The organism is Paracoccus sp. (in: a-proteobacteria) (genome assembly GCF_035556475.1).
Taxonomy (GTDB): domain Bacteria; phylum Pseudomonadota; class Alphaproteobacteria; order Rhodobacterales; family Rhodobacteraceae; genus Paracoccus.
In genome coordinates this window covers 55,271-109,943 of record NZ_DATMFA010000074.1, presented here as the reverse complement: position 1 = coordinate 109,943, position 54,673 = coordinate 55,271, and the positions used below count along the sequence as shown (strand labels likewise).

Below are 54,673 nucleotides of genomic sequence, written 5' to 3'. Positions count from 1 at the left end.
AGACCGCGACCAGCCGGTCATCCTGCGAGGGCGAGGCGCCCGGCTCGGTCAGGCGATATTCGACGACCCGCGTGCGCACGGGCGTTTCCTCGATCATCGCGGCGAATTCGAAGATGTCCATGTCGGCCATGCCGCCATCGGCGTGGCGCATGTCCAGATAGCGGCGGAACAGCTCGAACTGCTCCTCGGTCGCCCATGCGCTGGTTGCGAGGCGCCTTATGCCCTCGTTCCGGCGCTGCACCCGGCGTTGCGAGCGCGAGGGCTGGAAGTCGGCCACGCGGATGCGCGCGGACATGCAGGCCACGCAGCTTTCGCAGCTAGGTCGGTAAAGGACGTTCTGCGACCGCCGGAAACCCTGACGCGACAGGGCATTGTTCAACTCGTTGGCCGAATCTCCGGCCAGCGCGGTGAACAGCTTGCGCTCGGCCCGGCCATGCAGATAGGGGCAGGGCTGGGGGGCGGTGACGTAGAACTGCGGCGCGTGGGGGACGGTATGCCGCATCAATCGCGCCCCGCCTCAGCCGGGCCGACGCTGCCATGAGGATGGAACTGTCGGAGCCTGATCAAAGATGCGCGCATCGGCAATGGGCGACCAATCGGATTTACTCTGAATTGCGGTGGAGCAAAGCCTAGCAACAGTTGCCGCCAAGGCCAAGCACGGAAACCGTGCCGCAGGGTCGCAATCTCGCGCCTGTCACGATTGACCTTGCCGAACCGCCGGATAGGTTTTGCAAATGACATTCGCCGCACGCATCACCCGCCTTCCGATTCCAGCCGACATGGCGAGGGGGGAGGCCGCCCTGCAAAGGCTGGGCCCGATTTCCCCCAAGGTCGACGACCTGATCCGCGGGACGGCGGGTTGCAGCCCCTATCTCGCCGGTCTGATCGAGCGCGAGGCGGACTGGCTTGCCGCCACGCTTTCGGATCCCGCGGCGCCGGACCGCGACCTTGTCGCGCATGAGACCGCCGGGTGGGAGACGCTCTCGCCCGAGGCGCTGGGTCCGGCCCTGCGCGGGGCCAAGCGGCGCGTCGCATTATGGACCGCATTGGCTGATCTGGGCGGTGTCTGGCCGCTGGAGCGCGTGACCGGAACCCTGACCGACCTTGCCGACCGGGCGACCGACCTCGCCCTGCGCGCCCATGTCGCGCAGGAGGTTGCGCGCGGCAAGCTGCCCGCGACTGCTAGCGATGCCGGCGGGATCACCGCGCTCGCCATGGGCAAGATGGGCGCGGGAGAGCTGAACTATTCCTCGGATATCGACCTGATCGTGCTTTACGACGATGCAGCCTATGCGCCCGACGACCAGTTCGAGGCGCGCGCCGCGCTGATCCGCGCGACCCGGAAGGCGGCGGCGACCATTTCGGACAATACCGATCAAGGCTATGTCTTTCGCACCGACCTGCGGCTGCGTCCCGATGCGGCGGTAACGCCGGTCTGCATCTCGGTCTCGACGGCGCTTGCCTATTACGAGGCCGAGGGCCGGACATGGGAGCGCGGCGCCTATATCAAGGCGCGGCCCTGCGGCGGCAATCTGGAGGTCGGAGAGCGGTTCCTGCGTGAGTTGCGGCCCTTCGTCTGGCGCCGGCATCTGGATTTCGCGACGATCCAGGACACCGACGACATGCGCCGCCGGATTCGTGATCACAAAGGGCTGCATGGCCGGATCGGGGTGCCCGGGCATAACATGAAGCTGGGGCAGGGCGGCATTCGCGAGATCGAGTTCTTCACCCAGACCCGCCAGCTGATCGCCGGCGGGCGCGACCCTGACCTGCGCGTGCGCGGCACGGTCGAGGGTCTGGCCCGTCTGGCCGAAAAGGGCTGGATCCCCCCCGAGGTCGCCGCCGAGCTGACCGAGCATTACCGCGAGCATCGCGAGATCGAGCACCGCATCCAGATGGTGAACGACGCGCAGACCCATCTGGTCCCGGCTTCGGCCGAAGGGATCGCGAATATCGCGCTGATGATGGGCGAGGCCGATCCCGCTATCTGGTCCGCCCGCCTTGAAGGTCGCCTTGAGCGGGTCGAGGCGCTGACCGCAAGCTTCTTCACCCCGGCCGAAAAGCGCGAGATGCCGCAGCTTTCCCCGCAGGCGCTGGCGATGATCGAGCGCTGGCGGGCCTATCCCGCGCTGCGATCCCAGCGCGCGCGCCAGATCTTTGCCCGGATCGAACCCGAATTGCTGGCCCGGTTGAGCGTCGCCGCCCATGCCGAGGAGGCGCTTTCCCGCTTCGACGCCTTCCTTGCGGGGTTACCGGCAGGGGTGCAGCTTTTCTCGCTCTTCGAGGCCAACCCGCAGCTGATCGACCTGATCGTCGATATCTGCGGCACCGCGCCCGGCCTTGCCGCCTATCTGGCGCGCCATGCCGAGGTTCTGGACGGGGTGCTGGCCGGCAGCTTCTTCGCCGCATGGCCGGGGGTCAATGAGCTGCGCGCGCAGCTTGACGAATCGATCGCGCAGACTCTCGCCGCCCCGGATGGCAGCTATGAGGGGGCGCTGGATGACGCGCGCCGCTGGGCGCATGAATGGCAGTTTCGCACCGGCGTCCATCACCTGCGCGCCCTGATCGGGGCCGAGGAGGCGGGCGGGCAATATGCCGACATCGCCGACGCCGCCGTCGCCGCGCTTTTCCCTGTCGTCACGGCCGAGTTCGCGCGCCGCCACGGTCCGCCTCCGGGCCGGGGTGCAGTCGTTCTGGGCATGGGGTCGCTGGGGGCGAGGCAACTCAACGCCGCCTCGGATCTGGACCTGATCGTCATTTATGACGCCGACGGAGTGGAAAGCTCCGAGGGGCCGAAGCCTCTGGCGCCTCGGGCCTATTACGCACGGCTGACGCAGGCGATGATCACGGCGCTTTCGGCGCCGACCTCCGCCGGCAGGCTTTATGAGGTCGACATGCGCCTGCGGCCCTCGGGGCGGCAGGGGCCGGTCGCGACCTCGGTGCAGTCCTTCCGGGCCTATCAGATGGAGGAGGCCTGGACCTGGGAGCATCTCGCCCTGACCCGGGCGCGGGTGATCGGCCATTGCGGAACCGAGGGCGGAATGCTGGCCGAGGAGGTCGAGGCGCTGCGGGTCGAGGTGCTGAAAGCCCGCGGCGGCGATCCGCGCGTCATGCCCGACCTTGCCGAAATGCGCGCTCGCATCTTTGCCGCCAAGGCCCCCGATGGCGCATGGGAGGCGAAGATCGGCCGCGGCAGGTTGCAGGATATCGAATTGCTGGCCCAGTCCTTTGCGCTGAGAGCGGGGGCGCCGGGTCGTGCGCCAGCCGCGCAGATCCGCGCGGGCATCCGCGCCGGGCTGATCCCGAAGGGCGAGGGCGAGACGCTGGCTTCGGCGCGCAGGTTCCTCTGGAGCCTGCAATGCTCCGGGCGGCTGCTGACCGAAAGGCCGCTCGACATGGAGAATATCGGCAAGGGCGGGCAAGCCTTCCTGCTGCGGGAAACCGGAGTCCAGTCCCTTGACGAGCTTTCCGCGCGCCTCGCCGCCACGATCGCGGCGGCGCGGGACATCATCGACGCGGCGCTGGCCGACCAGCCCGCGCCGGCCTGAAGGCTGCGCCTCAAGGCGGGCTAACCGACCTCGCCCACCAGCGGCAGGATCCGCGCCGGCCGCGCGACAGGCGTGCCGGTCATGCGCTCCGCCGCCTCGCCACGGATGGGCAGCAAGGCCGTGGTTGGGGCGGGTTCCCCGACCTCCTCGCTCGCGGGATCGAAAAACCCGTGCTGGGTCTTGTCCCAATAGAAGGGGCGGCACACGATCTCGTAGACCGCCTTCCAGCCGGCGAGGCATCCCAGAGGAAAATAGAGATGCATGGTCGGCACCCATGCCAGCAGATGGCGATGGGCCGTGCCCCTGACCGCCCAGGCGGCGACCGCCATGTTGAGGAGCTCGGAGACCACGAAAAGCCCGATCAGCGCCGGCAGCGCATAGCCACCCAGCCGCCCATCGAGCAGGTCGCGCATGGGATGGGGCAGGCCGAGGCTCAGCAACCAGAAGCTCCAGAGCACCGGGGCCAGCAGATATTGCGAGACCGAGGCCGCAAGCTGGACCTGCAGGGCGAGGAAGCGGCGCGGCCCGAGGTCGTTCCAGAGCGCGCGGGGATCGCGCATGTGCACGCCCCAGGTCATCGCAAAGCCCTTGAGCCAGCGCGAGCGTTGCTTGACCCAGGGCAGAAGGCGGCAATTCGCTTCCTCATGCGTGACGGTGTCGAGCATCTCGGTCCGGTAGCCGCGCCGCACCAGCCGGAGGCCCAGATCGGCATCCTCGGTCACGTTCCAGGCATCCCAGCCCCCGACCTTTTCGAGGATGTCGCGGCGGAAGAACAGCGTGGTCCCGCCCAGCGGCACGACCAGATTCAGCGCCGCCGCACCGGCAAGGGTGCCGCGGAACCATGCGGCATATTCGATGGTGAAGGCGCGGGCGAGCCAATTGCTGCGCGGATTGTAGTAATCGAGCACGCCCTGAAGGCAGGCGACCTCGGGCGCGGCAAAGTGAAAGCCCCGCGCGACCTTGTGGAGCTGGTCAGGCTCGGGCCGGTCCTCGGCGTCCCAGACCCCGATGATCGAGCCGCGGCAGAAGCTCAGCGCATAGTTCAGGGCGCGGGGCTTGGTGCGGACCGGGCCGTCAGGCACCTTCACGACGCGCATCCAGCGCGGCAGTTCGGCATCCTCGAGCGCGGCGAGGGTCAGCCGGTCGCTTTCCTCGACCACGATCAGGATGTCCATGAGTTCGCGCGGATAGTCGAGCCGCCCGAGCCGCCCGACCAGCCGGTCGGCAATGTCGGCCTCGGCGAAAAGCGGCACCATGACCGAGATCACGGGCAGTGGCCCCGCCATCTCGCGCCGGGCGAGGCGGCCGGAGGCGACCGCCCGTTCCAGCACGCGGTCGCCGGATCGTTGGCGCAGGATCGCCGCGAAGGAGATCAGCTTCAGGATCATCGAGGCGAAAAGCGTCAGGACCGCCCAGCCGGTCAGCAAAGCGATCACCGGGATGGGTGCCAGCATGAGGCCCATCGCGGCGAGGCAGGCAAGCGCGATGGCGATGCGCCCGACCCTGACCTCGTTCCGGGTGCGGCAGCTTTCGCCGGCGGGGACGCGGGTTTCCGCCTCGCGGATGAGGGCGGTGCGGCGCGTGCCGAGGATCGCCTCCCGCGCCGCGTTTTCCGAGCAAAGCAGCATCCTGACCGTGCCGAACCCGGCCGGGAAGCGCGGGCGCAAAGCGTTAAACAGGTCAGGGCGCGCAGTTGCGACATAGGTGACGCCGCCGACGCGCCGCCAGGGCACGATCCCCTCGGCAAGGCAAAGCGCCGGGCCGAGCGCGTCGATCAGGCGCGGGTCGGGGGCAAGTTTCGCGAGGTCGATGACGGAACTGCGCCATTGCCGGGAGAGGGCGCGGGTCAGCGCCTCCTCGGTCACCCAGCCCTGAGCCAGCAGGATTTCACCAAGGCGGGCGTCCTGGCGCTTACGCATCGCGACAGCGCGCAGCAGGTCGCGCGATTCGACTGCACCATCCTCAAGCAGGATCTGGCCCAGAGGCCGCAGGTCGCGATCCTCGATCACCCGCGCTTTCGGCGGCGCGGATGCCGCGCCACCCTTCGGATGGTCCCGTCGGAAGATGCTGAGCACTGGGCTGCCGGTCATGCGCGAATCCCTTCCTTTGGCCCTCTCTCGCATGAGAGAAGTTAAGGAGAGATTAACCGGCGCCCCTTGCGGATCAGGCGCGGCGCGCGCGCATCGCCTCGGTGAAGCGGTCGAACAGATAGGCGCTGTCCTGCGGGCCGGGGCTGGCCTCGGGGTGATATTGCACCGAGAAGACCGGGCGGTCGGTCATGCGCAGGCCGCAATTCGAGCCGTCGAACAGGCTGACATGGGTTTCGATCACGCCCTCGGGCAGGGTCTGCGCATCGACCGCGAAACCGTGGTTCATCGAGGTGATCTCGACCTTGCCGGTCTCCTTGTCGCGCACGGGATGGTTCGCGCCGTGATGGCCGTGGCCCATCTTCACCGTCTTGGCGCCAAGCGCCAGCGCCAGCATCTGGTGGCCAAGGCAGATGCCAAAGATCGGCAGATCCTTTTCCAGCAGGGTCTGGATCATCGGCACGGCATAGGCACCGGTCGCGGCCGGGTCGCCCGGGCCGTTCGAGAGGAACACGCCTTCGGGATCATGCGCCAGCACCTCGTCGGCGGTGGCGGTGGCGGGCAGGACGATCACTTCGGCACCGCTGCTGGCAAGCGAGCGAAGGATGTTGCGCTTGGCGCCGTAATCCAGCGCGACGACGCGGAAGGGCTTCTGCTCCTCGGACCTGCCGAACTCGCCCGGCCAGGCCCAGAGGCCCTCGTCCCAGCGATAGCTTTGCCGGCAGCTCACCACCTTGGCGAGGTCGAGGCCGACGAGACCCTTCCAGTCGCGCGCCCTGGCGACCATCTGGGCGATGTCAAAATTGCCTTCCGGGTCGTGGCGCAGCACGACATGGGGCGAGCCCTGCTGGCGGATGGCGCGGGTCAGGCGGCGGGTGTCGATGCCGCCGACGCCGATGCGGCCACGGCGCTCCATCCAGCCGACCAGATCGCTGGTGGCGCGCCAGTTCGACGGCTCGGTCGGATCCCATTTCACCACGATGCCCGAGGCGACCGGATCGGGCGCCTCGTCATCCTGCTCGGTCACGCCGGTATTGCCGACATGCGGGAAGGTGAAGGTGACGATCTGGCTTGCATAGGAGGGATCAGTCATGATCTCCTGATAGCCGGTCATGGCCGTGTTGAAGACCAGTTCGGCAACAACTTCGCCGGTCGCGCCGAAGCCCTGTCCGTAGAATACGGTGCCGTCTGCAAGCGCAAGACATGCGGTCGGTTTCTGGGCCATCGTCATCTCTCCGGGTAAATCGGCGGGAACCTATGGGCAGCGCCTGTTGCCGTCAAGGCTGGAAACGGTCCCGCGACCTCGTGGAACCGTGACGCATGGCCACGGGTTGACGCCGGATGCGAAGCTTAGGACAAGCGCCGACAAACCACCAGAGCGAGGATCACATGGGATTGCGCGAACGTATCAGCGCCGACACCAAGGAGGCGATGAAGGCCAAGGAGACGGCCCGCCTTTCGACGCTGCGGCTGATCTCGGCCGCGATCAAGGACCGCGAAATCGCCTTGCGCGGAGAGTTGGGCGACGAGTCCGGCCTTGGCGATGCGGAGCTGACCGCAATCCTGTCGAAGATGGTCAAGCAGCGCCAGGAATCCGCGAAAGCCTATGAGGAAGGTGGCCGGCTTGAGCTTGCCGAGCGCGAGCAGGACGAAATCAAGGTGATCCAGGCCTATCTGCCGCGTCAACTGTCGGCGGAGGAGACGCAGGCCGCCATCGACAAGGCGATCAGCGATCTTGGCGCCACCTCGATCCGCGACATGGGCGCGGTGATGGCCGAATTGCGCAGCCGCCACGCGGGCCAGATGGATTTCGCCGCGGCGGGTCCGCAGGTCAAGACCCGGCTTATGGGCTGACCGGGAAGGGGCGGAGGGGACTATACCCGCCTGCCGCCCACCCAGGTCTCGCCAATCACCGGATTGCCGCCGATCAGGCGGAAGCGCATCAGGTCCGCGCGGAGGCCGGGGGCGAGGATGCCGCGATCGAAAAGCCCGGCGGCCCTCGCCGGGTTTGCCGTGACCGTCGCGATTGCACGCGGCAGGTCGTCCCAGATTTCCGCGAGGATCATCGCCCCGCCGATCAGGCCCGAGGGCACATAGTCCGAGGAGAGGATGTCGAGAAGCCCCGCCCGCGCCAGCTCGGCGGCCGAGACATTGCCGGAATGCGATCCGCCCCGGATCAGGTTCGGCGCACCCATCATCACCATGATGCCGTGTTCGTGGCAGGCCCGCGCGGCCTCGGGCGTGGTCGGAAATTCGGCCAGACGCACGCCATGCCCGGCAGAACGGGCGACATGTTCGGCGGTGGTGTCGTCATGGCTGGCCAGCACCGCGCCCAGACGATGCGCGACCTCGACCGCCGCCGCCTCATGCGCGTCGCCATAGCGGTCGCGTAGCGCCTTCATCCGGGCGACATGCTCGGCGAATTCGGCATCCGACAGCTTGTAGCGGCCCTGCACATATTGCGCGAGCTTCGAGAGGTCGCGGAACTGGCGCTGGCCCGGCGTGTGGTCCATCAGGCTGATGATGCCGACGCGGTCGCCGGGGCCGAACTCGTCAAGCTCGGCGATCAGGGTTTCCGAGCAGACCTCGGCGCGCAGATGCAGCAGGTGGCTGATGCGCAAAGCGCCATTCCGGCGCAGGTCGATCAGCTCATGCGCGAGTTCGCGGGCATATTTCTCGTAGTCCTGATCCGGGCCGTCGCTCACGACCGAGCCGACGCGCATGGCGTCGAACACGGTGGTGATGCCGCATCCCGCCAGTTCCGCATCATGGGCGATGATCGCCGCGGCATGGGGCCAGTCGACGCCGGGGCGCGGGCGCATGTGGCGTTCGAGATTGTCGGTATGAAGCTCGACCATGCCGGGCGCGAGGAAGTCGCCGCCCATGTCGAGGGCGCCTGCGGGCACCGCCTCGCCCGGCAGGATCTCGGCGATCCTGCCCTCGTCGATCACGATTGCGCCGGTGACCACCTGATCGGGCAGGATCAACCGGGCATTGGCGAGGATGGTCTGGGTCATTGCGGCCTCCTTGGGAGGCAAAGAGGTGGCCCAGACGGCCGGATTGGTCAAGCGCCCTCGGGCGGGCAAAGCTCGGCGACCCATGCCGGCACGACAACGGTTGCCGGTCCGGTCCGGTGCTGGTCGAAATCGCGGCTGACGGCCGATGCCTCGAGGTTCAGCTCGACCGTCAGGGCGCCGGCGCGATGGGCCTGCTGCGCCAGTCCGGCGGCGGGATAGACCTGCCCCGAGGTTCCGATGGCGGCGAAGATCTCGGCCTCCTCGACCGCCGCCCAGATCTGCTCCATGTGATAGGGGATCTCGCCGAACCAGACGATGTCGGGCCGCATCGCGGGCTTGCCGCAGCCGGGGCAGGGGTCGATCGAGCGCATCACCAGTGTCGCCGGAAAGCGCCGGCCGCAGGCGGCGCAAAGCGCGCCGAGCAGGCTGCCATGCATGTGGATCACCTCGGGCGAGCCGCCGCGCTCGTGCAGGTCATCGACATTCTGGGTGATCAGCGTGACGTCGTGATGCTTCGCCAGCCGCGCAAGCGCGCGATGGGCGGCATTGGGCTGGGCGCGCGCGGCATCGGCGCGGCGCATGTTGTAGAAGCGATGGACCAGCACCGGGTCACGGCGGAACCCCTCGGGCGTCGCCACGTCCTCGATCCGGTGTTCCTCCCACAGGCCGTCGGTGGCGCGAAAGGTCCTGATGCCGCTTTCGGCCGAGATTCCGGCTCCGGTCAGGACGGTGATGCGCATGACGGGCTCAGTTGGCGCAATAGGCCTCGGCCGTGGCGGCGAAGTTCTTGTAGCGGTTCCAGAAGGCGTTGTCCGCGTCGGTTTTCGACATGCGCACGGCCTGGGCTTCCTCGGCATCCTTGAAGAAGCGGGCGGCGCGGCGCTGGTCAGAGCGCGACAGCGTCATGTCGGCGACCTGCTGGATGCAGCCGCAAAGCGCGCCGCTGCGGGCCTTGCGCTCGGATCGGATGCAGGCGGAATCGATGGGGCCGGCAACGGCAAGCGGTGTCGTCAATACGACCGCGGCCGCGGCGATGATCAGGCGGTTCAGCATTACTGTCTCCTCGGCTTCAGCCATGCGGCGGGGCTGGACACCCTCACGAGGCCGCGTGTTATGGCCGCCAAGGTAGCAGAATCCGCACCCCCGCTCAATCACGCGGGCGAGAGACCATAGCTGGCAGCGCCGCGCGCGCACCGCGCAAGATGTGCCTTTTCCCGCGCATCCGACCGGCATTTGCTGGGCGAATCACCCCGAGGGCGGTTTCCTGCCGAGGGTCGCCGGAATGGCCCCCGGCATGGCCCGCGACCCACCTTTCGTGGCATAAAGGCGATGCAGGCGGCCCGCTTCCATACCAAAGCGCGCGCCGGCTGCTTTCCATCTGGACCGGCCGTCACTTGCAGCATATGGCGAGGGCTGAACTCCCGATATAGAGGTCCGGTCCGATGGGCGGCGAGAATTTTCGTGCGGCGATGCTGATGCTTGTCTCGATGGTGCTTTTCGCCGCCGAAGACATGTTCATCAAGCTGCTGACCGTCGAACTGCCCTTTGCCGAGGTTCTGGCCATGGTCGGCCTTCTGGGCTGGCTGTCCTTCTGGCTGATGCTCAAGCTGCAGGGCGGGCATTTCTGGACGCGCGAGTTGCTGCGCCCTTCGGTCGTGGTGCGCAACCTGGCCGAGATCGTCGGCTCGATCGGGATCGTCGTGGCGCTGGCCCTGACCGATCTTTCCTCGACCGCAGCGATCATGCAGGCGCTGCCGCTGGCGATCGTGCTGGGCGCGGCGCTGTTTCTGGGCGAGCCGGTCGGCTGGCGGCGCTGGACGGCGATTGGCGCGGGGTTCGTGGGCGTGCTGCTGGTGCTGCGTCCGGGCCTTTCGGATTTTCAGCCCGCCTCGCTGATGGCGCTGATCGCGGTGATCGGGCTGGCCGCGCGGGATCTGGTCACGCGGCGCATCCCGTCCCATGTCCATTCGCTGCAACTGGCGGCCTCGGCCTTCCTCGCAATCCTGATCGGCTCGATCGCCATGGGGGTCGTGCTGGGTCAGGAATTCGTCGTCCCGACCCCTCGCCACGCCTTGCTTTTCCTTGCCTGCATGACGGTCGGCGTCGCGGGCTACGCCCTTCTCGTCATCGCGACCCGTCTGGGCGAGGCGGCGGCGCTGGCCCCCTTCCGCTATGCCCGGCTGGTCTTTGCCCTGACTCTGGCCGTGATCGTCTTCGGCGAACGTCCCGATGCGATCACCCTGACGGGCGCCGCGATCATCGTCGGTTCGGGCTCTTATGCCATGTGGCGCGAGGCGCTGCAGCGCCGCCGCGCGCTGCGTGCCGCTGGATGCGCGCCACTTCGCGGCTAGGACCGTCGCGATCCCCCTTTCCGCAAACGCAATTCCCCAGTATAGCCCGGCCATGACCGACCTTGACCTCATCCGCAATTTTTCGATCGTGGCCCATATCGACCACGGCAAATCCACCTTGGCCGATCGGCTGATCCAGATGACGGGCACGGTCGCCGAACGCGACATGAAGGCCCAGCTTCTGGACAGCATGGATATCGAGCGCGAGCGTGGCATCACCATCAAGGCCAACACCGTGCGCATCGAATATCCTGCCAAGGACGGGCGCACCTATGTGTTGAACCTGATCGACACGCCCGGCCATGTCGATTTCGCCTATGAGGTCAGCCGCTCGATGCGCGCGGTCGAGGGGTCGCTGCTGGTCGTCGACGCCTCCCAGGGGGTCGAGGCGCAGACGCTGGCGAACGTCTATCAGGCGATCGACGCCGGGCATGAGATCGTGCCGGTGCTGAACAAGATCGACCTGCCCGCGGCCGAGCCCGAGCGGGTCAAGGAAAACATCGAGGACGTGATCGGCATCGACGCCCATGACGCGGTCGAGATCTCGGCCAAGACCGGCCTCGGCATCCCCGATGTGCTGGAAGCCATTGTCACCCGCCTGCCTGCCCCCAAGGGCGACCGCAATGCGCCCTTGAAGGCGATGCTGGTCGATTCATGGTATGACGCCTATCTGGGCGTCGTCGTCATGATCCGCGTCATGGATGGCGTGGTCCGCAAGGGCGACCGCATCCGCATGATGCAGACCGGCGCGATCTATGGCATCGACAAGCTGGCGGTGCTGAAGCCCGCCATGATCGACATCGCGGAACTGGGACCGGGCGAGATCGGCGTGCTGACCGCCTCGATCAAGCAGGTGCGCGACACCCGCGTCGGCGACACCATCACGCATGAGAAGAAGGGCACCGACACGCCCCTGCCGGGCTTCAAGCCGGCGCAACCGGTGGTGTTCTGCGGCCTCTTCCCGGTCGATGCCAATGATTTCGAGGCGCTGCGCGACGCGATCGAGAAGCTGGCGCTGAACGACGCCTCCTTCAGCTACGAGATGGAGACCTCGGCCGCCCTTGGCTTCGGCTTCCGCTGCGGCTTCCTTGGTCTTCTGCATCTCGAGGTGGTCCGCGACCGGCTGGAGCGTGAATACGACCTCGACCTGATCACCACGGCGCCCTCGGTCGTGTTCAAGTTGCACATGAAGGACGGAGAGGTGCGCGACCTGCACAACCCCGCCGACATGCCCGATCTGACCTACGTGGACCATATCGAGGAGCCGCGCATCAAGGCCACGATCATGGTGCCGGACGAATATCTGGGCGACGTGCTGAAGCTCTGCCAGGACCGGCGCGGCATCCAGATGGACCTGACCTATGCCGGGAACCGGGCGATGGTGGTCTATGACCTGCCGCTGGCCGAGGTGGTCTTCGACTTCTACGACCGCCTGAAATCCGTGACCAAGGGCTATGCCAGCTTCGACTACCAGATCAGCGAATATCGCGAGGATTTCCTGGTCAAGATGTCGATCCTGGTGAATGACGAGCCGGTCGATGCGCTCTCGATCATGGTCCATCGTGACCGTGCCGAAAGCCGCGGCCGGGTCATGGTCGAGAAGCTGAAGGAGCTGATCCCGCGCCACATGTTCAAGATCCCGATCCAAGCCGCCATCGGCAGCCGCGTCATCGCACGCGAGACGCTGTCCGCCATGCGCAAGGACGTGACCGCGAAATGCTATGGCGGCGACGCGACCCGGAAAAAGAAGCTGCTGGAGAAGCAGAAGGCCGGCAAAAAGAAGATGCGCCAGTTCGGCAAGGTCGAGATCCCGCAGACGGCGTTCATCCAGGCGTTGAAGATGGATGGGTGAGGGGTAGGGCTGTCGCGCAAGGATTTGGGTGGGGTCCAGTCCCACCATTTCCTGCGCCGGCCTGTCCCAAACGACATGTTCGCGGTGCCGGGGAACTTTGTTAACCAAGGTTAACGAATTTCCTTATCTCAGGTTAACCATGCGAATTTTAGCTGCTGCTCTTTCGCTGGCCGTCTTTTCGCTGGCCAGCACCGCCGACGCACATGGCGGCGGTTGCCGCAAGTCATCGCCGCCGGGCAAATGCTGCCACATGGACAACAGCGCAGGCTCCGTCCACTGCCATTGAGGCGGGGGGCTCGGCCTTCCTCTGTCACGCTATTTTCCGGCTCGCTACGCTTGGATGTCCGGCGTCTTGCCGTCGGGCCGGTCAGGATAGGCGAAGCCCGACAGGGGCGGTGCGGAAAGCTCCGCCGCCCCATTCCCGTGTATCGGTGGAAAGCCTCAGTAAGGCTGCGGCGTTACCACCGGTGCGGCATAGGGATCGGTCGGGGTCGCTGTCGGCGCATAGCCCATCTGGGTCTGGCTGGTGGCTGCCTGATCGGTCAGCATGGCGCCGGCCGTCTGCATGTCGCGTCCCGCTCCCTGCACCGTCTCGCACGCGCCGAGGGCCATGAACCCGAGAAGCGGGGCGAGGCGCAGATACTGTCCCATGTTCTTATCCTTCCGTGACTGCTCGTTTTTCCGGGAAATCTAAAGCAATTCCGGCCGCCATGCCGCTCACGGAAGCGCGAGTCGGCGCTTTCTGGCGAAAATCGGCGGAAACTCTCTCATCTGCGGGCAGTGTCACCTGCGCCCGCGAGGGTGATTACATGCCGCTTGTCTGGACTTTCTGGCTTTCGCGGGTCACGGCCTGCCCGGCGGCCTGCATGTCCCGTCCGGCGCCCTGCACCGTCTCGCATGCGGCGAGGGCGATCAGGGCAAGAACAGGGGTCAGCTTCATCAGTCGGCGCATGGCAGGGCTCCCGCAGGCATGTTTTTATCAACGAACTGGCGGATTAGAGACAGGTTCCCGCGCTGTTAGCAAGCCGTTAACCGATGCCGGGGCAGGATCCTGAGGATGAGATCCGCCTTGATCCTTCCGCTGCTTCTCTGGGCCTGCGCGTCGCCCGCGCCGGGGTATTTCAGTGTCGCGCGGCAGGACATTCGTGTCGGGGACATGGATTTCGCCGTCTTCGTCAAGGAGAACGAGGCTGAGGTGATCCGCCTTGGCTATGCCTCGCGCAAGACCCGCGACCGCCTGCCCGCGATGATGGTCGAAGCGGCGGAGCGGGCGAGCGGCTGCGGCGCGATTCCCTTCAGCCTCAGAACCCGCATCCCCGGCGATACGGGCGAGGCGCGGATCGGGCTGGATTGCTGAGAGATCAGCCGAGGAAATCCGCCACGGCCTCGGCCGTCTCGGCAGGGCGATCCGCGTGCAGCCAGTGGCCGGCCCCCGCGAAGAAGCGAACCTGTGCCTGGGGGAAATACCTGCGGATCGCCTCGACCGCCGCCGGGCTGCAATAGTCGGATTCCGCGCCGGCGAGGAACAGGGCCGGGCCGTCGAAACCGCCGGGGCGCGCGTCCTTGGGCCAGCCGACCAGCAGCGGCATCTGGTCGCGCAGCGCGGGCAGGTTGAATTTCCAGCGCGGCGGATCGGATTTCAGGTCGAGCGATTGCAGCAGGAAGGCGCGCACCCCCGGTTCGGCCACATGTTCGGCCAGAAGGCGATCCGCGGCCGAGCGCAGCTTGAGCCCGTCAAGATCGACGGCTTCCATCGCGTCGATCAGCCCGGTCTGGCTGTGGGAATAGGCATAGGGGGCGATGTCCAGCACCACCAGCTTGCGCACCAGCGCGGGCTGGGTCAGCGCCAGCATCATCGCGGACTTGCCGCCCATCGAATGACCGACGACATCGGCGCGTCCGCCCTCGGCCCCGATCACCTCTGCGAGGTCGCCGGCAAGGGCGGCATAGCTGTGGTCGGGATCGTGGAAACTGTCGCCATGATTGCGCATGTCGACCGAAACGACGCGCCGCGTCTCGGCCAGACGCCGCGCCAATCCGCCAAGGTTCTTGCCCGATCCGAACAGCCCATGTGCCAGAAGCACGGGCGGCTGCGACGAATCCTCTCCGGTCACGGTCACGTTAAGCATCATGCGGCGGAGCCTAGCGAAGCTGGCGAAAAGGTGCCAGAGGGGTTAGCCTGGTTCGGCGAGGGACAAGACAATGGATATCGGAAACATCCGGCCAATGGCGGACGAGGTCGCAAGCCTGATGGCCATGCGTTTTGGCGGCCTGCGGCGCGGGCATCATGCCGATCTGGAACATATGCTGAAGCGGCGGGGCAGGGCGCTGCCGCGACGGCTGCGACGCGAGGCGCGGCGTCTGGCCGAAGCGGACCGCGTGGCCTGTCAGCCGCGGCTGGCAAGGCAACTCGACCTTGCCGCAATCGACCATGCCCATAAGGCGCTGACGGGCTATCTGCGCCCGCTCGGGCAGGGCGCGCGGCTGCGGGGCGGAATGCTCGGCAGTGCGGCGAGCCTGCTTATGGGGCTGTTGATCCTTGCTGCGATCGCGCTGTGGATCATGAAGGAACGCGGGCTCGTCTGAGCCCGCGCCCGTAGGTTCTTACATCCCGTTATAAAGCGGGAAGCGTGCGCAAAGCGCCTCGACCTCGGCCTTGACCTTGGCCTCGACCTCGGCATTGCCTTCCTCGCCATTGGCGGCGAGGCCGTCGACGACCTCGACGATCCAGCGGGCGATCTGGCGGAACTCCTCCTCGCCGAAGCCGCGCGTGGTGCCTGCCGGCGCGCCAAGGCGGATGCCCGAGGTCACGAAGGGCTTCTCGGGGTCGAAGGGCACGCCGTTCTTGTTGCAGGTGATATGCGCGCGACCCAGCGCCGCCTCGGTCGCCTTGCCGGTCACGCCTTTCGGGCGCAGGTCGGCGAGGCAGAGGTGGTTGTCGGTCCCGCCCGAGACGATGTCGATGCCGCCCTTCATCAGTTCGTCGGCCATGGCCTGTGCGTTCTTGACGACTTGCGCGGCGTAATCCTTGAAGTCGGGGCGCAGCGCCTCGCCGAAGGCGACGGCCTTGGCGGCGATCACATGCATCAGCGGGCCGCCCTGCAGGCCGGGGAACACCGCCGAGTTGATCTTCTTCGCGATATCGGCGTCGTTGGTCAGCACCATCCCGCCACGCGGACCGCGCAGGGATTTGTGGGTGGTGGTGGTCACGACATGGGCATGGGGCAGCGGCGAGGGGTGTTGGCCGCCAGCGACGAGGCCCGCGATATGGGCCATGTCGACCATCAGATAGGCCCCGACCTCATCCGCGATCTTGCGGAATTCGGCCCAGTCCCAGACGCGGCTGTAAGCGGTGCCGCCCGCGACGATCAGCTTGGGCTTATGCTCCAGCGCCGAGGCGCGGATCGCTTCCATGTCCAGAAGCTGGTCCTGTTTCCTGACGCCATAGCTGACGACATTGAACCATTTCCCGGACATGTTGACCGGCGAGCCATGCGTCAGGTGCCCGCCCGAGTTCAGGTCGAGGCCCATGAACGTGTCGCCCGGTTGCAGCAGCGCCAGAAACACCGCCTGGTTCATCTGGCTGCCCGAGTTCGGCTGGACGTTCGCGAAGCCGCAATCGAACAGCTTCTTCGCCCGCTCGATCGCCAGATCCTCGACGATGTCGACATATTGGCAGCCGCCGTAATAGCGCTTGCCCGGATAACCTTCGGCATATTTGTTGGTCAGGACCGAGCCCTGCGCCTCCAGCACCGCCTTGGAGACGATGTTCTCGGATGCGATCAGCTCGATCTCGTCACGCTGGCGACCCAGCTCCTTGCGGATCGCGCCAAAGATTTCGGGATCGCGGCTGTCCAGCGTCTCGGTGAAGAATCCGGTGTCGGTCATCTGGTCCTCATATGAAGCGGCTTGCGGGCCTCATAGACCCATTTGGCGCGGCCCGCTAGGACGGATGCGACGGGCGTACGGTAGAACCTGCCGCATGACAGGGACTTGCGCCGCGCGGAACTGACGCCATGATACGCGCCCATGAAGATGCATTTCATTTCAAGCGGTACCGAAACCGCCGTGACGGCGGCCGAAACGCTCTCGGAACTCTATGGGCAAGCGCCGCTGCGCGAGGCCGAGGTGATCGTGGCCTTGGGCGGCGACGGCCTGATGCTGAACGTGATGCACCAGAATCGCGGTCTGCCGGTCTATGGCATGAATCGGGGCACGGTCGGCTTCCTGATGAACACCTATTCCGAGGCGGACTTGCCCGAGCGGATCGCCGAGTCCGAGGAAACCGTCACCAACCCGCTTGCGATGACCGCGGGGACGACCGACGGGCACGAGCATTGCGCCTTGGCCATCAACGAGGTCAGCCTGCTGCGCGCCGGCCCGCAGGCGGCGCGCCTCAGGATCTCGGTCAATGGCCGCGTGCGGATGGAGGAGCTGGTCTGCGACGGCGCGCTGCTTTCGACGCCGGCCGGGTCCACCGCCTATAATTATTCGGCCAATGGCCCGATCCTGCCGCTTGGCTCGGACGTGCTGGCACTGACGGCGATCGCCGCCTTCCGGCCGCGGCGCTGGCGCGGGGCGATCCTGCCCAATTCCGCCACCCTACGCTTCGACGTGCTGGAGCCGGACAAGCGCCCGGTCATGGCCGATGCGGATTCGCGTGGCGTCGACTCGGTCCTCTGGGTCGAGATCCGCTCTGAAACCTCGATCAGCCACCGGCTGCTCTTCGATCCCGGCCACGGGCTGGAGGAGCGGCTGATGCGTGAACAATTCGTTTGAGGCCGCCGCCCCGGCAGGGTAAAGGGCCGGGCATGAGCAACCGTCCCGAACTTCCGCCCGAAATCGCCCGCCGCCGGACCTTTGCGATCATTTCGCATCCCGACGCCGGCAAGACCACGCTGACCGAAAAGTTCCTGCTGTTCGGCGGCGCGATCCAGATGGCCGGTCAGGTCCGCGCCAAGGGCGAGGCGCGGCGCACGCGTTCGGACTTCATGAAGATGGAGCAGGACCGCGGCATTTCGGTCTCGGCCTCGGCGATGAGCTTCGAGTTCGGCGAATACCGCTTCAACCTCGTCGACACGCCCGGCCACAGCGACTTCTCCGAGGACACCTATCGCACGCTGACCGCCGTGGATGCGGCGATCATGGTCATCGACGGCGCCAAGGGCGTCGAGAGCCAGACCCGCAAGCTCTTCGAGGTCTGCCGGCTGCGCGACCTGCCGATCCTGACCTTCTGCAACAAGATGGACCGCGAATCCCGCGACACGTTCGAGATCATCGACGAGATTCAGGAGAACCTCGCGATCGACGTGGCGCCCGTCTCGTGGCCCATCGGCATGGGCCGCGATTTCATCGGCGCCTATGATCTCCTGAACGACCGGCTGGAAATCATGGACCGCGCCGACCGCAACAAGGTCGCGGAATCGATCCAGATCTCGGGTCTCGACGATCCGAGGCTGGCCGATCACGTTCCCGCCGACCTGCTCGCCAAGCTGCGCGAGGAGGTCGAGATGGCGCGCGAGTTGCTGCCCGCCTTCGACCGCAAGAGCTTCCGCGAGGGGCACATGACGCCGATCTGGTTCGGCTCGGCCATCAACAGCTTCGGCGTCAAGGAGCTGATGACCGGCATTGGCGAATTCGGCCCCGAGCCGCAGCCGCAACACGCCGCCGAACGCGAGATCGAGCCGGAGGAGAAGGCGGTCACCGGCTTCGTCTTCAAGGTTCAGGCCAACATGGACCCCAAGCACCGCGACCGCGTCGCCTTCGTCCGCCTCGCCTCGGGCCATTTCGAGCGCGGAATGAAGCTGCTGCATGTCCGCTCGAAAAAACCAATGGCGGTCACGAACCCGGTCCTCTTCCTCGCCGCCGACCGCGAACTGGCCGAGGAGGCATGGGCGGGCGACATCATCGGTATCCCGAACCACGGCCAGCTTCGCATCGGCGACGCCCTGACCGAGGGCGAGACGCTGCGCTTTACCGGCATCCCGAGCTTTGCGCCCGAACTTCTCCAGACCGTGCGCGCGGGCGATCCGATGAAGGCCAAGCATTTGGAAAAGGCCCTGATGCAATTCGCCGAGGAAGGTGCTGCCAAGGTCTTCAAGCCGATGATCGGCTCGGGCTTCATCGTCGGCGTGGTCGGCGCACTGCAATTCGAGGTGCTGGCCAGCCGGATCGAGATTGAATACGGCCTGCCCGTGCGCTTCGAATCCTCGCAATTCACCAGCGCACGCTGGGTGGCGGGGCCGAAGGACAAGGTCGAGGCTTTCGCCAATGCGAACAAGGGCCACATGGCGCAGGACCATGACGGCGATCTCGTCTACCTGACCCGCCTGCAATGGGACATCGACCGCGTGCAGCGCGACCATCCCGACCTGAAGCTGACGGCGACGAAGGAAATGATGGTCTGAGGCTGGAGCGATCCGTTTGCGCAGATGCCTGTTCCTTCGAAAGGAACGCGCATGTTCAAGCTTTGCAAATCGACCTCCGAGAATATCTCCCGCTTCATGGGTATCTGACGCAGGGCGGTCGATGCCACGCATGGCCATCCCTCGCCCGAAGATCGCGCGGCGATCGAGGGCGAGGTTGCATCCTTCCTTCCCTTGGTCAGGCTGCTTCCTGCGGTGGATGAAACCGATACGCCGCAAAGGCTGCTTGAAGCGCATCCTAAGGCCCTTTTCATCAATCCCGAACGGCATGGCATGGGGTGCCTACCCCTGCCGCGCTGGCCCTGCATCCCGGCCTCGCCGTCGATGTGAACAAGCAGAACAAGGCCCGGGGCTCTTCCGAACATCCGGGGCTTCGAGAGGACCGGTCGCTCGCCCCCTATCCGCTGCTGCATCTGCGCCACCGCCTGACGCCCCCTATGCCAGCAGGGGCGCCGCAGGCTCCGCGCCAGACTACATGGCGGTCGGCCTCAGGCCACCGTCACATCCATCGTGACCTCGGCGTTCAGCACCTTGCTGACCGGGCAGCCCTTCTCGGCCTTCTTCGCGCATTCCTCGATCAGCGCCGGATCGCCATTGCCGTGAACGGTGGTGGTCAGATGCGCGGTCTTGATCGTGAAGCCGCTCTCGTCCTTGGCCAACCCGATTTCCGACTTGGTCTCGATCCGTACGCCGGTGACGCCCGCTTCCTGCAGGATCAGCGACAGGGCCATGCTGAAGCAAGCGGCATGGGCTGCGCCGATCAGCTCCTCGGGATTGGTGCCGGGCAAGCCTTCGAAACGCGAGTTGAAGCCATAGGGCTGATCCTTCAGCGCGCCCGACTTGGTCGAGATCAGGCCCTTGCCGTCCTTGATGCCGCCTTCCCATTTCGCGGATCCGGAGTTCACGATCATGGTCAGTCTCCCTTCGTGGCTGGATGCGCGGCCCAACGCATGAATGGGCGCCGGGTTGCATGACCGGGGAAATGTCACGAAGCCGCCGGCTGACAGCTTTGTCATTTCCCAATCCGCACCATCAGGCGCTTGATATGATAAGCAAAGCAGGAGTCCCCCATGCGCAATCCGATCATCGCCCTGACACTGGCCGGCGTTCTGGCCATGCCCGCCTTCGCCCAGGACCATTCGGCACATGCCACGATGGACCATACCGCCCCCGATGCCTCGCCCTCGACCGCAGCCTATATGGCCGCGATGGAGAAGATGCATGGCGACATGACCATCGAATATACCGGCGACGCCGATGTCGATTTCATGCGCGGCATGATCCCGCATCATCAGGGCGCGATCGACATGGCCAAGGTCGTGCTGGAGCACGGCAAGGATCCCGAAGTGCGCAAGCTGGCCGAAGAGGTCATCAGCGCGCAGGAAGCCGAGATCGCCCTGATGGAGGAATGGCTCGCCAAGCACGCCAAGGCCGAGTGATCCTTCACCGTTTCGGAAATACCCTCGGGGGTGCGGGGGCAGACGGCCCCCGCCGGCTTCATTTCAGTAGCCGCTCCGCTTCCTGAATCGCGAAGCGGTCGGTCATGCCCGCGACATAGTCGAGGACGACGCGGGCCCGCCCCGTCTCGTCCACGGCCGCCGTCGCCGCGGCGAACCAATGCTCGGGCATCTTCGACGGATCCGCGAGATAGAGCGGGAAAAGGCCATTCAGCATCTCGGTCACGCGCTTGCGCTCGACCACGACCGAGGGCGCGCGATACATGCGCTGGAACAGGAACAGCTTGATCGCCTTCAGGTTCTGGTAAAGCGGCTTCGAGAAGCGGATGATCGGGCCGTCCATGTCCCGGATCTCCTGCGCGCTTTGCGGCTGAAGGCTGGTCAGGCGGTTCTGCGCCACCGCGATCACATCCTCGACCATCACGCCAAAGACGCGGCGCAGCGCCTCGTGGCGCCGCCGCATCGGGTCAAGACCGGGATGCAGGCTGTCGACCTCGGCGAAGGCCTCGCCAACGACGGGAAGCTCGGAAAGATCCGCCTCGCTGAAAAGCCCGGCCCGCAGCCCGTCATGCAGATCGTGGTGGTTATAGGCGACGTCATCTGCCACGGCCGCCACCTGCGCCTCGGCGCTGGCGTTGGTGTGCAGTTCCAGATCCCATTCGGCATTCACATCGGCCAGAGCATAGGGCAGGGGGCCGGTGACGGGGCCCCCCGTCGGGCTTGTCCCGACAAGCGGACCGTTATGCTTGGCGATCCCCTCGAGGCTTTCCCATGTCAGGTTCAGCCCGTCGAAATCGGCATAATGCCTTTCCAGCTTTGTCACGATCCTGAGGGCCTGCGCATTGTGGTCAAAGCCGCCATAGGGCGCCATCAGCGCGGCCAGGGCATCCTCTCCGGTATGGCCGAAGGGCGGGTGGCCAAGGTCATGGGCCAGCGCCACCGTCTCGGCCAGATCGGCATTCAGGCCCAACACGCCCGCGATGGTGCGCGCGACCTGCGCGACCTCGATCGTGTGGGTCAGGCGGGTTCGGTAATAATCGCCCTCATGTTCGACAAAAACCTGCGTCTTGTGCTTCAGCCGCCGGAAGGCGCTGGAATGGATGATCCGGTCGCGGTCGCGCTGCCACGGGCTGCGGAAGGTGGACATCCGCTCGGGCCAGTGGCGGCCGCGGCTTTCTTGGGGCTGGCAGGCATAGGGCGCCGTCATATCGTGCTGCATTCCTTGCGGGGTCTCTCTGCGAAGCCTATATTCCAGTTCCAAGGACGGAAACGGGAACGCCCCATGAACGTGGAATTGAACCTGCCCCCAAAGGTCACGCCTCGCGCCTTCGCGCGACTGGCCGAGATCAATGCCAAGGGCCCGGCCCGGCCGCTGCGTGTCGCGGTGGCGGGTGGCGGCTGCTCGGGCTTTCAGTATGACATCCGGCTGGACGACCCGGCCGAGGATGATCTGGTCCTGCAGGGCGAGGGGCAAAGCGTCGTGGTCGATCCCGTCTCGCTGCCCTTCCTTGCCGGAGCGGTGATCGACTTCACCGACGAGTTGATCGGGGCGCGTTTCGTCATCGACAACCCGAATGCCAGTTCGTCCTGCGGCTGCGGCACCTCCTTCTCGATCTGATCTGGCCTTGGGCGCGGCGGGCGGCTAGTCTCGCCGCCATGAAGATCGCGACATTCAATATCAACGGCGTCCGCGCCCGTATCGAAACCCTGACCGGCTGGCTTTCCGAAGCGCAGCCGGACGTGGTCGTGCTGCAGGAAATCAAGACCCAGGACGAGGGGTTTCCGACCGAGCCGGTGGCCGACCTCGGATATAATATCGAGACGCATGGCCAGAAGGGCTTCAACGGGGTCGCGATCCTGTCGAAGCTGCCGATCGAGGATGTGATGCGCGGCCTGCCCGGCGACGACACGGACGAGCAGTCGCGCTATATCGAGGCGACGGTGATTGGTCAGCGGGCCGTCCGCATCGCTGGTCTTTATCTGCCGAACGGCAACCCGCAGCCCGGCCCCAAATTCGACTACAAGCTGGCTTGGATGGAGCGCTTGCGCGCCCGCGCCCGTGCACTTCGCGCGCTTGAGATGCCCGCGATCATGCTGGGCGACTATAACGTCATTCCCGAACCTCGCGATGCCGCCCATCCCGAGAAATGGCTGGATGATGCGCTGTTCCAGCCGGAAAGCCGGGCGGCGCTGCGGCGCATCCTGAACGACGGCTGGACCGATGCCGTCCGCCTGCGCGACCCGGACAACCAGCGCGGTCCCTTCACCTTCTGGGACTATCAGGCGGGGGCATGGCAAAGGGACAATGGCATCCGCATCGACCATGTCCTGCTGTCGCCGCAGGCGGTTGATCTGCTGATTGATACCGGCATCGACCGCGACGAGCGGGCCAAGGACAAGCCCAGCGACCACGTCCCGGTCTGGGTCGATCTTGACGCCTAAGCGCTAGACGCGCCCGGTCCGGTCCCCATCGTCCGGGATCTCGTCGTCGTCGCCGAAACGGGCATCGTCGTCATATTCGTCCTCGCCCTCGCCGACATATTTGGCCGAGAGCGCGATGGAATGGTTGTCATGCGTCGGGTCCATCACGATGTCCGACGGAATCTCGCCTGCCAGCCACTCGCGGACCTCGTCCCTGGTCTCGTCGAGTTCCTGGCCGGTGACTTCGGCGATGTAGCGGATGAAGGCCCGCTGCTCGCCGTCGATCTCGTCAAGTTCGGCCTCGTCAGCTTCGGGCCATTTCTCGATGATCGCCTCGATAAAGGCAGACCAGTTCTCCTGAACATGTGACCATTTCATCAATAACCGCCTCCTCCACCGATATTGCCCTGCGTCCAACGGGACGCGCCGCTGATGTCCTCGCCGACGCCGGCAATCGTGTTGCATCCGGCCAACGCCAGAAGGACGACAAGGGTTGCGATAAGCCTCACGATCAATTCCTTTCTTCTTGCCACCAGGTTTCCGGCATGAATCCAGGCCAGTCACCATAAAGTGGAGTGTTTTCAGGATAATGCAGGTTGGCCTTATGGGCCAAGCGGGAAATCCGGGCATAGCTGACGGGTATGACATAGCGCCCGGCGGTCAGAATTCTGTCAAGCGCCCGGACCGCGGCGCGGTAATCTTCAAGCGTGGTGGCGTGGCCCATCTCGGCGATCATCGCCTCGGCCGCGGGAGAGTTCATGCCCATCCAGTTCTTCGTGCCCGGCTTTTCGACCCCCGCGCCGCCCCAGTAGAGAAGCTGTTCGTTCCCCGGCGACAGCGACAAGCCGCGCTCATACCAGGTCATGTCGAACTGATAGTTGTTTGTCCGCTGCACATATTGGGCCGAGTCGAGCAGCGTGACATTCGGTCGGATTCCGAGGTTTCTGAGCGATTCGGTGAAGATGTCGACGATCTGCCGGGTCTCGGCGCTGGAGCGCATGGCGCTGCCCGACTGGTTCAGCAGGATCTCGAAGGTGAAGGGCTGGCCCTGGGCATTGCGCAACTCTCCCTGCTGGACGGTCCAGCCGGCCTCAGCCAGCAGTGCCAGTGCGGCGCGGATGCCCTTGCGGTCGATATGACGCTCGCCCCCTTCGGGCAGGGAATAGCCCTCGATCGTGCCGGGGGGCAGGTCGGCGGCGAAGGGTCGCAGCAACTCCGCCTCCCGCCCGGTCGCGGGACCGGGTTCCATCGCGAGGTCCGAGTTCGAGAAATAGCTCGTGATCCGTGGATCCTTGCCGCCTGAGAGCGTCATGTTGATGAAGCGATAGTTGAAGGCCTGGATCAGCGCCTCGCGCACGCGCCAGTCGGCAAAGACCGGATTGCGCGTGTTCATCACCAGACCCATGATCCCCGAAGGGCGGCCGTTCGCGATCTCGGACTTGACGATCCGGCCCTCGCGGATGGCGGGAAAGTCGAAATCGCGATCCCAGCGCGCGGCGACCAGCTCGCGCCAGACATCGGTTTCCCCGGCCTTGAACGCCTCGAACATGGCATTGGCGTCGCCGAAATAGTCGAACCGGATCTCGTCGAAATTATTGAGCCCGCGGTTCACCGCAAGATCGCGCCCCCAATAATCCGGGTTGCGGCGAAAGCTGATCGCGCGGCCCGGATCGACCTTGTCGATGACATAGGGGCCGGACCCGATGGGCACCATCAGCCCCGACTGGCTGAAATCACGGCCCTGCCACTGCGCCTTTTGCAGGATCGGACGCATCCCCATCAGCATGGCAAGCTCACGGTCGGCGGTGTTGAAAGTGAAGCGGACCGAGCGGGGGCCGGTCTGCTCCATCTTCGCGACCTTCGACCAGACGGCGGTGTAACGCGGATGGCCCTTGGTCCCGAGCGTCTCATAGGACCACATCACGTCCTCGACGGTGACGGGCGCGCCGTCCGAGAACCGCGCCTCGGGCCGCAGGGTGAATTCGACCCAGCTCCGGTCGGGATCGGTCTCGACGCTTTCGGCCAAGAGGCCGTAGAGGGTGAAAGGCTCGTCGATCGAGCGCGTCATCAGCGACTCGGTCAGCAACCCCGGCTGGGTGAAGATCGGCCAGACCGGATTGCCCATCAGGACCCACGGGTTGAGCGAATCGAAGCTGCCCGACTCGGCCAGTCGAATCGTTCCCCCTTTGATCGCATTCGGATTGGCATAGGGCAGGTGCGAGAAACCGGGGCCGAGCGCGGGTTCTCCATACATTGCAATGGCATGCACGGGTTCGGAAGCACTTGCCAGCGGCATCGTTGCAACACAGGCCGCAAGGGCGAATGCGCGCCAGATCGCGGATTCGTTAGCAAATTTGAAGAATCGCATGCTCGATCGCCCTGTTTTCCGGGTCGCTGGTTTTCCGATGGCCGACCTTAGCGCCCCGTTCCGCATGTGGCAAACTTACCCATTGGACTCATCTTGGGAAAAGCGTATAGATGAAGCACTGCTCGATAGGTTTCTTGCCTGTATGAAACCTGCCTCATGACTAGCGCCCGCCTTGTGCGGGCGTTTTTTTATGGGCTTTGCAGGCCCTCGATCCGGGCCTTTCACTCCACGCCCGGCTCACGAAGAAATGTCCCGGCGGGGTGATGCGCCCCGGGCTTGTCTCGCCCCCGCTTTTTCCACATCCTGCCGCCGAAACGACAAAGCAGGTTCAGGAGACGGCGATGTTCGAGACGTTTTTGAAGGGCAAGACGGCGGTGGTGACGGGGTCGAACTCGGGCATCGGGCTTGGGATCGCGATCGAGCTGGCGAAGACAGGTGCCGATCTGGTCCTGAACAGCTTTACCGACAGTGACGAGGATCACGCCCTTGCCGCGAAGCTGGCCTCCGAGCATGGCGTGGCCGTCCGCTATCTTCAGGCCGACATGTCGAAGCCCGACGATTGCCGCGCGCTGATCGAGAAGGCGGGGCGCTGCGATATCCTCGTCAACAATGCGGGCATCCAGCATGTCGCGCCGATCCCGGAATTCCCGACTGAGAAATGGGACGCAATCATCGCGATCAACCTGAGTTCCGCCTTCCACACCACGGCGGTCGCGCTGCCGATCATGCGCGAGGCGGGCTGGGGCCGCGTCATCAACGTCGCCTCGGCGCATGGCCTGACGGCCAGCCCGTTCAAATCGGCCTATGTCGCGGCCAAGCACGGCATCATCGGGCTGACCAAGGTGACGGCGCTTGAAACCGCGCGCGAGGCGATCACCTGCAACGCGATCTGCCCCGGCTATGTCCTGACGCCCATCGTCGAGAAGCAGATCCCCGACCAGATGAAGACCCATAACATGAGCCGCGAGGAGGTGATCGCCAAGGTCATGCTGGACCGCCAACCCTCGGGCGAGTTCGCGACGGTCGAGCAGATGGGCGGCACGGCCGTCTTCCTCTGCTCGTCCGCGGCGGACCAGATCACCGGCACCTCGATCTCGGTCGATGGGGGCTGGACGGCGCTCTAAGCGGGACGCCCGCGGATCAGCTCGCGCAGTGTGCAGCGGGGCGCCTCGCCCGGCAGCACGCGGCGGTCCAGCTCGATCCAGTCGGCCTCGGCGAAGGCGGGGAAATGGGCATCGGCATTGTCGATTGTCAGATCGACCTCGGTGATCAGGAGGCGCTGCGCCAGCGGCAGCGTCTCGCGATAGATCGCCTCGCCGCCGATGGCATAGATGCGGTTGTAACCCTGCGCCCGCGCCAGCCCGATCGCGTCAGTGACCGAGGCGGTGACATGTTCCGCCAGCGAGGGATCGCGCGAGACGATAATGTTCAGGCGGTTCTTCAGCGGCTTGACCGGCAGGCTCTCCCATGTCCGGCGTCCCATGATCACGGCCCCGCCCAGCGTCTCGCGCTGGAACATCCGCAGATCCTCGGGCGAGTGCCAGGGAATCAGGTTGTCCTTGCCAATGGCCCCGTTGCGGGCGCGGGCGACGATCAGGCTCAGCATCAGACGGCCACCGGAGCCTTGATCGCCGGGGCGGGGTCGTAGTCGAGGAACTCGAAGTCGTCATAGCGGAAATCGAAGATCGAGCCGACCTCGCGCGTGATGCGCAGCCGGGGCAGGGGGCGCGGTTCGCGTTCCAACTGGGTGCGTACCTGATCCAAATGGTTTGAATAGATATGCGCGTCGCCCATCGTATGGATGAAATCGCCCGCCTCATAGCCCGTCACATGGGCGAGCATATGGGTCAGCAACGCATATGAGGCGATGTTGAACGGCACTCCAAGGAACATGTCGGCCGAGCGCTGGTAAAGCTGCAGATGCAGCTTGCCCTGCTGGATCCGCACCTGCCAGAGCGTGTGGCAAGGCGGCAGCGCCATCTGGTCAACCTCGCCGGGGTTCCAGGCCGAGACGATCAGCCGGCGCGAATCCGGGGTCTTGCGGATACGCTCGATCAGTTCCGCGATCTGGTCGACCTCACCGACCACGACGCGGCCATTCTCCTCGCGCACGGTCGGGAAATGGCGCCATTGGTGGCCATAGACCGGGCCAAGATCGCCATTCTCATCGGCCCATTCGTCCCAGATCGAGACGCCGTTTTCTTTGAGGTAGCGGATATTGGTATCGCCCGACAGGAACCACAGCAGCTCATGCACGATCGAGCGCAGGTGCAGCTTCTTGGTGGTCACCAGCGGGAAACCCTCGGCCAGCGGATAGCGGCACTGCATCCCGAAATGCGAGATCGTGCCGGTGCCGGTCCGGTCGGTCGAGGGCGCGCCCTGTTCGAGAACGGTGCGAAGTGCGGCGAGATACTGGCGCAAGATCGGCTCTCCGGTTTGGAAGGGGTGGCCCCGGTCAGGCCGCTTTGGCCCCGGCTTATCAAGGATCGATCGCCGCGCAAAGCGTGATCGGGTCTGTCAATAAGCGATATTAACGATAATCTATATCGTGTATAATGAGACTGCGGAAACGAACCGCGCTGCATCGAACGGGGATAGGGCGATGCTTCTCGCGCATCGAACGGAGGAATCCCGGCCGGGTCTGGGCGAACGCCTTCTCGATCTGCTGTTTCTGGCGACGACCAGCGCCGGGGACGCTGACCGGCTGCTGCCGGCGAGCCGTTGGCAACAGGTCATCCGCGCATCCAACTGGAGCGTGCGGGTCGCGGGGCCGCGCTGGTTCATGATCTGGAGCGGCGATCACGCCCGCCTGTCGCGGCGGCATGTCGTCCTGTTGCTGCGGCGCTGGGTCGGCCTGACACGAGCCGAGAACCTTGCCCTGGCGCAGGATCAACTCGCCCGGCATCAGGCGGAATTCCGGGGGGTCCGGCCCGGCCTTGTCCTGCGCGAGGCGCAGAGGCGGATCAGCCGGGCGCTGGCGCGGCACTGCTGACCGGCCAATTTGGGCGCGGCACGGATTTGCTGCCCGGCACGGGCTTTGGTGATAGCCTCTCCATGTCCGATTGTGGAGTTTCAAAGCCATGCGTGCCACCCTCGCCCCCCTTCTTCTCATCACGGTTGCTGCTTGCGATCCGGTGCCGGATCAGGTTCCCGACCCCGCGGACCTCCGTTCGCGACAGGAGGCGGCCTGCACGGCCACCATCGCCGCGCATGTCCGCCGCCCCACTTCGGAGGTATCCTCGCGCTGGCTGTCCGAAGCTGACGGGATGGCGCGCGTCGAGGCGAGGGATGGCAGCAGGGTGCATATCTGCGAGGTGAATGCCGCGGGGCAGGTACTGCGCTATATCCATCCCTGAGCGCGTGATTGTCGCATTGATTTAATAATTGCATTTTATGGCGTCATGATGCATTAAAGGGTCAGTCGAACACGACGACCCACGGGAGGAAATCATGACATATCTTCGCTCCAGGCTGGTTTCAGCCTGGCTGATGGCGGCTGCCGAGATCCTGACCTTTCTCAGCTACACCATGGAGCGCAAGCTGGCGGGGAAACCCGAGGAATTCGGCAAGGGCGCGATCAAGGGCGTGGCCGGACCCGAGGCCGCGAACAATGCCTCCGCCGCCGGAACGCTGGTGCCGCTGGTGCCGCTCCTGACGCTGGGCCTGCCGGGCTCGGCCACGATGATCGCCATTGCAGCACTCGCCCTGATCGCGCCCTTTGCCTTCAAGGGATTGGCGAAGTTCAGGCAGGACGAGGACTGAACCCCCGGCGATGGCGCGGCGGAAGGGCCGCGCCACTTGCATGACCTCGCCCCGGCCCCGATACTCTGGGCAGTTTCAGGAGATCCCATGGCGCGTGTCAGCCTTTCCCCCCAGATCATGGCCCGGATCGTCGATCACGCGCGGGCGCAGAACATGCAGGCGGGCCAGCACCTTCCCGCCCAGCTTCTTGCCGACAGCTTCAAGGTCTCGCGCCAGCCGATCGTCAGCGCGCTGAAAAAGCTCGAGGATATGGGCATCGTCCAGTCCGCGCCGAACCGCGGCTATTTCCTCGCCTGCAACGCCGATGACATCCCCGAGATGGACGCGGACGCTGCCGGCGATGACGAGGTTTACGACCGCATCGCCGCCGACCGCATGGCGAACCGTCTGCCGGACCGGCTGAGCGAGAACGAATTGATGCGCCTTTACGGCGTGGCGCGTGGTCGGCTTTCGCGCGTGCTGCACCAGATCGCCGATGAGGGCTGGATCGAACGCCTGCCCGGTAATGGCTGGGAATTCCGCGAGATCCTGACCTCGCGCAAGGCCTATTCCGACGCTTACCAGTTCCGCGCCGCGATCGAGATGCAGGCGCTGCTGCTGCCCAGTTTCCGCATCGATGAGGAGGGCTTTGCCGCCGCCCGCCGCCATCAGCAGGAACTGCTGCAAAGCTATGAAAGCGAAAGCCGCCAGAAGGTCTTTGGCACCAATATCGAGTTCCACGAGATGCTGATGACCTGCGCGAACAACGATTTCTTCCTCGATGCCGTGCGGCGGATCAACCGGGTCCGGCGGCTGATGGAATATTCGATCACCCATGACCGCACGCGCCTGCCGCAGCAATGCCGCGAGCATTTGCAGATCCTCGATCTGATCGAGGAACGCGACATGCAGGCCGCCGCAACCTTCCTCTTCCGCCACATCCGCGAGGCCGGAAACATCAAGGCGGCGCTGATTGCCTGATTGCATTTCATAATCTGAAAATGCTATTTATCTCCCGACCAGCAGGGAGAGAGCCTATGTCATTCACCGCCGCGTTCCGGGGCCGCAAGATCATCGATCTGCCGGCCGCAGCCGGGGCCGACCTTTCCCGGATGCCGCATATCCACCGCCTGCTGCTGGAAAACGTGCTGCGCTCCTCTCATGCCCCTGATGAAGCGCGCAAGGCGTTTCTTGACTGGCTCGCGACAGGGCGCAGCGAGGCCGAGATCCCCTTCCTGCCCGGTCGGGTGCTGATGCATGACACGACTTGTGGCCCGGCATTGGTTGATATTGCCGCCATGCGCTCGGCGCTGGCTGAGGCGGGACATGATCCGGCGCTGCTCAATCCGGTGCTGCCCGTCGATGTCTCGACCGACCATTCGCTGGCCGTCGATGCCTATGCGATACCGGGCGCGATGGCCCGGAATATCGAGAACGAATACCGCCGCAATGCCGAGCGTTACCGCTTCATGAAATGGGCGACGAACAGCCTCTCGAACTTTCGCGTGCATCCGCCGGGGACCGGCATCATGCACACGCTGAACCTCGAACGCCTCGCGACCGTGGTGGCTGAGCGTGACGGCTGGTTTATGCCCGACACGCTGATCGGCACCGACAGCCACACGCCGATGATCAATGGTATCGGGGTGTTGGCATGGGGCGTCGGCGGGATCGAGGCGGAGAGCGTCTTTTTCGGGATGCCGGTCATGTTGCGCGTCCCCGACGTGGTGGGCGTGCGCCTGACCGGCCACCTGCGCGAGGGGGTGACGGCCACCGACCTTGCCCTGACCGTGACCGAACGACTGCGCCAGATTGATCTTGCCGACCGTTTCGTCGAGTTCTTCGGCCCCGGCGTCTCGACCCTTTCAGCGGGGGACCGCGCGGTCGTCGCCAATATGACCCCGGAGTTCGGTGGCAATTCCGGTTTCTTCCCGGTCGATGCCGCGACCATCGCCTATCTGCGCCGGACCGGGCGGACGACAGAGCATTGCGAGTGGGTCGAGGATTATTGCCGCCGTCAGGGCTTGTGGTTCGACCCCGAGGCGCGGCCGGTCTTTACCAGCCTTGCCGAGCTTGATCTGGGCGAGGTCGAGGTCAGCGTCGCCGGTCCGCGCCGTCCACAGGACCGCATTCCGGCCTCGGATACCGCACGCGCCACCGCTGCCATGCGCGGTCATGCCCCGCTGCCCGCGCCCTTGGGCAAATCGCCCGATGGCGCGGTCGCCATTGCAGCGATCACCAGTTGCACCAATACCAGCGACCCGCGCTTGCTGGTGGCCGCCGGTCTGGTCGCCCGCAAGGCGCGCGCGCTGGGGCTGAAACCGCCCCCGCATGTCAAGACCTCGATGGCTCCCGGTTCGCCCACCGCGCAGCGTTATCTGGAGCGCGCGGGCCTTCTCGCGGACCTCGAAGCGGTGGGCTTCGGCATCGTCGGCTATGGCTGCACCACCTGCATCGGCAATTCTGGCCCCTTGCCCGACAGCGCCATCGCGGCGCAGGCCGAGGGCAGGCTTCAGGTCGCGGTCCTTTCCGGCAACCGCAACTTTCCCGGCCGCGTCCATCCGCAGGTTGAGGCCGGGTTCCTTGCCTCGCCGCCCCTGGTCGTGGCCTTCGCGCTTGCCGGCGATGTCGAGCGCGACATCCTGTGTGACGAGATCGCGCCGGGCGTGCGCCTGTCGGACCTCTGGCCCAAGGGGGAGGAGATCGACGCGGCGCTGGCGCGGGCAGGGGATGCGGGCGACTTTGCCGCCGCCTATGACCGGGCCGAGGCGAGCGAGCTTTGGCGTGACCTCGACGCCCCCGACACGGCGCTGTTTCCGTGGGATCCGGCCTCGACCTATATCCGCCGCCCGCCCTTCGCGGATTTCGCGAGGCCGCGTGCGCAGCGGGTCATGGCGGCCCCGATCCTGGTGCTGGGCGATGACATCACCACCGACCACATCTCGCCCGCGGGGGCGATCCCGCGCAGGGGCGAGGCCGCGGATTACCTGATCGCGGGCGGAGATCCGGTGGATGACCTGAATGTCTTCTCGTCCCGTCGCGGCAATTGGGAGGCGATGCGGCGCGGGCTATTTACCAACAAGTCGGTGCGGAACCTGCTGGCCGACGGCATCCCGCCGGGCAGCACCATCCTGCCCGACGGCTCGGTCCTGCCGCTCTGGCGCGCGGCCGAGCATTACCGCCAGGCCGGCGTTCCGGTCGTGATCCTCGCGGGCGAGCGCTATGGCATGGGGTCATCGCGCGACTGGGCGGCCAAGGGCGCGGCGCTTCTCGGCACGCGCGCGGTGCTTGCGGTCAGCTTCGAGCGTATCCACCGCTCGAACCTGATCGGCATGGGCATCCTGCCGCTGCGCCTGCCCGAAGGCGTGACCCCGGAAACCCTCGCTCTTTCCGTCCGTGACCGGATCGAGATCGGCCTTGACCCCGCGCGGCTTGGCCCGCGCGCGACTGTCGAGGTCCGGGTCCACCGAGCCTCGGGCGGGGTCGAACGCCTCGACGCCATCGCGGCCATCGAAACCAGCCTTGAGGTCGAGACGCTTGCCAAGGGCGGTCTCATGCCGCTGATCCTCGATCGGGTGATCGCGCGGATGCCCGAGGTTCCGGCCGCCTGACGGCGCGGGCCTTCAACTCATCAGCAGCTGGATGGCGGCATTGAAGGCCGCCTGCGTCATGTTCGCCTGCTGGAAGTTCGAGTTGATCAGGATGGCGTTGGTCGCCATCGACCGCGCGGCGATGATGTCGCGCAGCGCGATCCCTTGCAGCGCCATGACCTCGGCCTGCAGGGCATTGCCGGCACGATAGGCATTGTAATCCACGCCCTTGTTCACGCGCACCAGATAGACATGGCCATTCGCGCCCGCGAACCCCTTGGCGACCCGGATGTCGCGGGTGCAGGACACCAACTTCGACGGGTTTCCGAAGGCCTGATGATTGTCGGGATGATAGGGATTGTTGGTATAATCCGTGGGAAGGGAGGGGCCGCGATGCCCGCCCGGCTGCGGTCCTGCCGCCCGCGCCAGATTGGGGGTGGTCGGCAGGGCATGATTGCCGAGGTGATGGGAAAAGAGCCCACCTGCCGCGTCGATCTGGGCCGGTGTGCGGTGATCGCCCCGCAGCGCAACCTCGCTGCCGGTCGCGGCGGCCATCGGCACCGCTTGGGTGGGCTGCCGCGCGGTCGCAATCGCGGGGGACCAACTTCGGCTGTTTGGTGGAACGGGCGTGGCGGGAGGGTTGTTGACGGTCGTCATCGCCCCGGCGGTGGGCGTCACGGCGGGAGCCATCGGATGCCAGGCCATATCGATTCCCCCTGATGGGATGCGATCATAGTCCGGCCGGAGGCGATCCCCTGTCAAGCGTCCGGCAGGGTGCGGAGGCCTTCGCGCGCCGATCGAGGCGCGCTGGAGGTTGTGGCAGAGCGTATGCCGGCTGGTCCACGATCCCCAGGGTTCACGCACCTGTTCCAGGCTCGAAACATCATCCAAATTGGATCATAAGCTGCTTATATGAAAGAGGATTAAACTCGCCGCATCCTGCCAAGAGGATACAACCACAAGTGGCGGAGAGGGTGGGATTCGAACCCACGGAACCCGTGAAGGCTCAACGGTTTTCGAGACCGCCCCGTTCGACCACTCCGGCACCTCTCCGCGCTCTTGGGTGGTGGCGGGGATTTAGACGGGCCGGGGTTGAAGCGCAAGGGGCTTCGGGCGAAAAAAGCGCGAAACTTTTCGCTTCCTTTTCATCAGGTGACAGATGAGACCTTTTGCAATCGTGACGCGCCGGGACGGCGCAGGCCACAGGGGCGCGCGATGCCGATCCTGATCGGGCCGCTGGCGCATCCGCTTTTGCGCGCAAGGCTGGCTCCCTGCGCGAAGGAGGGCGAAGCGCTGCGGGGCCGGCTGGTCGGGGGCCGTGACGCGGGAATCGTTCCGGGGGGATTTCCGGCCCTCAAGCCGGGCGATGACCTGATTCCGGCATGGGAAACGGATTGGACCCCGGCGCTCGAGCGTTATGCCGCGATTTTCGGCCTCGAGGTGCAGACGATTGGCGGGCGCGAGGTCATGGGAACCGGCACCGGCGGTGCCGAGGGCGCATGGCAGCCGGAGCTTGCCGCCGGGATTGCGGATTGGCTGCTCGGGCGTCAGGCGGACCGTCCCGTCGAAGCCCTGCGCCGCAGGCTGCCTCTGATCGCAGGTTGGGTCGCCTCGCGCCTCCGCGCCGGGATCGAGACGGCGGATCTGCCGCAGCTCGGGCCGGAGGGAGAGGAACGGGTGCGGCTGGTCGGCTGGCACGAACCCTATGCCGAGCATTTCTCGGTCGAATCGCTGGTTCTGCGTCAAAGGCGGCATCGCGGCGACTGGTCGCCCGAGATGGAGCGGGCGATTTTCGTCTCGGGTGACGCAACCGTCGTCCTGCCCTGGGATCCGGCGCGCGATCGGGTGCTGCTGATCGACCAGTTCCGCCCCGGTCCCGTCGCAAGGGGCGATGCGCAGCCGTGGCTTTACGAGACGGTCGCGGGCCGGGTCGATCCGGGCGAGACGCCGGAACAGGCGGCGCGGCGCGAAGCCGTCGAAGAGGCGGGGATCACCCTCAGCCGGCTGGTTCCGGGGCCGCATCATTATTCCAGCCCCGGCGCGATGGCCGAATATCTCTATCTCTATGTCGGCATTACCGACCTGCCGGATGAGGTGGCCGGATTCGGCGGGCTGGATAGCGAGGACGAGGACATCCGGTCGCATGTCCTGCCGCGTGCGGAACTGGCGCGGATGGCGCTTGCGGGCGAGATCCGAAACGGGCCGCTCTTGACGCTTGCACTGTGGCTGGAACTCGGTGCCGCGCGGATTCGCGCGGAACTCGGGCTGGCCCAGACCGGTTGATGATGGGATCGGGTCGCCCCACGGGCTTGTCGCCCTGGGGCGGCCGCGTGTAGACCGGGGGCGATCATTTCGCGAAAGGCCCGCCATGCGCATCTGCCCCGACCTCGCCTCTGCCATCGGCAATACCCCCCTGATCCGCCTGAAACGTGCCTCGGAAGAAACCGGCTGCGAGATCCTGGGCAAGGCCGAGTTCATGAATCCCGGCCAGTCGGTCAAGGACCGGGCCGCCCTCTATATCATCAAGGACGCCGTCGCGCGGGGCGAGTTGAAGCCCGGCGGCACCATCGTCGAGGGCACGGCCGGGAATACCGGCATCGGTCTTGCGCTGGTCGGCGCCTCGATGGGCTTCCGTTCGGTCATCGTCATCCCCGAGACGCAGAGCCAGGAAAAGAAGGACATGCTGCGCCTTGCCGGGGCCGAGCTGGTCGAGGTTCCGGCGGCACCCTACAAGAACGCGAACAACTATGTCCGCTATTCCGGCCGCTTGGCCGAGGAACTGGCGCGGACCGAGCCGAATGGCGCGATCTGGGCCAACCAGTTCGACAATGTCGCGAACCGTCGCGCCCATATCGAGACCACCGGCCCCGAGATCTGGGAGCAGACCGGCGGCAAGGTCGACGGCTTCATCTGTTCGGTCGGCTCGGGCGGGACGCTGGCCGGCGTCGCGATGGCCCTGCAGCCGAAGGGCGTCAAGATCGGTCTGGCCGATCCCGAAGGCGCGGCGCTTTACAGCTTCTACACCGAGGGCGTTTTTGAAAGCCCCGGCTCTTCGATCACCGAGGGGATCGGGCAGGGCCGCATCACAGCCAATCTCGAGGGCTTCACCCCCGATTTCTCGTATCGCATCCCGGATGCCGAGGCGCTGCCGGTCATTTTCGACCTGCTGGAATATGAAGGGCTCTGCCTTGGCGGCTCCTCGGGGATCAATGTCGCCGGTGCGGTTCGGATGGCGCGGGATATGGGGCCGGGACATACCATCGTCACCGTGCTCTGCGACTATGGCACGCGCTATCAGACCAAGCTTTTCAACCCGGAATTCCTGCGCGCCAAGGGCTTGCCGGTCCCCGAATGGCTGACCCGCAAGCCCGCCGGTCTTCCCGAAGTGTTCGAGGACTGAGAGCTTGGGGATGCAGCGCCTGATGGTCCTGATCGCGGCTTTGCTGCTGACCCTGTCGCTTGCGACGGGGTCTGCGGTCATGGCGCAGGAGCAGCCGCCCCAACCCGATTACGATGCGTGGATGAAGCAGGCCGATCAGGCCGAGGAGTTGCTTGAAACCGGAAAGGCCGATGATGACGCCCTGCAGGGGTTGCGGGAACGGGCGGTGCAGTGGCGCGAGACCTTCCACGCGGCGCAGGGCACGAACTCGACCCGGATCGCGACGCTGAAGGACCAGATCGCCGCGCTTGGCCCGCTGCCGGCCGAGGGGCAGACCGAGTCGGAGGATGTCGCCGCCCGGCGCAAGGATCTGAACACGCAGCTTTCCGAGCTTCAGGCACCCGGCCTGAAGGCGGTCGAGGCCTATGGCCGCGCGGACGGGATCATCCAGCAGATCGACCAGACCATCCGGCTGCGGCAGGCCAATGCCCTGATCCGCAGGACGCCCACGCCGCTCAATCCCGCGCATTGGGGGACCGCGCTGAAGGAAGGGGCGGACCTTGCCGGCAAGGTCTATGCCGAGGTCAAGGAGAACTGGAAATCTCTGGGCAGCGGACAGGACCGGATCGAAAGGCTGCTGGTCACCTCTGCCTTCCTGATCGCGGCGCTGCTCTTGCTGTCGCGCGGGCGGCATTGGGTGGATTCGCTGCCCTCGCGCCTTTCGGCCCGCGCCAGCGACCGCTCGCGCGCGGCGCTGATCTTTGCCGTCTCGCTCGGCCAGATCGCGATTCCCTTCCTTGGCGTGCTGCTGGGCATCGCGGCGCTTGTCGCGACCGAGCTTTTCCGCGACTGGGGGCGTCCGCTGCTGATGGCGATCCCGGCGGCGAGCATGACCTTCTTCGGCGGCTTCTGGCTGGTCCGGCGCATCTTCCCCGAACCGGGAACCTCGACCTCCCAGCCGCTGCCGATGACCGAAGATCTGCGCCGGATGGCGGCGTTCCGCGCGACGATGCTGACATTCGCCCTGGCGATCCATCAAGTTGTCGCGCGCCCGGTGCTGCCATTGTCGGGATTTCCCAGCCAGAACCCCACCGAAACCGTGCCCGAGCAACTCAGCGAGGCCTCGGCCGGGGTCTGGCACCTGCTGATCATCCTTCTGGGTGCCTTCTTCCTCTACCAGCTTTGCAACGTCCTGCGGCGCTTGAAGCCGGAAGGGGGCAATACCCCGGATTACCGCACCCGTATCGTCGTCTATCTGGGCATGGCGGGACGGCTTGTCGCGCTGGCCGCGCCGCTTCTGGCGATGGCGGGATATGTGACGGCCGGGAACGCCTTCCTCTGGGCCACGACCATGACGCTGGCGCTGGTCGGCCTGCTGATCGTGCTGCAGGACTTCATTGCCGACCTCTATGCGATGGCGAAGGGGGGCGACCAGTCGGCGCGCGACGCCTTGATGCCGGTCCTGATCAGCTTTGCGCTGGTCGTTCTGTCGCTGCCTCTCTTCGTCCTGATCTGGGGCGGGCGCGGCAGCGATCTGGGCGAGGCGTGGAAAAGCATCGAGGAAGGGTTCAGCTTCGGCGGCGTCCGGCTGTCTCCGGTCGCGATCCTGACCTTCCTGATCGTCTTCGGCGCGGGCTATTCGCTGACCCGCTTCATTCAGGGCGCGTTCAGAAGCTCTATTCTGCCCAAGACGCGGCTGGACGCCGGCGGGCAGAATGCCGTGGCCTCGATGCTGGGCTATGTCGGCGTCGCGCTGGCGACGGTGCTGGCGATTTCCTCGGCCGGGATCGACCTCTCGTCCCTTGCCATCGTCGCCGGTGCGCTGTCGGTCGGTATCGGTTTCGGCATGCAGCAGGTGGTGTCGAACTTCGTCTCGGGCATCATCCTGTTGGTCGAGCGTCCGATCGCGGTCGGCGACTGGATCGAGGTTGGCGGCAAGCAGGGCACGGTCAAGAAGATGTCGGTGCGCGCGACCCAGATCCAGACCTTCGACCGCAACAACGTGATCGTCCCGAATTCGGACCTGATCACCCAGCAGGTGACGAACTGGACGCGCGGCAGCCTTCAGGGCCGCATCATCGTGCCGGTGGGCGTCGCCTATGGCAGCGATACGCGCAAGGTCGCGAAGATCCTGATGGAGATTGCCGAGGACCAGCCGACGGTGCTGATCAACCCGCCGCCGGCGGTGCTGTTTCGCGGCTTCGCGGCCGACAGCATGACATTCGAGATCCGCGCCGTCCTGTCCGACATCAACGGCGGGGCAGGCGTGACCTCGGAGATCAACCACGAGATCGCGCAGCGTTTCGCCCAGGAAGGGATCGAGATCCCCTATGCGCAGCGCGACATCTGGCTGCGCAATCCCGAGGTGCTGGCCCTGCTCGCCGCCGGTGCGGCGAATGCCGCGGCCGAGACCGGGGCGACGCCGCAGAAGCCCGAGGCCCCGCCCGCCGCGGCCACACCCAAGGCGCCGCCGCTCCATCGCGACGAGGCGCCGGTCTATGACGATGATGCGGACGGGGATGGCGACGCAGACGGCGACAATGACGGGGACAGCAGGGGCTGATCCCCCGCCTCAGCCGCGCAGCCGCGCGTGCGGGGGTTCCTGCTCGGGCAGCCCCTCGTGCGAGATCATGATGGCGAGCGGCCTCAGCCACGGGATATGGGCGCAGACGATCATCAGCGCCACCATGATCGGCACGGCAAGGAAAGTGCCGGCAATGCCCCAGATCGCGCCCCAGAAGGCCAGCGACAGCACGATCCCGAAGGATGAGAGCCGCAGCGTCTGCCCCAGCAGCATCGGATCGAAGATATTGCCGATCACGAAATGCACCGCCGTGCAGGCGCTGCCAATCATCAGCGTCGTCGTCGGGTCGCCGGTCTGGGCCAGCACAACCGCAATCGCGATCACGGCCGCGATGATCGAGCCGATGGTCGGGATGAAATTCAGGATGAAGGTGAAGGTCGCGACCGCGCCGGAAAGCTCAAGCCCCGCGCCGCGAAAAATCCCCCAGATCAGGCCCGCCGTCACGAAGCTGATCGCCGCCTTGACGACCAGATAGCGGTTAACCCGGCTCATGATGCTGTAGATGATGCGCAGCACCTCGCCCGCGCGCGCGGGGTTGCCGGTCAGCCGTTCGATCTTGATCGGAAACCAGATGCGTTCGGCGAACATGAAGCCCACGAAGGTCAGGACCAGCACCGAGCCCGAAATCAGGTTGGAGGCCTGCGAGGCGGCGGAACGGGCCCAGCCCGCAAAGTCGATGCTGCCAAGGAAGGTCACGATCGATTCCTGCACCCGCGGTCCCCAGCGTTGGCTGAGATTGGCCAGCGTCGCCTGCGCCCGGTCGGCATAGAGGATCGAGGTCGTGACCACCTCGTTCACCTGCGCAACCACCGTCGTCGCGGCCCAGAGCAGGCCGATCGCAATGGCGATCAGCGCCAGCGTCGTCGCCAGCCAGTTCGGCACCTTAAGCCGCGCAAAGGCCGAAATCGCCTCGCTGGTGAGCGAGAAGATGATGATTGCGAAAGCAAGGCAGATCAGTATGAACCGCGCCTGCGTCAGCAGGAACAGGATCAGCGCAAAGGCGATGACGCCCAGAAATCCGGTTTGCAGCCGCTCGCTGAGCTGCGAGTCATTTGCGCTCAAGACTTCCCCTTACCCCTTTGCCCGAACCGGGACGCGGCCGGGGCTGCTCACCCCGGCGCTGGCTCAGGCCTCGGCCTCATCCTCGCCATTCTCGGCGATGCGGGCAACAGAAACCACGAATTCGCCGCTTGCCGTATTGAAGACGCGCACGCCGCCAGCAGAACGCGACCGGAAGCTGATCCCGTCGACAGGCACGCGGATCGACTGGCCGGTCGAGGTTGCCAGCATGATCTGGTCGTCGCCCTCGACCGGGAAGCTTGCCACAAGATCGCCGCCGCGCATCGCCTTGTCCATGGCCATGACACCCTGGCCGCCGCGCCCGCGCACCGGGTAGTCATGCGAGGAGCTGATCTTGCCCGAGCCGGTGGCGGTGATGGTCAGGATCAGATCCTCGGCCGCCGACATCTCGGCATAGCGTTCCTGGGTGATGCTGCCTTCGGCCACCGCATCCTCGTCCTCATCGGCCTCGGCGCCGTCATCGAGCGCACCAGCGACCGCGCGGCGCATCTTCAGATAGGCGGCACGCTCGGCCGGGTCGGCCTCGAAATGGCGGATGACGGACATGCTGACGACCTGATCGCCCTTGCCCAGTCGGATACCGCGCACGCCGGTCGAGTTGCGGCTTTGGAAGACGCGCAGGTCGGTGGTCTGGAACCGGATCGCGCGGCCCTTGGCAGTGACCAGCATGATGTCGTCGTCATCCGTCGCCATGCGCACGCCGATAAGTTCCACCCCTTCGGGCAGCTTCATCGCGATCTTGCCATTGCGCATGATGTTGGTGAAATCGGACAGCGCATTGCGGCGAACGTCGCCTTCCGATGTGGCGAAGACAACCTGATAGTCTTCCCAGTCCTTCTCGGGCGCGTCCATCGGCAGCAGCGCCGCGATCGAGACGCCGGGCTGGATCGGCAGGATATTGACGATGGCCTTGCCCTTGGCGGTCCGGCCCGCCAGCGGCAGGCGCCAAGTCTTCAGCCGATAGACCATGCCGTCGGTGGTGAAGAACAGAAGCTCGGTATGGGTATTCGCGACGAAGAGGGTGGTGACGAGGTCGTCCTCTTTCGTGGCCATGCTGGACAGGCCCTTGCCGCCGCGCCGTTGGCTGCGGAATTCGGCCAGGGCGGTGCGCTTGATATAGCCGCCCGAGGTGATGGTGACGACCATGTCCTCGCGCTCGATCAGATCCTCGTCGTCCATGTCACCGGCCCAGTCGGTGATCTCGGTCCGGCGCGGCACGGCGAACTGCTCCCTGACCTCGCGCAGCTCGTTCGAGATGATGGCCATGATCCGCTCACGCGAGGCGAGGATGGCGAGGAATTCGCGGATCGAATCCGCAAGCTTCTTCAGCTCGTCCGTGACCTCCTGAACGCCAAGCTGGGTCAGGCGCTGCAGGCGCAGTTCCAGAATGGCGCGGGCCTGCGTCTCGGAGAGGTTATAGGTGCCGTCCTCGTTCACCGGATGCAGCGGGTCGTCGATCAGCTTCAGGTATTCGACGATCTCATGTGCGGGCCAGCGGCGCGACATCAGGCGCTCGCGCGCCTCGGCGGCATCGGCCGAGCTTCGGATGGTCGCGACCACCTCGTCCACGTTCGAGACGGCCACGGCAAGGCCGCAGAGGACATGCGCGCGCTCGCGCGCCTTGCGCAGCTCATGCGCGGTGCGCCGGGCGACCACCTCCTCGCGGAAGGTCAGGAAATGGGTCAGGAAGTCGCGCAGCGCCAGTTGCTCGGGCCGGCCGCCGTTCAGCGCCAGCATGTTGCAGCCAAAGCTGGTCTGCATGGGCGTAAAGCGGAAAAGCTGGTTCAGCACCACCTCGGCCGTGGCGTCGCGCTTCAGTTCGATCACCACGCGGACGCCGACCCGGTCGGATTCGTCCTGAACATGGGCGATGCCCTCGATGCGCTTTTCCTTGGCGAGTTCGGCGATCTTCTCGATCAGGCTGGCCTTGTTCACCTGATAGGGGATTTCGTCCAGCACGATCAGCTGGCGGCCATTGCGGCCTTCCTCGATCCGGGTCTTGGCGCGGATGATGACGCTGCCACGCCCCTCCAGATAGGCCTTGCGCGCGCCCGAGCGGCCAAGGATGATCCCGCCGGTCGGGAAATCGGGGCCGGGCACGATCTCGAGCAGACGCTCGGTCGGAAGGTCGGGGTTCTCGATCAGCGCCAGCGTCGCGTCGATGACTTCGCCAAGGTTGTGGGGCGGGATATTGGTCGCCATGCCGACGGCGATGCCGCCCGCGCCGTTGACCAGCATGTTGGGGAAGCGCGCGGGCAGGACGGTCGGCTCGCGGTCCTTGCCGTCATAGTTGTCCTGGAAATCGACGGTATCCTTGTCGATGTCCATCATCAGATAGGCGGCGGGCTTGTCCATCCGCACTTCGGTATAGCGCATGGCCGCGGGGCTGTCCCCGTCCATGCTGCCGAAGTTGCCCTGACCGTCCAGCAGCGGCAGCGACATGGAAAAGTCCTGCGCCATCCGCACCAGCGCGTCATAGATCGAGGCATCGCCATGCGGGTGATACTTACCCATCGTGTCGCCGACCGGGCGCGCCGACTTGCGATAGGGCTTGTCATGGGTGTTGCCGGTCTCGTGCATGGCGAAAAGCACGCGCCGGTGCACCGGCTTCAGCCCGTCGCGCAGGTCGGGAATCGCGCGGCTGACGATGACCGACATGGCATAGTCGAGGTAGGACGAGCGCATCTCGCGGGCGATGTCGATCACCGGCCCGTCATGGGCCATTACCGTGCGTTCGGGTGCGCGGTTCTCGTTGGTGTCGTCATCGTCGTGATCGGGGGTATCGGACACTGGATCGCCTCAACATTTTGTTGATGACGGTCTATCCCATACCAGTCGCGGGCGCAATCTTGACGGCCGGGAAAACGGCCCTCAGGCCAGTCCCTCGACCCTTTTGCGCCCGCGCAGGCAGGCCGCCCAGAGCGCGGCGAGCCCGGCCGAGCAGATCGCGTTCCAGCCCGCCATGGAAATGCCGAAGAGCTTCCAGCTCACTTCGTCGCAGCGCACGACCGGAGCCCTCTCCAGCGCCGCCATCAGATCCTGCGTCGACATGGTGGCAAGGCCCGAGACGCCGCCCGAGCAATGCTGCGGACCCAGCCACAGCTTCAGTTCGACCCCGCTGTGATAGACGGCGAGGCCGAATGCGGTCAACGCTGCGATCAGCCCGAGGAGCGCGAGCCAGCGCCGCCAGCCCAGCACCCAGATCAGCGCGCCAATGATGGCGGCGGCCAGATGCGGCCAGCGCTGCAGGATGCAAAGCTCGCATGGCGCATAGCCAAGGCTCTGGAAGGTCAGCGCGGCGGCGAGCAGCGCGGCCGATCCGGCCCCGGCCAGCATCCCGATCTGTTTGTGGGTCATCTGGGTCATGCCGTCCGGTTAGGGCCGCCCGGCCCGCCGGGCAAGTGCCGTTTGCGTGATCTCAATGCGGTTTCCACGTGAACACGCGGTAGAGATAGACCACCACCACCACCGCGACCACCAGCTTCGACAGCGGATCGACGTAATCGGCGACCAGCGCGTAATTCTCGTGCAGGATCAGGCCTGCGACGGTCAGCATCCCGGTCCAGAGCGCGCTGCCGAGGGTGGTGAAGATCAGGAACTTGCCGAACGGCATCGTCGAGAGCCCCGCCGGAACCGAGATCAGCGTGCGGATCGTCGGCAGCATCCGTCCGAAAAAGACCGCCGCAGTCCCGTGCCGGTCGAACCATTCCCGCGCCTTGTCGATATCCGAGGGCGAGAGCGTCAGCAGCCGCCCATGCCGCGCCGCAAAGCGCTTCAGCCGCGCCTCGCCGATCGCCTTGCCGACGTAATACCAGAAAAGCGTCCCGATGACCGAGCCGACCGTCCCGGCAAGGATCGTCAGCGCCAGCGACAAATCGCCCCGCCCGGCGAGGAAACCCGCCAGCGGCATGATGATCTCCGAGGGAATGGGCGGGAAAAGGTTCTCTGCCACCATCAGCAGCAAGACGCCCAGATAACCCCAGCCCTCGATCGTCGAAACCACCCAGTCGAACATGCGTTACTCCAAATGCCTTGGGGCTTGCTGAAGATCGCGGGCGATGCTGTCAAGTCTCTGGGGAGTATTGTGGATCGAAGCTTTTGGAGTAGCCTGAGCGTGTCGGGCTGGGGCGAGGAGGGATATTCATGCAATGGCGGGGCAGGCGCGAGAGCCGGAACGTCGAGGATCGTCGTGGGCTGACGACGGCGGGCGCCGGAGGAATGGGCGTCGTCGGCGTCCTCGTGGTGCTGGCGGTCGGTTATTTCTTCGGAATCGACATTTCGCCCATCATCGGTGCGATGGATCAGGGCCAGCAGACCGGCGAGACGCGCGAGCTGACCCCGGAAGAGCAGGAGATCGGGCAATTCGTCTCGGTCGTGCTGGCCGATACCGAGGAGGTCTGGAGCCGGGTGCTGCCCGAGCAGGCGGGAGTCCAATATGTCGACCCGACGCTTGTGATGTTCTCGGGCGCGGTGCAATCGGCCTGCGGCGGCGCTTCGGCCGCGATGGGGCCGTTCTATTGCCCGAATGACCAGAAGCTTTATCTCGACACCGATTTCTTCACGATCATGCAGAAGAAGATGGGGGCGGGGGGCGATTTCGCCTATGCCTATGTCGTGGCCCATGAGGTCGGCCACCATGTCCAGAACCTGCTGGGCGTCCTTGGCGAGACGATGAAGCTGCGCCAGCAGGTGGGCGAGGCCGACGCCAACCGCATCTCGGTCCTGACCGAGCTTCAGGCCGATTGCTTCGCCGGGGTCTGGGGCAAGAACGCCAGCGAGCAGTTCGGCACGATCGAGGATGGCGATATCGAGGAGGCGCTGAACGCCGCCTCGGCCGTGGGCGACGATACGCTGATGCAGCAGGCCGGGCGGGCGGTGCGGCCGGAAAGCTTCACCCACGGTTCCGCGCAGGACCGGATGACATGGTTCAAGCGCGGCTTCGATTCGGGCCAGATCGCGCAATGCAATACGTTCAAGGAGGCGGGGCTTTAGCCGCCGCGCTGGATGAGGTCACGGCCGGGGCAGGTGCATGCCGCGCGGGCGATCCATGGTCGCCCAGTCCGGCCACATGCCGAAATGCTCAAGCCCGACCAGCACCGCGCAGATTGCAAGGACGGCGAGAACCAGCTTGACGCGTTTCGCGCTGGGCGGGTTGCGGGCCCAGCGTGAGGCCCGGATCAGCCACAGGAGGTTGTTCATTTGCCCGTTCCTTTGCTAAGTGCTGCCCGAAACGGAACAAGCTCCGGGACTATCTCTTGCCTCACCACAGCGACAGCCGCATCCTGCCCTATACCGCCGACCAGATGTATGCGCTGGTCGCGGATGTCGAAAGCTATCCGCAATTCCTGCCCTGGAACAGCGCGGCCCGTATCCGGTCGCGCAAGCCCGGCCCCGAGGGCAGCGAGGTGATCGAGGCCGATCTGGTGATCAGCTTCAAGGTATTCCGCGAACGCTTCGGCAGCCGTGTCACGCTTTGGCCGGGCAAAAGCCGCATCGATACCGAATATCTGGACGGTCCGTTCAAATATCTCAAGAGCGGCTGGACCTTTGCCGACCTGCCCGAGGGCGGCTGCCGGATCGAGTTCTTCGTCGATTTCGAGTTCCGCAACGCGATCCTCGGCAAGGTCATCGGCGTCGTGTTTCATGAGGCGATGGTGCGTATCGTCCGCGCGTTCGAGGAACGGGCGAAGGTGCTTTACGGCGCCGCCTGACGCGCCGACTGCCAGACCTCGGTTTCACGCGAAAGTGCTGCGCGTGCCCAAGCCTCGACCTCGGGGTCGAGGTCGGTCGCGGCGCGGGGCGAGACATTGCTGCGGGGCAGTTCGATCGGCGTGCCGAGCCTTTGCGACAGGAACTCCACCAGCGCCGGCAGGGCCTCATAGCGATAGAGATGCTCGACCCGGATTTCTCCCTTGCCATTGGCGAGGAAGTCGGATTGCCGGTTCAGCCGCGCATAGGCCGGGCGCTCGCCCTCGGACAGGTAATCGCGCAGGAAGCGCTCGAAGGTGATATGCGCGGTGCTGTTCGGATGCCCGATCAGCCCGTCGCGGGCGCGAAAGCGATACCAGCTGCGCAGCCAGTCCAGCGGCTCGCGGATGACGGCCACGCGCTCGAAGGCGGGGCGGCCCAGCGAAGCGAGCAGCGGCTTGATCTGGGCGATGTACTGGCGATGGTTGATATGCTTGATCTCGGGACGCGAGCGGAACGAGATCTCGGCGCGCGGTGCCAGCGCCTGTTCGAGCGCGGTGGTGCCGGTCTTGGGCACGGAAAAGAGAACGAGGCGCGGTTCCAGGAAAATCAGCATCTAAATCAAACAAGAATGGCTCTGATACCGGGATTAGCGGCATGGGGCCTTGCTTTCAAGCAATGCCCGGCGCGGGGGCGGTCAGCCGCTTATTCCGGGCACGAGATGGCGGGCGAGGAAGTCCGCCATGTCGCCAAGCACGCGCTCGCCCCCGAAGGCGCGGGTGCCATGCCCCTCATCGGCCAGCAGTTCGAAGTCGATCGGAGCGTGCGGATCGACCCGGTGCCAGGCATTGCGCAGATGCTCGGCCTGATGGCCCGAGACGATGGTGTCCTGCATCCCGTGGCGGATCATCAGGGGCGGCAGCCGCAGACCATCGGACATGGCGGCGAGGCGGCCGACCGGGCCCATGGCCGTCGCCTCCCGCCGCTTTTTGCCGACCGCATAGCCGACCAGCAGCGACTCGACGCTTTCGGCGGAATCCGCCGGCGGGCGCTTTACCTGCAAACCCAGTCGCGCCATGTCCGCATCCATGCTGCCGAAATCCATCGGGCCATAGAAGTCGATCACCGCCGCCGGGGGCCAGCCTGCCTGCACCATGCTGAGCGCGGCCGAGACCGCGAGGAACGCCCCGGCCGAGCGCCCGCCGATCGCCAGCCGGTCGGAAAGGCCCAGTTCGCCCGCATGTTTCAGCAGGAAGGCCGCGGCGCTCAGCGCATCCTCCTGCTGGGCGGGCCAGCGCGCCTGGGCCGAGAGGCGGTAGTTGATCCGGGCGATGGCGATGCCGCGATCCAGCACCTGCTGCGGCACCTTCAGGTCGCGCTTGTCGCCGGTCCGAAAGCCGCCGCCGTGAATGTCGAGCAGCACCGGGAAGGGGCCATTCCCCTCGGGCCGGTAGATGTCGAGGGTGTTTCGCGTGGACCGATCGGAATAGGCGAGGTCGAGCAAGCCCGGCGCAGCCGTCGGACTTGAAAGCGCCGGCGTCGCCAGCGCGGCGGCGATGGAGACGAGAAGCGTGCGACGGGTGATCATCGGGTCTTGGGCCTTGGGGATCTGCGCTGAGTTTAGACGCTAACATCTGTGGCGCAGCGGACCAACTGCCGATTTTTCGGGGCCGGGGGATGGCGTGGCAAATTGCCCGCGGATGTGACATTCGGGTTCCAGTTGTCCCGATCGCGCGGCAGCCTTGGCGGCTCAGTCCTTGAGGAGCAGTAGCAGCGCCGCGCCGGTCGCCGCGATGCCGGGCAGCAGCAGAAGGCCCGGCAGCCCATGAGCCAGTCCCGATTCGATCACGATTACCCAAACGGGCGTCAGATAGGTATAGGCCATGACCTTGGCGGACGGCAGCCGCATCGCCGCATATTGCACCAGCGCGGTGGTGATGGCGCTGGCGAAGATCGCGACATAGAAGAGCGTGATCCAGACGATGGCGGGAAGGTTCGCCCAGTCGGTCTCGACGATCGCGCGCCAGCCCCAGATCGCGAGGATCAGCGCACCGGCGAGCAGCGTGCCGAAGGTCGAGACCAGCGGATGCTCGCCCCGGTTCAGGCGGCGCACCATCGGCGTGTAAAGCGCATGGGCGGCGCAGCCGACCAGATAGATCGCCTCGCCCCGGCCGAATTCCAGCCGCAGAAGCGCCGCCGGATCGCCCCGGAAGATCACCCAGAGCGATCCCGCCGCGCCAAGCGCCAGTGCGCCCGCCATGCGCGCGTTCATGCGCTGCCGCATCAGAAGCCAGGCGAAGCCCGCCGTCATGATCGGTGTCAAGGTGAAGACCGCCGCGGCGGAAACGGGCGGCGCGGTCTTCAGCCCCTCGAACATGAGGACGAAATAGGCCCCGAAAAGCCCGCCGAGGACAAGGTAGCGCCACGGCGCGCGGAACGAGCGGGCGGGCAGGCCCGGCCCGGCCAGCGCGACCGCGCCGATCACCGCCGCCGCAATCACGAAGCGCGCCGCCGAAATCGCCGCCGGGTCGATCAGGTTCGCCGCCCGCGCCCCGAACGAGAACGAGCCCGCGATCAGCAGCGAGAAGCCGAGCATGGCCGCGTGGCCTTTCAGCGCCTCGTGCGAGAGGTGCCGGTGCATTCCTATTTCCGCCATTTCAGCAATCTTCCGTCAATGAGCATCAGCCCCGCCGCGATCAGCGCCATGCCGAGCACATGGGCCGGGCCAAGCCTCTCGCCCAGAAAGAGCCAGCCGAGCAGGATGGCCGAGACTGGAACAAGAAAGGTCACGAGCGAGATATTCGTCGCCCCCGCCCGCGCGAGGATGCCGAAATAAAGCAGATAGGCGAGGCCGGTGCAGATGACACCCAGCGCAATCGCCGCCAGCCAGTGTATGGCATCGGCTTGCAGCGGCAGCCCGTCCGTCGCCAGCGCCACCGGGGTCAGCATCAGGGCCGAGGCCGTCACCATGCCCGCCGCCGCGACCTCGGGGCGGACGCCCATGCGCGCGAAACGACGGCCATAAGCGCCCGAAAGCGCATAGCAGACCGCAGCGCCCAGCACTGCGAGCTGATGAAGCAACCCGTGACCACGCCCGGCAAGCTGGTCCAGCCCCATCATCACCGCCACGCCGAACAGGCCCAGCACCACGCCGGCAAGCTTTGTCAGGTTGGCGCGCTCGTCGGCCAGCACGGCGGCGCTGACCAGCACCGTGAAAAGCGGCGTCGTCGCGTTCAGGATCGAGGCGAGGCCCGAGGGCACTTCGGTCTGGGCGAATGCGATCAGCGAGAAGGGCAGGATATTGTTCAGAAGCCCCATGACGGCGAAGGAAAGCCAGGTTCCCGCGTCGCGCGGCACGCTCAGCCCACGGGCCAGCACGAAGATCCAGAGGACCAGCGCCGCGACGCCCACGCGCAGCGCCACCAGCGTCAGCACCGCGAATTGCTGGACCCCGATGCTGATGAGGAAGAAGGAGCAGCCCCAGATCGCCGAGAGCAGCAGCAAGAGCGTCCAGTCCCGCGCTTCCATCCGGGTCGAGATTGCGCCGTTCATGTCGCGGTCCCCTTTCGCCGGATGCCGCGTCTGGGCGGGCATCCGTCTCTCCGTTATTCGGAAAATCCGGCAGGAGCCTTGACCGCAAGTCCCGGCAGGGTCAACTGGTATGGCGCGGCGGATGGGGGATTTCCCCGGAAAACCGGCCCTCGGCTTGACTTGAGGGGGTATTCGGCCTATCCACGCCCGGATTCCCGGAAGGACCGCCCTTCCGGTCCCCGCGCGAGTCGGGGATCGCCCCCCGTCAGCGCGTTGCGCCCACGGGGGCGTTACTGCTTATCATGCGCCCCTTCGGGATGCGCGCCAGAATGAAACCGACCGGCAACGACCTATGGAGGGCCGCCGATGTTTGAAAACCTGTCCGACCGCCTTGGCGGTGTATTCGACCGGCTGACCAAGCAGGGCGCTCTTTCCGAGGATGACGTCGCCGCCGCCATGCGCGAGGTTCGCGTCGCGCTGCTCGAGGCCGACGTTTCGCTGCCGGTGGCGCGCAGCTTCGTCAAGGCGGTGACCGGCAAGGCCACCGGCGCGGCGGTCACGAAATCGGTCACGCCCGGCCAGCAGGTCGTGAAGATCGTCCATGACGAGCTGATCAAGGTCTTGCAGGGCGAGGGCGAGCCGGACGCGCTCAGGATCGACAACCCGCCCGCGCCGATCCTGATGGTCGGCCTTCAGGGCTCGGGCAAGACGACGACCACCGCGAAGTTGGCGAAACGCCTGAAGGACCGCGAGAAAAAGCGCGTGCTGATGGCGTCGCTCGACACCAACCGCCCGGCCGCGATGGAGCAGCTTGCGATCCTCGGCCAGCAGGTCGGCGTCGATACCCTGCCGATCGTTCCGGGCGAAAACGCGGTCCAGATCGCGAAGCGCGCCAAGCAGCAGGCGACGCTGGGCGGCTATGACGTCTATATGCTCGACACTGCCGGCCGCCTCCATATCGACGAAGTCCTGATGGACGAGGTGCAGGCCGTTCGTGACGTGGCCGCCCCGCGTGAGACGCTGCTCGTCGTCGACGGCCTGACCGGTCAGGACGCGGTGAACGTCGCGACCGAGTTCGACGGCAAGGTCGGGATCTCGGGCGTGGTGCTGACGCGGATGGACGGCGACGGGCGCGGTGGCGCGGCGCTTTCCATGCGTGCCGTCACCGGCAAGCCGATCCGCTTCGTCGGCCTTGGCGAAAAGATGGACGCGATCGAGGTCTTTGACGCGCAGCGGATCGCCGGCCGCATCCTCGGCATGGGCGACATCGTCGCGCTGGTCGAGAAGGCACAGGAAGTGCTGGAGGTCGAGCAGGCCGAGCGCATGATGAAGCGCTTCCAGAAGGGTCTGTTCAACATGAACGACCTTCGCAGCCAGCTTGAGCAGATGATGAAGATGGGCGGGATGCAGTCCATCATGGGCATGATGCCGGGCATGGGCAAGATGGCCAAGCAGGCCGAGGCCGCGGGCCTCGACGACAAGGCGCTGAAGCGCCAGATCGCGCTCATCAACTCGATGACCAAGAAGGAACGGGCCAATCCCGACATGCTGCAGGCCAGCCGCAAGAAGCGCATCGCGGCCGGTGCGGGCATGGACGTGTCGGAGCTGAACAAGCTGCTGAAGATGCAGAAGCAGATGGCCGACACGATGAAAAAGCTGGGCAAGATGGGCAAGGGCGGGATGCTGAAGCAGGCCATGCGCGCCATGTCCGGCAAGGGCGGCGGCCTGCCCGATCTGGGCAATGTCGATCCCGCGAAAATGGCCGAAGCGACCAAGATGCTGCAAGACCCCAAGGGTCTCGGCGGTCAGCTTGGCGGCATGAACCTGCCCGGCGGGCTGTCGGGTCTGTTCGGTAAGAAATAATGATCCGCAGGACCGAGGCCCTCAGCGTGGATGTGCCGGTGATCGAGACCGATCGCCTGATCCTGCGCGCGCCGAGGTTCGAGGATCTGGAAGCGATCACCGCCTTTGGCCTCTCCGAGCGTTCGCGCCATGTCGGCGGGCCGATGAACGACTGGCAGAGCTGGGCCGCGCTGACCGGGATGATCGGTCACTGGATCATCCGTGGCTTCGGCTGGTGGATGATCGAGGAGAAGGCGACCGGCCTCGTCGCGGGGCGCACCGGCGTCGGCCATCACATCGACTGGCCCGAGCCGGAACTCGGCTGGCATCTCTATGACGGTTTCGAGGGCAGGGGCATCGCCTTCGAGGCGGCGCTGGCCGCGCGCGAACATGCCCATGCGGTGATGGGGCTTGGCCCGCTGATCTCGCTGATCGCGCATGAGAACATCCGCTCGCGCCGCCTTGCCGAGCGGCTGGGCGCGGCGCCGGAATCGGAAACCGTGATCCGCGGCACGCCCTGCCTGATCTTCCGCCACCCGATGGGGACGGCGTGACGATGACCCATACCCAGCACCTCTTCCAGCCCGCCCGGTGCATGCGCCGTGCATCCAGCCCGGAGACCTGAATGACTGAGCAGACCGCCCGCGCCGCAAGCCTGTTGAAAGAGCATCGCGCCAGCATCGACCGGCTGGACGCGATCCTTGTCTATACGCTGGCCGAACGGTTCAAGCACACCCAAGCCGTCGGCCGCCTCAAGGCCGAACACGACCTTCCTCCGTCCGATCCCGCCCGCGAGGCCTGCCAGATCGAGCGGTTGGAACGCCTCGCGCGCGAGGCCGATCTCGACCCGGAATTCGCGCGCAAATTCCTGAACTTCGTGATCTCGGAAGTTATCCGGCATCACGAGCAATTCCAGAAGTGACGGCGGATCAACCCCGCCAATCCCGCCATTTGTAAGGAGAATCTCAATGGCTATGAAAATCCGTCTGGCCCGTGGTGGCTCGAAGAAACGCCCGCATTACGCAATCGTCGCGACCGACTCGCGCATGCCGCGCGACGGCCGCTTCCTCGAGAAGCTGGGCACCTACAACCCGCTGCTGGCCAAAGACTCGGAAGACCGCGTCAAGATGGACATCGAGCGTGTGCAATACTGGATCGGCCAGGGCGCCCAGCCGACCGACCGCGTTGCCCGCTTCCTGGAAGCTGCCGGCGTGACCCCGAAAACCGAGCGCAAGAACCTGAAAAAAGGTGAGCCGGGCAAGGCCGCGAAAGAGCGTGCCGAAAAGCGTGCTGCGCGCGTCGCCGCCGCCTCCGAAGAAGCTGCTTCGGAATAATCCCGATGGCCGAGCGGATCTGTGTCGGCGCAATCGCGGGCGCCTTTGGCGTCCGGGGCGAGGTGCGGCTGAAAAGCTTCACCTCGGAGCCCAACGATATCGCCGCCTACGGTCCGCTCTGGTCCGAGGATGGCAAGCGCTCGTTCACCGTGCGGCTGACGCGGCCGGTGACGGGCGGGCTTGGCGCCCGGCTTGCGGGCGTCGAGACACGCGACGACGCGGAGGCGCTGAAGGGCGTGACGCTCTGGGCCGATCGCGACAAGCTGCCGGCGCTGCCGGATGACGAATTCTACCACACCGACCTGATCGGCCTTTCCGTCTATGACGCGGGCGGCGTGCTGATCGGCACGGTCCGCGCGATCTATGATCACGGCGCGGGCGATATTCTCGAGATTTTCGGACCCGGACGGAAACAGGCGTTGCTGCTGCCCTTTACCCGCGCCTTCGTGCCGACGGTGGACATCGCGGCGGGACGCATCATTGCCGACCCGCCCGAGGAAGAGGAGCAGGAATGATGCATCTTGCCTTGCTTGCGCTGGGTTTCATCCTGATGCTGACCGGCCCCTTCCTGCAGGGGCTGACGGGCAGCGACAATCCGAATGCCTATATCTTCGCCCCGGTGATGCTGGCCGGGCTGATCCCGTCGCTGGCGGGGCGCAATCTGTCGCCCAGCCCGAGGCTGATGGCGCAAGGCATCCTGATCTGCGGCGCGCTCTGCCTTGGGGCGTGGTATCTTGGCGGGCTTCTCGACCCGAGGCCGCTGCCTGCGGCTGCACCCATCGGCTGCGCGATTGCCGGTGCGCTCGTCACCGCCGCCGCGAATTTCCTGCGGCCCCGCAAGGCATGAGCGGGCCGTCGAAATCCCATGGCAGGCTCTCGATCCGCGAAAGCCTGCAACCGCGCGACCTGATGGCCGAGCCGCAGGTGCGCGGCGCCTGGACCGCGCAGATCGTCACCCTGTTCCCCGAGGCGTTCCCCGGCATCCTCGGCCTCTCGCTGACCGGCAAGGCGCTGGCCGAGGGGCTGTGGAACCTGCGCACCACCGATCTGCGCCCCTTCGGCATCGGCAAGCATCGCAATGTCGACGACACCCCGGCGGGCGGCGGCGCGGGCATGGTGATCCGCGCCGATGTGATGGATGCCGCCCTGCGCGAGACGGGCAGCCACCTGCCGGTGATCTATCTCTCGCCGCGCGGCAAGCCCTTCACGCAGGCCCGCGCGCGTGAGTTGGCGAACGGTCCCGGCATGACGCTGATCTGCGGCCGGTTCGAGGGTGTGGACCAGCGCGTGCTGGACGCCCACGCCGTTGAGGAGATCAGCATCGGCGACTATGTCCTGACCGGCGGAGAACTTGCCGCACAGGTCTTGATCGACGCGACGGTTCGCCTTATACCGCGCGTGCTGGGGAATCAGGACTCTCTGGCCGAGGAATCCTTTTCCGACGGCCTGCTTGAACATCCTCAGTATACGAAGCCCGCCCAGTGGGAAGGCCGCGCGATCCCGGAGGTTCTGCTGTCCGGTAATCACGCGGCTATTGCCATGTGGCGACGCGACATGGCCGAAAGGCTGACAAAGGAACGCCGCCCCGACCTGTGGCGGGCATATGAGCAAGCTCATATGGACCCGACAAAGGACCGACAGCTCTCGGGCGCATCAGACCAATCGCGGAACTACCGCGAGCAACAAGAGGATCAATAGCGATGAACCTGATCGCCCAACTCGAAGCCGAGCAGATCGCTGCGCTCGGCAAGGAAATCCCGGATTTCAAGGCCGGCGACACTGTTCGCGTCGGCTATAAAGTGACCGAAGGCACCCGCACCCGCGTGCAGAACTACGAAGGCGTAGTCATCTCGCGCAAGGGCGGCGGCATCGGTGCGTCCTTCACCGTTCGCAAGATCTCGTTCGGCGAGGGTGTCGAGCGCGTCTTCCCGCTTTACTCGACCAACATCGACTCGATCACCGTCGTGCGTCGTGGCCGCGTCCGTCGCGCCAAGCTGTACTACCTGCGTGATCGTCGCGGTAAATCGGCCCGTATCGCCGAGGTCACCAACTACAAGCCCAAAGCCGAAGCCAAGGCTTAAGGAGACGCGCCATGAAAGCAGAGATTCACCCCGACTACCACGTCATCGACGTCAAGATGACCGACGGCACCGTCTATCAGGTGCGCTCGACCTGGGGCAAGGAAGGCGACGTGATGTCGCTGGACATCGACCCGACCGTGCACCCGGCATGGACCGGCGGTTCGGCCAAGCTGATGGATGCTGGCGGCCGCGTGTCGAAGTTCAAGAACAAATACGCCGGCCTGGGCTTCTGAGCCCTCCGTCATCGGCAGACAAAGGAAACGCCGCCCGAGATGGGCGGCGTTTCGCGTTCCGGGC

At 65.8% G+C, this 54,673-nt stretch carries 57 protein-coding genes, 1 tRNA gene and 1 pseudogene (1 of these 59 only partly in view); 31 read left to right on the top strand and 28 right to left on the bottom strand.

Annotation, left to right across the window (positions count from 1 at the left end; translation table 11 throughout):
• Positions 1-502, bottom strand: partial view of an arginyltransferase gene (locus tag VNQ78_RS09800; protein WP_325689141.1) — the 5' portion only. Its footprint begins 332 nt before the window's first position; 502 of the gene's 834 nt are visible here — the first part of the coding sequence; it begins with the start codon at positions 500-502; its stop codon lies off the left edge, out of view.
• Positions 503-734: 232 nt separating this feature from the next.
• On the opposite strand from VNQ78_RS09800, the gene VNQ78_RS09795 reads away from it, so the two are divergent.
• Positions 735-3,548 (top strand): glutamine-synthetase adenylyltransferase, encoded by a 2,814-nt coding sequence (locus VNQ78_RS09795; protein ID WP_325689139.1) that lies wholly within the window; start codon positions 735-737, stop codon positions 3,546-3,548.
• 20 nt (positions 3,549-3,568) lie between these two features.
• On the opposite strand, the gene VNQ78_RS09790 is transcribed toward VNQ78_RS09795, so the two are convergent.
• A complete protein-coding gene (locus VNQ78_RS09790) occupies positions 3,569-5,638 on the bottom strand; it encodes a glycosyltransferase family 2 protein (RefSeq protein WP_325689137.1) in 2,070 nt (689 codons plus the stop codon).
• 73 nt (positions 5,639-5,711) lie between these two features.
• Positions 5,712-6,860, bottom strand: a complete 1,149-nt coding sequence (gene carA / locus VNQ78_RS09785) for a glutamine-hydrolyzing carbamoyl-phosphate synthase small subunit (protein WP_325689135.1) — start codon at positions 6,858-6,860, stop codon at positions 5,712-5,714.
• Positions 6,861-7,024: 164 nt separating this feature from the next.
• On the opposite strand from carA, the gene VNQ78_RS09780 reads away from it, so the two are divergent.
• Positions 7,025-7,489, top strand: a complete 465-nt coding sequence (locus VNQ78_RS09780; protein WP_325689132.1) for a GatB/YqeY domain-containing protein — start codon at positions 7,025-7,027, stop codon at positions 7,487-7,489.
• Between the two features lie 20 nt (positions 7,490-7,509).
• Here the strand turns inward: VNQ78_RS09780 and VNQ78_RS09775 are convergent, their stop codons facing one another.
• From VNQ78_RS09775 to VNQ78_RS09765, 3 genes are read right to left on the bottom strand one after another with little or no spacing between them, the layout of a single operon-like run.
• Positions 7,510-8,652 carry an alpha-D-ribose 1-methylphosphonate 5-triphosphate diphosphatase gene (locus tag VNQ78_RS09775; protein WP_325689130.1) on the bottom strand — a complete coding sequence of 381 codons (1,143 nt, stop codon included), beginning with the start codon at positions 8,650-8,652 and terminating at the stop codon, positions 7,510-7,512.
• A gap of 47 nt (positions 8,653-8,699) precedes the next feature.
• Entirely contained in the window at positions 8,700-9,392 is a 693-nt protein-coding gene (locus VNQ78_RS09770) for an NAD-dependent deacylase (protein ID WP_325689128.1), read from the bottom strand.
• Between the two features lie 7 nt (positions 9,393-9,399).
• The gene (locus tag VNQ78_RS09765) at positions 9,400-9,705 is read right to left on the bottom strand and encodes a hypothetical protein (RefSeq protein WP_325689126.1); all 306 of its coding nucleotides are present in this window, start codon (positions 9,703-9,705) and stop codon (positions 9,400-9,402) included.
• 389 nt (positions 9,706-10,094) lie between these two features.
• Here VNQ78_RS09765 and VNQ78_RS09760 point away from each other — a divergent pair, with 389 nt between their 5' ends.
• Both VNQ78_RS09760 and lepA read left to right on the top strand, forming a co-directional pair.
• Entirely contained in the window at positions 10,095-11,003 is a 909-nt protein-coding gene (locus VNQ78_RS09760) for a DMT family transporter (RefSeq protein WP_325689124.1), read from the top strand.
• A 52-nt stretch (positions 11,004-11,055) separates the two neighbouring features.
• The gene (gene lepA / locus VNQ78_RS09755; RefSeq protein ID WP_325689122.1) at positions 11,056-12,855 is read left to right on the top strand and encodes a translation elongation factor 4; all 1,800 of its coding nucleotides are present in this window, start codon (positions 11,056-11,058) and stop codon (positions 12,853-12,855) included.
• Positions 12,856-13,296: 441 nt separating this feature from the next.
• Here lepA and VNQ78_RS09750 read toward each other — a convergent pair whose 3' ends face one another.
• Positions 13,297-13,506: a hypothetical protein gene (locus VNQ78_RS09750; RefSeq protein ID WP_325689120.1), complete on the bottom strand. Its 210-nt coding sequence runs from the start codon at positions 13,504-13,506 to the stop codon at positions 13,297-13,299.
• 154 nt (positions 13,507-13,660) lie between these two features.
• On the bottom strand, positions 13,661-13,807 hold the full coding sequence (locus VNQ78_RS09745) for an entericidin A/B family lipoprotein (RefSeq protein WP_325689118.1): 147 nt from the start codon (positions 13,805-13,807) through the stop codon (positions 13,661-13,663).
• 105 nt (positions 13,808-13,912) lie between these two features.
• On the opposite strand from VNQ78_RS09745, the gene VNQ78_RS09740 reads away from it, so the two are divergent.
• Entirely contained in the window at positions 13,913-14,212 is a 300-nt protein-coding gene (locus VNQ78_RS09740) for a hypothetical protein (protein ID WP_325689116.1), read from the top strand.
• 4 nt (positions 14,213-14,216) lie between these two features.
• Here VNQ78_RS09740 and VNQ78_RS09735 read toward each other — a convergent pair whose 3' ends face one another.
• Positions 14,217-14,987, bottom strand: coding sequence for an alpha/beta fold hydrolase (locus VNQ78_RS09735; RefSeq protein ID WP_325689114.1), 771 nt, complete (start codon positions 14,985-14,987; stop codon positions 14,217-14,219).
• A 70-nt stretch (positions 14,988-15,057) separates the two neighbouring features.
• Between VNQ78_RS09735 and VNQ78_RS09730 the strand changes: the two genes are divergently transcribed.
• Entirely contained in the window at positions 15,058-15,441 is a 384-nt protein-coding gene (locus VNQ78_RS09730) for a hypothetical protein (RefSeq protein WP_325689112.1), read from the top strand.
• An 18-nt stretch (positions 15,442-15,459) separates the two neighbouring features.
• Here the strand turns inward: VNQ78_RS09730 and glyA are convergent, their stop codons facing one another.
• Positions 15,460-16,743: a serine hydroxymethyltransferase gene (glyA, locus tag VNQ78_RS09725; protein WP_325689110.1), complete on the bottom strand. Its 1,284-nt coding sequence runs from the start codon at positions 16,741-16,743 to the stop codon at positions 15,460-15,462.
• A 141-nt stretch (positions 16,744-16,884) separates the two neighbouring features.
• Between glyA and VNQ78_RS09720 the strand changes: the two genes are divergently transcribed.
• Entirely contained in the window at positions 16,885-17,634 is a 750-nt protein-coding gene (locus VNQ78_RS09720) for an NAD kinase (protein WP_325689108.1), read from the top strand.
• Positions 17,635-17,666: 32 nt separating this feature from the next.
• Complete coding sequence (locus VNQ78_RS09715; RefSeq protein ID WP_325689106.1) at positions 17,667-19,262, top strand: peptide chain release factor 3; 1,596 nt, start codon at positions 17,667-17,669, stop codon at positions 19,260-19,262.
• 506 nt (positions 19,263-19,768) lie between these two features.
• On the opposite strand, the gene VNQ78_RS09710 is transcribed toward VNQ78_RS09715, so the two are convergent.
• On the bottom strand, positions 19,769-20,191 hold the full coding sequence (locus VNQ78_RS09710; RefSeq protein ID WP_325689104.1) for an OsmC family protein: 423 nt from the start codon (positions 20,189-20,191) through the stop codon (positions 19,769-19,771).
• 159 nt (positions 20,192-20,350) lie between these two features.
• On the opposite strand from VNQ78_RS09710, the gene copM reads away from it, so the two are divergent.
• Positions 20,351-20,719 carry a CopM family metallochaperone gene (gene copM, locus VNQ78_RS09705; RefSeq protein WP_325689102.1) on the top strand — a complete coding sequence of 123 codons (369 nt, stop codon included), beginning with the start codon at positions 20,351-20,353 and terminating at the stop codon, positions 20,717-20,719.
• Positions 20,720-20,777: 58 nt separating this feature from the next.
• Here copM and VNQ78_RS09700 read toward each other — a convergent pair whose 3' ends face one another.
• Entirely contained in the window at positions 20,778-21,956 is a 1,179-nt protein-coding gene (locus VNQ78_RS09700) for a deoxyguanosinetriphosphate triphosphohydrolase (RefSeq protein ID WP_325689100.1), read from the bottom strand.
• A gap of 63 nt (positions 21,957-22,019) precedes the next feature.
• On the opposite strand from VNQ78_RS09700, the gene VNQ78_RS09695 reads away from it, so the two are divergent.
• A complete protein-coding gene (locus VNQ78_RS09695; protein WP_325689098.1) occupies positions 22,020-22,355 on the top strand; it encodes an iron-sulfur cluster assembly accessory protein in 336 nt (111 codons plus the stop codon).
• 38 nt (positions 22,356-22,393) lie between these two features.
• The gene (gene xth, locus VNQ78_RS09690) at positions 22,394-23,179 is read left to right on the top strand and encodes an exodeoxyribonuclease III (RefSeq protein WP_325689096.1); all 786 of its coding nucleotides are present in this window, start codon (positions 22,394-22,396) and stop codon (positions 23,177-23,179) included.
• 3 nt (positions 23,180-23,182) lie between these two features.
• Here xth and VNQ78_RS09685 read toward each other — a convergent pair whose 3' ends face one another.
• The 3 genes from VNQ78_RS09685 to VNQ78_RS09675 are packed head-to-tail and all read right to left on the bottom strand — an operon-like array spanning position 23,183 to position 25,526.
• Positions 23,183-23,536 carry a hypothetical protein gene (locus tag VNQ78_RS09685; RefSeq protein WP_325689094.1) on the bottom strand — a complete coding sequence of 118 codons (354 nt, stop codon included), beginning with the start codon at positions 23,534-23,536 and terminating at the stop codon, positions 23,183-23,185.
• Positions 23,536-23,667 (bottom strand): hypothetical protein, encoded by a 132-nt coding sequence (locus VNQ78_RS09680; protein WP_325689147.1) that lies wholly within the window; start codon positions 23,665-23,667, stop codon positions 23,536-23,538. Before VNQ78_RS09680 ends, VNQ78_RS09685 begins: the two co-directional genes overlap by 1 nt.
• A gap of 2 nt (positions 23,668-23,669) precedes the next feature.
• Positions 23,670-25,526, bottom strand: a complete 1,857-nt coding sequence (locus VNQ78_RS09675; protein ID WP_325689092.1) for an extracellular solute-binding protein — start codon at positions 25,524-25,526, stop codon at positions 23,670-23,672.
• Positions 25,527-25,867: 341 nt separating this feature from the next.
• Between VNQ78_RS09675 and VNQ78_RS09670 the strand changes: the two genes are divergently transcribed.
• A complete protein-coding gene (locus VNQ78_RS09670) occupies positions 25,868-26,650 on the top strand; it encodes a 3-hydroxybutyrate dehydrogenase (RefSeq protein WP_325689090.1) in 783 nt (260 codons plus the stop codon).
• On the opposite strand, the gene VNQ78_RS09665 is transcribed toward VNQ78_RS09670, so the two are convergent.
• Positions 26,647-27,132, bottom strand: a complete 486-nt coding sequence (locus VNQ78_RS09665) for a dihydrofolate reductase (protein WP_325689088.1) — start codon at positions 27,130-27,132, stop codon at positions 26,647-26,649. The genes VNQ78_RS09670 and VNQ78_RS09665 overlap by 4 nt on opposite strands.
• On the bottom strand, positions 27,132-27,947 hold the full coding sequence (locus VNQ78_RS09660) for a thymidylate synthase (RefSeq protein WP_325689087.1): 816 nt from the start codon (positions 27,945-27,947) through the stop codon (positions 27,132-27,134). Before VNQ78_RS09660 ends, VNQ78_RS09665 begins: the two co-directional genes overlap by 1 nt.
• A 181-nt stretch (positions 27,948-28,128) precedes the next feature.
• Here VNQ78_RS09660 and VNQ78_RS09655 point away from each other — a divergent pair, with 181 nt between their 5' ends.
• The 5 genes and pseudogenes from VNQ78_RS09655 (at position 28,129) to acnA (ending at position 32,878) form a co-directional block, all read left to right on the top strand.
• On the top strand, positions 28,129-28,518 hold the full coding sequence (locus VNQ78_RS09655; RefSeq protein WP_325689085.1) for a hypothetical protein: 390 nt from the start codon (positions 28,129-28,131) through the stop codon (positions 28,516-28,518).
• Between the two features lie 88 nt (positions 28,519-28,606).
• Positions 28,607-28,882, top strand: coding sequence for a hypothetical protein (locus VNQ78_RS09650; protein WP_325689083.1), 276 nt, complete (start codon positions 28,607-28,609; stop codon positions 28,880-28,882).
• A gap of 136 nt (positions 28,883-29,018) precedes the next feature.
• Positions 29,019-29,225 (top strand): annotated as a pseudogene (locus VNQ78_RS09645) (tripartite tricarboxylate transporter permease); the annotation flags it as partial.
• A gap of 150 nt (positions 29,226-29,375) precedes the next feature.
• The gene (locus tag VNQ78_RS09640; RefSeq protein WP_325689081.1) at positions 29,376-30,248 is read left to right on the top strand and encodes a GntR family transcriptional regulator; all 873 of its coding nucleotides are present in this window, start codon (positions 29,376-29,378) and stop codon (positions 30,246-30,248) included.
• A 56-nt stretch (positions 30,249-30,304) separates the two neighbouring features.
• Positions 30,305-32,878: an aconitate hydratase AcnA gene (acnA, locus tag VNQ78_RS09635; RefSeq protein WP_325689079.1), complete on the top strand. Its 2,574-nt coding sequence runs from the start codon at positions 30,305-30,307 to the stop codon at positions 32,876-32,878.
• Positions 32,879-32,890: 12 nt separating this feature from the next.
• Here acnA and VNQ78_RS09630 read toward each other — a convergent pair whose 3' ends face one another.
• Together VNQ78_RS09630 and VNQ78_RS09625 are read right to left on the bottom strand one after the other, a co-directional pair.
• The gene (locus tag VNQ78_RS09630) at positions 32,891-33,562 is read right to left on the bottom strand and encodes a hypothetical protein (RefSeq protein WP_325689077.1); all 672 of its coding nucleotides are present in this window, start codon (positions 33,560-33,562) and stop codon (positions 32,891-32,893) included.
• Positions 33,563-33,820: 258 nt separating this feature from the next.
• A tRNA-Ser gene (locus tag VNQ78_RS09625) sits at positions 33,821-33,910 on the bottom strand.
• 162 nt (positions 33,911-34,072) lie between these two features.
• On the opposite strand from VNQ78_RS09625, the gene VNQ78_RS09620 reads away from it, so the two are divergent.
• From VNQ78_RS09620 to VNQ78_RS09610, 3 genes are all read left to right on the top strand, one after another.
• On the top strand, positions 34,073-35,140 hold the full coding sequence (locus VNQ78_RS09620) for an NUDIX domain-containing protein (protein WP_325689075.1): 1,068 nt from the start codon (positions 34,073-34,075) through the stop codon (positions 35,138-35,140).
• Positions 35,141-35,225: 85 nt separating this feature from the next.
• Positions 35,226-36,257, top strand: coding sequence for a cysteine synthase A (locus tag VNQ78_RS09615; protein ID WP_325689073.1), 1,032 nt, complete (start codon positions 35,226-35,228; stop codon positions 36,255-36,257).
• 10 nt (positions 36,258-36,267) lie between these two features.
• A complete protein-coding gene (locus tag VNQ78_RS09610) occupies positions 36,268-38,799 on the top strand; it encodes a DUF3772 domain-containing protein (protein ID WP_325689071.1) in 2,532 nt (843 codons plus the stop codon).
• 9 nt (positions 38,800-38,808) lie between these two features.
• Here the strand turns inward: VNQ78_RS09610 and VNQ78_RS09605 are convergent, their stop codons facing one another.
• From VNQ78_RS09605 to VNQ78_RS09590, 4 genes are all read right to left on the bottom strand, one after another.
• The gene (locus tag VNQ78_RS09605; protein ID WP_325689069.1) at positions 38,809-39,882 is read right to left on the bottom strand and encodes an AI-2E family transporter; all 1,074 of its coding nucleotides are present in this window, start codon (positions 39,880-39,882) and stop codon (positions 38,809-38,811) included.
• A gap of 63 nt (positions 39,883-39,945) precedes the next feature.
• On the bottom strand, positions 39,946-42,624 hold the full coding sequence (gene gyrA, locus VNQ78_RS09600) for a DNA gyrase subunit A (RefSeq protein ID WP_414694055.1): 2,679 nt from the start codon (positions 42,622-42,624) through the stop codon (positions 39,946-39,948).
• Between the two features lie 147 nt (positions 42,625-42,771).
• On the bottom strand, positions 42,772-43,266 hold the full coding sequence (locus VNQ78_RS09595; protein ID WP_325689065.1) for a disulfide bond formation protein B: 495 nt from the start codon (positions 43,264-43,266) through the stop codon (positions 42,772-42,774).
• A 52-nt stretch (positions 43,267-43,318) separates the two neighbouring features.
• Positions 43,319-43,915 (bottom strand): DedA family protein, encoded by a 597-nt coding sequence (locus tag VNQ78_RS09590; RefSeq protein ID WP_325689063.1) that lies wholly within the window; start codon positions 43,913-43,915, stop codon positions 43,319-43,321.
• Positions 43,916-44,043: 128 nt separating this feature from the next.
• On the opposite strand from VNQ78_RS09590, the gene ypfJ reads away from it, so the two are divergent.
• Entirely contained in the window at positions 44,044-44,892 is an 849-nt protein-coding gene (gene ypfJ, locus VNQ78_RS09585) for a KPN_02809 family neutral zinc metallopeptidase (protein ID WP_325689061.1), read from the top strand.
• 18 nt (positions 44,893-44,910) lie between these two features.
• Here the strand turns inward: ypfJ and VNQ78_RS09580 are convergent, their stop codons facing one another.
• Positions 44,911-45,099 (bottom strand): hypothetical protein, encoded by a 189-nt coding sequence (locus VNQ78_RS09580; RefSeq protein ID WP_325689059.1) that lies wholly within the window; start codon positions 45,097-45,099, stop codon positions 44,911-44,913.
• A gap of 56 nt (positions 45,100-45,155) precedes the next feature.
• Here VNQ78_RS09580 and VNQ78_RS09575 point away from each other — a divergent pair, with 56 nt between their 5' ends.
• Positions 45,156-45,611 carry a type II toxin-antitoxin system RatA family toxin gene (locus VNQ78_RS09575; protein ID WP_325689057.1) on the top strand — a complete coding sequence of 152 codons (456 nt, stop codon included), beginning with the start codon at positions 45,156-45,158 and terminating at the stop codon, positions 45,609-45,611.
• Here the strand turns inward: VNQ78_RS09575 and VNQ78_RS09570 are convergent.
• The 4 genes from VNQ78_RS09570 to VNQ78_RS09555 all read right to left on the bottom strand — a co-directional run bounded on the left by VNQ78_RS09570 (position 45,596) and on the right by VNQ78_RS09555 (position 49,140).
• On the bottom strand, positions 45,596-46,204 hold the full coding sequence (locus VNQ78_RS09570; protein WP_325689055.1) for a gamma-glutamyl kinase: 609 nt from the start codon (positions 46,202-46,204) through the stop codon (positions 45,596-45,598). The two genes, VNQ78_RS09575 and VNQ78_RS09570, sit on opposite strands and share 16 nt — an antisense overlap.
• Before the next feature lie 81 nt (positions 46,205-46,285).
• Positions 46,286-47,176, bottom strand: coding sequence for an alpha/beta hydrolase (locus VNQ78_RS09565; protein ID WP_325689053.1), 891 nt, complete (start codon positions 47,174-47,176; stop codon positions 46,286-46,288).
• 162 nt (positions 47,177-47,338) lie between these two features.
• The gene (locus tag VNQ78_RS09560; RefSeq protein ID WP_325689051.1) at positions 47,339-48,229 is read right to left on the bottom strand and encodes a DMT family transporter; all 891 of its coding nucleotides are present in this window, start codon (positions 48,227-48,229) and stop codon (positions 47,339-47,341) included.
• A 2-nt stretch (positions 48,230-48,231) separates the two neighbouring features.
• On the bottom strand, positions 48,232-49,140 hold the full coding sequence (locus tag VNQ78_RS09555; RefSeq protein WP_325689049.1) for a DMT family transporter: 909 nt from the start codon (positions 49,138-49,140) through the stop codon (positions 48,232-48,234).
• A gap of 345 nt (positions 49,141-49,485) precedes the next feature.
• On the opposite strand from VNQ78_RS09555, the gene ffh reads away from it, so the two are divergent.
• The 9 genes from ffh (at position 49,486) to rpmE (ending at position 54,609) form a co-directional block, all read left to right on the top strand.
• Complete coding sequence (gene ffh / locus VNQ78_RS09550) at positions 49,486-50,982, top strand: signal recognition particle protein (RefSeq protein WP_325689047.1); 1,497 nt, start codon at positions 49,486-49,488, stop codon at positions 50,980-50,982.
• Positions 50,982-51,515, top strand: coding sequence for a GNAT family N-acetyltransferase (locus VNQ78_RS09545; protein ID WP_325689045.1), 534 nt, complete (start codon positions 50,982-50,984; stop codon positions 51,513-51,515). The genes ffh and VNQ78_RS09545 overlap by 1 nt, the downstream gene beginning before the upstream one ends.
• Positions 51,516-51,586: 71 nt before the next feature.
• Positions 51,587-51,883 (top strand): chorismate mutase, encoded by a 297-nt coding sequence (locus VNQ78_RS09540; RefSeq protein ID WP_325689043.1) that lies wholly within the window; start codon positions 51,587-51,589, stop codon positions 51,881-51,883.
• A 46-nt stretch (positions 51,884-51,929) separates the two neighbouring features.
• Entirely contained in the window at positions 51,930-52,295 is a 366-nt protein-coding gene (gene rpsP / locus VNQ78_RS09535) for a 30S ribosomal protein S16 (RefSeq protein ID WP_325689041.1), read from the top strand.
• 5 nt (positions 52,296-52,300) lie between these two features.
• Positions 52,301-52,810, top strand: coding sequence for a ribosome maturation factor RimM (gene rimM / locus VNQ78_RS09530; RefSeq protein ID WP_414694054.1), 510 nt, complete (start codon positions 52,301-52,303; stop codon positions 52,808-52,810).
• Positions 52,807-53,142 (top strand): hypothetical protein, encoded by a 336-nt coding sequence (locus VNQ78_RS09525; protein WP_325689039.1) that lies wholly within the window; start codon positions 52,807-52,809, stop codon positions 53,140-53,142. The genes rimM and VNQ78_RS09525 overlap by 4 nt, the downstream gene beginning before the upstream one ends.
• Positions 53,139-53,993: a tRNA (guanosine(37)-N1)-methyltransferase TrmD gene (gene trmD, locus VNQ78_RS09520; protein ID WP_325689038.1), complete on the top strand. Its 855-nt coding sequence runs from the start codon at positions 53,139-53,141 to the stop codon at positions 53,991-53,993. Before VNQ78_RS09525 ends, trmD begins: the two co-directional genes overlap by 4 nt.
• Before the next feature lie 2 nt (positions 53,994-53,995).
• Positions 53,996-54,376, top strand: a complete 381-nt coding sequence (gene rplS / locus VNQ78_RS09515) for a 50S ribosomal protein L19 (protein ID WP_325689036.1) — start codon at positions 53,996-53,998, stop codon at positions 54,374-54,376.
• 11 nt (positions 54,377-54,387) lie between these two features.
• Positions 54,388-54,609 (top strand): 50S ribosomal protein L31, encoded by a 222-nt coding sequence (gene rpmE / locus VNQ78_RS09510; protein ID WP_325689034.1) that lies wholly within the window; start codon positions 54,388-54,390, stop codon positions 54,607-54,609.
• Positions 54,610-54,673: the final 64 nt, after the last annotated feature.

Coding starts and splice junctions, on each gene's coding strand:
- VNQ78_RS09795 (WP_325689139.1), top strand. CDS start 735: ATGACATTCGCCGCACGCATCACCCGCCTTCCGATTCCAGCCGACATG.
- VNQ78_RS09790 (WP_325689137.1), bottom strand. CDS start 5,638: ATGACCGGCAGCCCAGTGCTCAGCATCTTCCGACGGGACCATCCGAAG.
- carA (WP_325689135.1), bottom strand. CDS start 6,860: ATGGCCCAGAAACCGACCGCATGTCTTGCGCTTGCAGACGGCACCGTA.
- VNQ78_RS09780 (WP_325689132.1), top strand. CDS start 7,025: ATGGGATTGCGCGAACGTATCAGCGCCGACACCAAGGAGGCGATGAAG.
- VNQ78_RS09775 (WP_325689130.1), bottom strand. CDS start 8,652: ATGACCCAGACCATCCTCGCCAATGCCCGGTTGATCCTGCCCGATCAG.
- VNQ78_RS09770 (WP_325689128.1), bottom strand. CDS start 9,392: ATGCGCATCACCGTCCTGACCGGAGCCGGAATCTCGGCCGAAAGCGGC.
- VNQ78_RS09765 (WP_325689126.1), bottom strand. CDS start 9,705: ATGCTGAACCGCCTGATCATCGCCGCGGCCGCGGTCGTATTGACGACA.
- VNQ78_RS09760 (WP_325689124.1), top strand. CDS start 10,095: ATGGGCGGCGAGAATTTTCGTGCGGCGATGCTGATGCTTGTCTCGATG.
- lepA (WP_325689122.1), top strand. CDS start 11,056: ATGACCGACCTTGACCTCATCCGCAATTTTTCGATCGTGGCCCATATC.
- VNQ78_RS09750 (WP_325689120.1), bottom strand. CDS start 13,506: ATGGGACAGTATCTGCGCCTCGCCCCGCTTCTCGGGTTCATGGCCCTC.
- VNQ78_RS09745 (WP_325689118.1), bottom strand. CDS start 13,807: ATGCGCCGACTGATGAAGCTGACCCCTGTTCTTGCCCTGATCGCCCTC.
- VNQ78_RS09740 (WP_325689116.1), top strand. CDS start 13,913: ATGAGATCCGCCTTGATCCTTCCGCTGCTTCTCTGGGCCTGCGCGTCG.
- VNQ78_RS09735 (WP_325689114.1), bottom strand. CDS start 14,987: ATGATGCTTAACGTGACCGTGACCGGAGAGGATTCGTCGCAGCCGCCC.
- VNQ78_RS09730 (WP_325689112.1), top strand. CDS start 15,058: ATGGATATCGGAAACATCCGGCCAATGGCGGACGAGGTCGCAAGCCTG.
- glyA (WP_325689110.1), bottom strand. CDS start 16,743: ATGACCGACACCGGATTCTTCACCGAGACGCTGGACAGCCGCGATCCC.
- VNQ78_RS09720 (WP_325689108.1), top strand. CDS start 16,885: ATGAAGATGCATTTCATTTCAAGCGGTACCGAAACCGCCGTGACGGCG.
- VNQ78_RS09715 (WP_325689106.1), top strand. CDS start 17,667: ATGAGCAACCGTCCCGAACTTCCGCCCGAAATCGCCCGCCGCCGGACC.
- VNQ78_RS09710 (WP_325689104.1), bottom strand. CDS start 20,191: ATGATCGTGAACTCCGGATCCGCGAAATGGGAAGGCGGCATCAAGGAC.
- copM (WP_325689102.1), top strand. CDS start 20,351: ATGCGCAATCCGATCATCGCCCTGACACTGGCCGGCGTTCTGGCCATG.
- VNQ78_RS09700 (WP_325689100.1), bottom strand. CDS start 21,956: ATGCAGCACGATATGACGGCGCCCTATGCCTGCCAGCCCCAAGAAAGC.
- VNQ78_RS09695 (WP_325689098.1), top strand. CDS start 22,020: ATGAACGTGGAATTGAACCTGCCCCCAAAGGTCACGCCTCGCGCCTTC.
- xth (WP_325689096.1), top strand. CDS start 22,394: ATGAAGATCGCGACATTCAATATCAACGGCGTCCGCGCCCGTATCGAA.
- VNQ78_RS09685 (WP_325689094.1), bottom strand. CDS start 23,536: ATGAAATGGTCACATGTTCAGGAGAACTGGTCTGCCTTTATCGAGGCG.
- VNQ78_RS09675 (WP_325689092.1), bottom strand. CDS start 25,526: ATGCGATTCTTCAAATTTGCTAACGAATCCGCGATCTGGCGCGCATTC.
- VNQ78_RS09670 (WP_325689090.1), top strand. CDS start 25,868: ATGTTCGAGACGTTTTTGAAGGGCAAGACGGCGGTGGTGACGGGGTCG.
- VNQ78_RS09665 (WP_325689088.1), bottom strand. CDS start 27,132: ATGCTGAGCCTGATCGTCGCCCGCGCCCGCAACGGGGCCATTGGCAAG.
- VNQ78_RS09655 (WP_325689085.1), top strand. CDS start 28,129: ATGCTTCTCGCGCATCGAACGGAGGAATCCCGGCCGGGTCTGGGCGAA.
- VNQ78_RS09650 (WP_325689083.1), top strand. CDS start 28,607: ATGCGTGCCACCCTCGCCCCCCTTCTTCTCATCACGGTTGCTGCTTGC.
- VNQ78_RS09640 (WP_325689081.1), top strand. CDS start 29,376: ATGGCGCGTGTCAGCCTTTCCCCCCAGATCATGGCCCGGATCGTCGAT.
- acnA (WP_325689079.1), top strand. CDS start 30,305: ATGTCATTCACCGCCGCGTTCCGGGGCCGCAAGATCATCGATCTGCCG.
- VNQ78_RS09630 (WP_325689077.1), bottom strand. CDS start 33,562: ATGGCCTGGCATCCGATGGCTCCCGCCGTGACGCCCACCGCCGGGGCG.
- VNQ78_RS09620 (WP_325689075.1), top strand. CDS start 34,073: ATGCCGATCCTGATCGGGCCGCTGGCGCATCCGCTTTTGCGCGCAAGG.
- VNQ78_RS09615 (WP_325689073.1), top strand. CDS start 35,226: ATGCGCATCTGCCCCGACCTCGCCTCTGCCATCGGCAATACCCCCCTG.
- VNQ78_RS09610 (WP_325689071.1), top strand. CDS start 36,268: ATGCAGCGCCTGATGGTCCTGATCGCGGCTTTGCTGCTGACCCTGTCG.
- gyrA (WP_414694055.1), bottom strand. CDS start 42,624: ATGGCCCATGACGGGCCGGTGATCGACATCGCCCGCGAGATGCGCTCG.
- VNQ78_RS09595 (WP_325689065.1), bottom strand. CDS start 43,266: ATGACCCAGATGACCCACAAACAGATCGGGATGCTGGCCGGGGCCGGA.
- VNQ78_RS09590 (WP_325689063.1), bottom strand. CDS start 43,915: ATGTTCGACTGGGTGGTTTCGACGATCGAGGGCTGGGGTTATCTGGGC.
- ypfJ (WP_325689061.1), top strand. CDS start 44,044: ATGCAATGGCGGGGCAGGCGCGAGAGCCGGAACGTCGAGGATCGTCGT.
- VNQ78_RS09580 (WP_325689059.1), bottom strand. CDS start 45,099: ATGAACAACCTCCTGTGGCTGATCCGGGCCTCACGCTGGGCCCGCAAC.
- VNQ78_RS09570 (WP_325689055.1), bottom strand. CDS start 46,204: ATGCTGATTTTCCTGGAACCGCGCCTCGTTCTCTTTTCCGTGCCCAAG.
- VNQ78_RS09565 (WP_325689053.1), bottom strand. CDS start 47,176: ATGATCACCCGTCGCACGCTTCTCGTCTCCATCGCCGCCGCGCTGGCG.
- VNQ78_RS09560 (WP_325689051.1), bottom strand. CDS start 48,229: ATGCACCGGCACCTCTCGCACGAGGCGCTGAAAGGCCACGCGGCCATG.
- VNQ78_RS09555 (WP_325689049.1), bottom strand. CDS start 49,140: ATGAACGGCGCAATCTCGACCCGGATGGAAGCGCGGGACTGGACGCTC.
- ffh (WP_325689047.1), top strand. CDS start 49,486: ATGTTTGAAAACCTGTCCGACCGCCTTGGCGGTGTATTCGACCGGCTG.
- VNQ78_RS09545 (WP_325689045.1), top strand. CDS start 50,982: ATGATCCGCAGGACCGAGGCCCTCAGCGTGGATGTGCCGGTGATCGAG.
- VNQ78_RS09540 (WP_325689043.1), top strand. CDS start 51,587: ATGACTGAGCAGACCGCCCGCGCCGCAAGCCTGTTGAAAGAGCATCGC.
- rpsP (WP_325689041.1), top strand. CDS start 51,930: ATGGCTATGAAAATCCGTCTGGCCCGTGGTGGCTCGAAGAAACGCCCG.
- rimM (WP_414694054.1), top strand. CDS start 52,301: ATGGCCGAGCGGATCTGTGTCGGCGCAATCGCGGGCGCCTTTGGCGTC.
- VNQ78_RS09525 (WP_325689039.1), top strand. CDS start 52,807: ATGATGCATCTTGCCTTGCTTGCGCTGGGTTTCATCCTGATGCTGACC.
- trmD (WP_325689038.1), top strand. CDS start 53,139: ATGAGCGGGCCGTCGAAATCCCATGGCAGGCTCTCGATCCGCGAAAGC.
- rplS (WP_325689036.1), top strand. CDS start 53,996: ATGAACCTGATCGCCCAACTCGAAGCCGAGCAGATCGCTGCGCTCGGC.
- rpmE (WP_325689034.1), top strand. CDS start 54,388: ATGAAAGCAGAGATTCACCCCGACTACCACGTCATCGACGTCAAGATG.